Raw genomic sequence first — 57356 nt, forward strand, 5'->3', positions numbered from 1 at the left:
CCGGGCGGTTGATGCTGGCGAACTGGCCGCCGGAGGGGGCCTCGAAGGTCCAGACCTTGGGCGGGACATAAGGGGGCTTGCTCATGGGAATCTCCTGGAGGGCGCGATGTGGCCGGGTAAGGACGTGGACAGCCTTTCTATGCCATGGGTTCGCCGTGCAGGGCAAATGCAATGCGTGCCCGCAGCGGATGCATGGCGCCTTGCAGGCGCACCGCTGTCGTTACAGGGGCCGCGCCGAGGCCGGGGTCGGCGCGGTTGGCGCTTCTGGCTTTTTCGCCGGTTTCAGCCGCGACACACCGAAAAGCACCAGGACCAACCCGGCTACCTGGTACACGCTGATCGCCTCGCTGAGGATCAGCCATGAGGCCAGCATCGTCAGCACCGGCCCCAGGTTACCCACCGCCGCCGTGTGCGTGGGCCCGAGGCGCTGGATCGCCAGCGCCACCCAGTAGATCGGCAGCACCGTGGAGAACAGCGCCATCAATGCCGCGTTGAGCCACACCGTGCCGGGCAACTGCAGCAGCGGCGCGACATCGGCCACCAGCAGGTAGTGGGCCAGCACCATCAGCGAGGAGGCGGTGCCGCACAATCCGGCCAGGCGCATCGAATTCATGCGCTTGAGCATCATGCCGGTGCCCGAGTAGTACAGGGCATAGGTGACCGCGCTGGCGAACACCCACAGCGAGCCGACCAATACCGCATTGCCGCCGCCCGCCGCGCCGATGTCGTGGACGAAGGCGATGCCCAGCCCCAGATAGCACAGGCCCATGGCCGCCAGGGTGCGCAGGGTCGGGCGTTCGCGCTGGACGATGGCCTGGATCACCAGCACCAGGGTCGGGTAGGTGAACAGGATCAGCCGCTCGAGCCCGGCACTGATGTATTGCAGGCCGTAGAAGTCGAACAGGCTGGCCAGGTAGTAGCCGAACAGGCCGAGCAAGGCCACGCGCAGGCCGTCGCCGGCGCTCAACGGCGCGCCGCCCTGGCCACGGCTGGCCCACACCAGCCAGGCGAACAATGGCAGCGACAGGGCCATGCGCAGCGCCAGCAGGCTGATGGCGTCCACCGGGCCTGCGGCATAGGCGAGCTTGACGAAGATGGCCTTGAAGCTGAAACCCAGGGCCGCAAGTACGGCATACAGGCTGCCGTTGGCAAGGGCGCGCTGGAGCGGGGCGGGCAGGTGGGTCATGACAGGTCCGTGATGGAAAGGAAGTGCGGTTTATTCTGCGCAGAACACAACCGCGCTAGAATCGCTTTTTCTCGAATATGGCGTTCTGATTTGGAGAAGTCTTGATGCACTTCGATCTGGCCGACCTGCGGCTGCTCGCCGGCATTGCCGCCACCGGCAGCCTGAGCAAGGCCGCGGCCACCTTCCCGGTGGCGGTATCGGCCGCCAGCACCCGCCTGCGCCTGTTCGAGGCGCGCAGCGGGTTGACCCTGTTCCTGCGCAAGGCCGACGGCATGCAACTGACCCCGGCCGGGCGCCTGGTGCTGGAGTCGGCGCGGGGCGTGCTGGGCGAGGCGCAGAAACTGCAGGACACGCTGCGCGAACTTGCCGGCCAGCGGCGCATCACCCTGCACCTGGCGGCGTCCACCGTGACCAACAGCACTCTGCTGCCGGCCGTGCTCGGGCCGTTCCTGGCCGACTACCCGGAGGTCGACCTGCAACTGGTCGAGCACAAGAGCATCGATGTGCTGCGGGTGGTGCTGGCCGGGGAGTGCGAGATCGGCGTGTACGACGGCAACCTGGTCAACGAGGGCGTGGTATCGCTGCCGTTTCGCACCGAGCGCCTGGTGCTGCTGGTGCCGCTCGATCACCCGTTGGCCGGACGCGGCCAGTTGCGCCTGGCGGACGCGCTGGGCTTTCCCTTCGTCTGCCTGCCCGCCGAGCGTGCCATGCAGCGCTTCGTCGAGGAGCTGGCGATGAACCTGGCCATGCCGTTGAAAGTGCGGGTGCGCGCGCCCAGCTTCGAAGCGATCGCCCAACTGGTGGCCCAGCACGCGGGCATCGCTATGTTGCCGGAGACGGCGGCCGTGCGCGCCGAACAGGAACTGGCGGTGCGCCGGGTGGCGCTGGAGGAGCGTTGGGCGACCCTGGAGTTGCGTATCTGCTTCCGCAGTTGGGAAGCGCTCAGCTCGCATGGGCGACAGTTGGTGAGCTTCCTCTCCGGGCAATGACAGGTGACTGTCGTCTGGTAGGCGAATGAATGGGTTATCCGTCCGAATGCCATCATTTGGATATCATTTATGCCTGTGCATTGGCCCTTGAACGCATACAATCACCGTTCTGAACGGTAACCCAGATACAGGCCACTTCCACCCATGGCGTTCGACGCTTCCACCATGCTGACCCTCACCATCGCCCTGGCCGCGGCCGCCGCGCTTTATCTGGCCGTGGAGTGGCGCAGCGTGCGCGAGTCCTCGCTGCTGTGCTGGAGCGCCAGCTTCGCCACCATCAGCGTCGGTTCCTCGCTCGCCTTGCTGCGTGGCAGCGGTTACCTGTTCATCGGCATCTGGTTCGCCAACGGCATGCTGGTGGCCGCCCACTGGCTGTTCCTGCTGGGGGTGTCACGCTTTACCGAAACCCGTCTGTCACGGCTCTGCTACCTGGCCCCGCTGGCCTGGCTGAGCCTGTTGCTGCTGCCGCAGTGGCCCACCTGGTCGAAGACCTTCCTGGTGGCCAACTCGTTGCTGGTCGCCGCGTTCACCCTGTACGCCAGCGCGTTGCTGCGCCCGCACGGCAAGTCGTTCAGCGTCGGCGCGGTGCAGTTGCGCTGCATCCTGCTGCTGCACGGGCTGTTCTACCTGGCCAAGACGCTGCCGGCGCTGCTGCCGGGGACGCTGATCGACCTGACGGCGTTTCGCGGGCAGATCATCCAGGTGTCGCTGGTGGAGGGGGCCATGGCGATCATGCTGATCGCCCTGTCGATGACCGGCACCGTGCGCTACCGCCGCGAGGAGCGGATCGAGCGCCTGGCTGCGCGCGACCCGCTGACCGCCCTGTACAACCGGCGGGCACTTGAAGTAAGGGCGACGACGCTGTTCACCGAGGTCTCGCCGGCGAACCCAGGAGCCTTGCTGCTGATCGACATCGATCACTTCAAGCTGGTCAACGACCTACATGGGCATGCCGCCGGCGACCGCCTGCTGGTGGCCTTGAGCGAGATGATCCGGGCCATGCTGCCGGAGCGGGCGATCGCCGCGCGGCTGGGCGGCGACGAGTTCGTCATCCTCCTGGCCGGGGCTTCGCGCGAAGCCATCCAGCGCCTGGCCGAAGCCTTGCGCCAGCAGTTCCAGGCCACCGCCGAACAGTCGTTCCGCACCCCCGAGGCGGTGACCCTGAGCATCGGCGCCAACCTGTTCGACCGCCCGCCGGCCAGTCTCGCGGCCTTGATCGAGCAAGGCGACGTGCTGCTGTACGCCTCCAAGCGCAGCGGGCGCAATAGCCTGCAACTGGTGGACGGGCTGCGCGGCTGAACTACTTGTTGTTGATGCACTGCGACTGCACCACGTAGCGTACGGTGCGCAAGGTGCCCTGGCTGTCCTCGAAGGTCATCAGCCGCGGCACCACCTCGCAGGTGCGCGGGTCGCCCGACTGGCGCACGAGGCGGGCGACGTCGAGCTTCATGCCGTAGCGGTAGTCGACGATCTCCGGCACGGGCTTTGCCCGCTTGGCCGCATAGGCCTCCACGGCCTGCTGGTGGTCCGCCAGCAGCTGTTCGCTGTCCAGCCTGGAAAAGCCGCTGGCCTGGGTCGAGAGGGAAAGCGCCAGCAGGGCGGCGGTCAGGGTCGGTCGTAGCATGGTCGTGCCTCCGAAAGGTTCGTTTCGCAGACCACGCTAGCGATGGCCGACCAACAGGGGCATGACGGCCGGGTTACAGATATGAAAGGTGGGCGCAACGCAGCTCTCCTGGCTGCGCATGACACGATTGTAATTCCCCCATCACCTTCCCGTTATCCGCCAGCGGCGAGCATCACGCTCGGCCGATGGGGCAGGGTGCGTGTGCAACTGGCCAAACCAGGGATGCCCAGCGCCGAGGCCTGACAACAAGAACAGCCGCAATCGAAGGAGCAGTGGATGAAGAGCAATCCGACACTTTCCCTGGCCGCCCTAATGGCGCTGGCAGGCTTCGGCCCGGCGGCCTGGGCCGCAGAAGAGCAGAAGGAAGGGTTCATCGAGGGCAGCCGCCTGAGCGTGCTCAACCGCAATTACTATTTCAATCGCGATCATCGCGATGGCCCGGCCCCCACTTACAACAGTGGCAAGGACAGCGGCAACGGCTACTCCGAGGCCTGGGCCCATGCCGTGATCACCCGCTTCGAGTCCGGTTTCACCCAAGGTACGCTGGGCGTCGGGGTGGACGCCTTCGCCATGCTCGGGCTCAAGCTCGACACCGGTGGCGGACGCAACGGCGGGCGCAGCTCGTTCGACCTGCTGCCGGTGGACCGCGATGGCCAGGCCCGCGACGAATACACCAAACTCGGTGGCGCGGCCAAGGTGCGCCTGTTCGATACGGTGTTGCGGGTGGGGGATGTGTTCCCAGCCAACCCAGTGGTCGCCGCCGGCGACTCGCGGCTGTTGCCGGAAAGCTTTCGCGGCGTGACCCTGGAGAACACCAGTGTGCAAGGCCTGACGCTGCAGGCCGGGCGCCTGCACGCCATGAGCCAGCCGGTGTCCAGCGACTTGCGCGACAACTTCGTGACGTTCTACGGCGGCCCGGTGGATTCGCCGTGGATCGCCTACGGCGGTGGCGACTACGCAATCAACGAAAACATCAGCGTCAGCCTTTTCGGCAGTCGCTTGAAGGATGTGTGGAACCAGTATTACGCCGGCACCAGCGTGACCTGGCCGTTGTCGGACGAGCTGGCGCTGATCGGCGGGTTCAATTTCTACAACGCCAGGGACGAAGGGCGTCAGCGCCTGGGCCAGTTCGACAACGACATCTGGAGCGCCAAGCTCGGCGTGCGCTACGGCGCCCATACCCTGGCCCTGACCTACCAGCGCAACAACGGTGACGACGACTTCGACTACCTGCGCCAGTCCGATTCGATCTTCCTCGACAACTCCATCCAGTACAGCGACTTCAACTCGCCGAAAGAGCGCTCATGGATGTTGCGCTACGACCTGAACATGGCCGCCTACGGTGTGCCCGGGCTGTCGTTCATGACCCGTTATGGCCGGGGCAGCGACGCTGACTACAGCCAAGCCAACGCCTACTACATGCGCCGCGACGGCAACGGCGATCCGCTCACCGACCAGAAGCGCTGGGAGCGCGACATCGAGGTCAAGTACGTGGTGCAGACCGGCGCGGCAAAGGACCTGGCGCTGCGCGTGCGCCAGGCCACCACCCGGGCCACGGCCTTCGAGTCGGACCTGGACGAGGTGCGGGTGATCGTCGAGTACCCGTTGTCGGTTCTCTGATCGGCACCTGTTCGACGGATGTGTTGCGGCCCCTTGAGATAGAGCGCCGCTCGCGTGGTATCATCGCCGGCAAGCCGGCTCCCACAGGGTATGCGCAATTCCTGTGGGAGCCGGCTTGCCGGCGATGAGGCCCGTACGGGAAACCTAACACCATGTTCGGAACGGCTGTTGACGGTCAGTGGCCGAATGCTTTCAGGCTGCCCTTGCGGCTCGCTTCATAGGCTTCACGCGGCATGGGTTGTGCCTGCGGGTTGCCCAGGTCTTCCATTGCCAGCCGGTGGGTTTCCGGTGCCAGGTAGGCGGCCAGTGCGCACACGCAGGTGATGAGGAACGCCAGCCCGCCGACCACCAGCGGGATATTGTCCGAGCCCGGCGGCGCGACCGCGGCGAACAACGCCGGCAGCATGGCGGTGATCATGGTGCCGAGGTTCTGCGCGATGGCCATGGCCGAGACCCGGTAGCGGGTGTGGAACAGCTCCGGATAGAAGCTCGGGAACACCGCGTTGTAGCCCTGGTAGACCATGCCCCACATGACGATCGAGGCGGCGAAGGCCAGTGGCACGTTCTGGATGCTGATCGCATACAGATAGACGAACGCCAGCAGGCCCGAGCCCAGGCAACCGGCGATCATGGTCGGGCGCCGGCCGATCCTGTCGCTGAGGTTGCCGACGAAGGGGATCACCAGCACCGCGACGATGTTGCCCACCACCGGGATCCACAGGTACACGCTCTTGTCGAAGCCGATACCGTATGCCGGCTGCACTGCGTAGGCGGCGCCGAAGATGGTGGCGACTACCGGGATCACGTTCATCAGCGCCATGAACATCACCAGCACCATGTGCTTCCAGCTGTGGCGGAAGGCCTCGCTGATCGGCGACTTGGCCACCTTGTCCTGTTGCTCTTCCTGGACGAAGGCCGGGGTCTCGTGGACTTCCTTGCGGATGATGAAGCCAGCCACCAGCACCAGCGCGCTCATCAGGAACGGAATGCGCCAGCCCCAGTCGTTGAAGGCCTCGCTGGGCATGAAGTAGGCCAGCGGCAGGAACACCGCGGCGGCCATCACCTGGCCGGCCTGCACCCCTTGCAGGGTGTAGCTGGCGTAGTAGCCACGGCGGCCGAACGGCGCGTGTTCCATGATCATCGAGCTGGCGCCGGAGATCTCGCCGGCCACGGCGAAGCCCTGGACCAGGCGCAGCAGCACCAGCAGCGCCGGGGCCAGCAGGCCGACATCGTGGTAGGTCGGCAGCAGGCCGACGGCCATGGTCGACAGGCCCATCAGGAACATGCACAGCAGCAGCACGTTCTTGCGCCCGCGGGTATCGCCCCAGTGGCCAAGCACGAAGGCGCCGACCGGGCGCGCCAGGTAACCCACGCCGTAGGTGGCCAGCGAGGCGATGATGGCCATCTTCGGGTCGGCGGACGGGAAGAAGATCTGCGGGAAGATCAGCGCCGCGGCCTGGGCGTAGATGAAGAAGTCGTAGTACTCGAGGGCAGAGCCGATCCATCCGCTGGCGGTGGCTTTCTTGGCTTGGGAGCTTGAGCGGGCCATGTTGTCTCCGTTGTTCTTGTCAGGGGCCGGATTGGTCAGCGCTTGAGGCGCGGGCAGGGGCTGTGTGGAGAAGACGAACGAGGCGGCGCGGATCGCAGGGCGAGCAAGGTGTGCATAGTTCGGTACCCGTTTTCTTGAACTTATTATGTGGTGACGTTGGGTAGTGCAGCGCAGGTTCCGCCGAACGACCGGCGTGGCGGCGAGAAGGGGCCGGCGGGCCTGCGACTGGTGTTCATGGTTGTTCACGGGGGTGGGTGAAGCAATTCGCTGGAACGGGTTTTGTTCGGTAATCGAACAAAAACTAACTGTTCCGTACAAAGTTCGTTGCCGGGGCGACTTTACCTGCGAATAATCGATCGTGCCAGGCCTCACTCAATAACAAGGAACACCCGCCATGCACCGTTCGATCGCCACCGTTTCCTTGAGCGGCACCCTGCCGGAAAAGCTCGAAGCCATCGCCGCCGCCGGTTTCGACGGCGTCGAGATCTTCGAGAACGACCTGCTGTACTACGCCGGCAGCCCCCGCGAAGTGCGCCAGTTGTGCGCCGACCTGGGGTTGGCCATCACCCTGTTCCAGCCGTTCCGCGATTTCGAGGGCTGCCGCCGCGACCGCCTGCACAAGAATCTCGACCGCGCCGAGCGCAAGTTCGACCTGATGCAGGAACTGGGCACCGACCTGGTGCTGGTGTGCAGCAATGTCCAGCCCGACGCCCTGGGCGACGAACAACTGCTGGTGGACGACCTGCGCCTGCTCGCCGAGCATGCCGGCGCGCGGGGCCTGCGCATCGGCTACGAGGCCCTGGCCTGGGGCCGCCACATCAATACCTGGCAACAGGTGTGGAACCTGGTGCGCCAGGCCGACCACCCGGCGCTGGGGGTGATCCTCGACAGCTTCCATACGCTGTCGCTCAAGGGCGACCCCAGCGGCATCCGCGATATCCCCGGCGAGAAGATCTTCTTCGTGCAGATGGCCGACGCGCCGATCCTGGCCATGGACGTGCTGGAATGGAGCCGGCACTTCCGCTGCTTCCCCGGGCAGGGGGAAATGGACCTGGCGGGCTTCCTCGCGCCGATCCTGGCCAGCGGCTATCGCGGCCCGCTGTCGCTGGAGGTCTTCAATGACGGTTTCCGCGCAGCGCCACCCCGGCAGAACGCCGCCGATGGCCTGCGCTCGCTGCTGTACCTGGAGGAAAAGACCCGCCGTCAGCTCGAGCGCGAGGCGCGGGCGGTCGAGCCGGGCGTGCTGTTCGCGCCGCCGGCCGCCAGCCGCTACGACGGCGTGGAGTTTCTCGAGTTCGCCGTCGACGAGGCGGTCGGCGCACGCCTGGGCGCATGGCTCAAGCGCCTGGGCTTCGCCGAGGCCGGCGCGCACCGCAGCAAGGCCGTGCGTCTGCTGCGCCAGGGCGATATCAACATCGTCCTCAATGGCGAACCTTATTCGTTCGCCCACAACTTCTTCGAAGCCCATGGCCCGTCGTTGTGCGCCACGGCGTTGCGGGTCAACGCCGGCCAGGACGCGCTGCAGCGCGCCATGGCCTACCGTGGCCAGCCGTTCCGTGGCCTGGTCGGTCCCAACGAGCGCGAGATCCCGGCGGTGCGCGCACCGGACGGCAGCCTGTTGTACCTGGTGCAGCCCGACGGCAACGGCCAGACCCTCTACGACACCGATTTCCGCCTGGACCCGACAGCCCGCGCGAGTGGTGGCCTCAAGCGTATCGACCACATGGCCCTGGCGTTGCCGGCCGAGGCCCTGGACAGTTGGGTGCTGTTCTACAAGAGCCTGTTCGACTTCACCGCCGACGACGAGGTGGTGTTGCCCGACCCCTATGGCCTGGTCAAGAGCCGTGCCCTGCGCAGCCATTGCGGCACCCTGCGGCTGCCACTGAACATCTCGGAGAACCGCAACACCGCCATCGCCCACGCCCTGGACAGCTATCGCGGCTCCGGCGTGCATCACGTCGCCTTCGACTGCGACGACATCTTCTGCGAGGTGGCCCGGGCCAAGGAGGCCGGCGTGCCGTTGCTGGAGATCCCGCTGAACTACTACGACGACCTGGCGGCGCGCTTCGACTTCGACGACGAGTTCCTCAGCGAGCTGGCGTACTACAACGTGCTGTACGACCGCGATGCCCAGGGCGGCGAGCTGTTCCACGTGTACACCGAGCCGTTCGAAGGGCGCTTCTTCTTCGAAATCCTGCAGCGCAAGGGCGGCTATGCCGGCTATGGCGCGGCCAACGTGGCGGTGCGCCTGGCAGCGATGGCCAAGGCACGCAGCGGGGCAGGGCGCAAGGTGGTGTTGTGAGCCAGGCCCTTGGCCGGCGACGGGGCGCCTAGGCCAAACCTGACCAGCCGACCAACACCGCGCTTCCCAGCATCGCCCAGCTCACGGATAATCGCCCGGATTACTACAACGAGCCTGTGAGTCGGTATGAGTGATTCGGTCGTCAAGCCTGAAGTCGAAGGCCTGCGCAAGACGCGCAAGAACAATCCGGAAAAGACCCGCGAGAACATTCTCCAGGCCGCCATCACCGAGTTCGTCCAGCAGGGCCTGGCGGGTGCCCGGGTCGATGCCATCGCCGAGCGCACCGCCACCTCCAAGCGCATGATCTACTACTACTTCGGCAGCAAGGAGCAGTTGTACGTCGAGTGCCTGGTCAAGCTCTACGGCGACATCCGCAAGACCGAGCACAGCCTGGACCTCGACTCGCTGGCGCCCGAGCAGGCGATCCAGCGCCTGGTGGAGTTCACCTTCGACCATCACGCCAACAACGTCGATTTCGTGCGTATCGTCTGCACCGAGAACATCCACTACGGCGAGTACGTCAAGCAGTCGCCGGTGATCCGCGAGATGAGCAGCATGGTGCTCGACGCACTGGGCAAGATCCTCGCCCGTGGCGTTGCCCAGGGCGTGTTCCGCCCCGGCATCGAAGTGATCGACCTGCATATGCTGATGAGCTCGTTCTGCTTCTACCGGGTGTCCAACCGCCATACCTTTGGCGACATCTTCCAGATCGACCTGTCCGACGAGCAGATCAAGCAACGCCACAAGCAGGTGATCTGCGAGGCGGTGATGCGTTACATCAAGGCTTGAACGCAAGCGCGGGGCATGCCCCGCGATGAGCTGGCTGGCGACTAGAAACTGGCAAAGTGCGCCTGCATTCGCGTGGCATCCGCCGGGCGTCCACTGAACAGCTCGAACGCCTTGACCGCCTGGAACACCGCCATGGTGCCGCCATCGAGGGTGCGGCAGCCCAGGGCCCGGGCCTGGCGCAACAATTCGGTCTCCAGCGGGAAATAGATGATCTCCGCCACCCATAGCCGGGCGTGCAGCAACGCCGGCGGCAAGGGGGTGCCCGGCAGCTTGGCCATGCCCACCGGCGTGGTGTTGACCAGGCCATCGGCGCCGGCCAGGGTCTCGCCTAGATCGCTGCCGAGCATGGCGCGGCCATTGCCGAAGCGCTGCGTGAGATTGTCCACCAGCGCCTGGGCACGGGCCGGGTCCACCTCGAACACGTGCAGTTGCTCGACGCCTTCGGCCAATAGTGCGTGAGCCACCGCTGCACCCGCGCCACCTGCGCCCAGCTGCACCACCCGGCGTCTGGCCGCGCCGGGCAGGCCCCGGCGCAAGCCTTCGGCGAAGCCCAGGCAGTCGGTGTTGTGGCCGACCCGCTTGCCATCGCGTAGCACCACGGTATTAACCGCGCCGATGCCGCGGGCCTCGTCCGACAGTTCGTCGAGCAACGGCAGGATCGCCTGCTTGAACGGGTACGTGATGTTGAGCCCGCTGAAACCGGTGCGCTGGGCCGCGTCGAGCAACGCGGGCAGGGCGCTGTCGTCCAGGCCCAGCTGGTCGGCGTCGATCAGCCGGTACAGGTAGCGCAGCGCCTGGGCGTCGCCCTCGTGTTCGTGCAGCGCCGGCGTGCGCGAAGCCTGGATGCCGCGACCGATGAGGCCGGCAAGGATACCTTGGGCGCTCATGCCGCGTGCTCGCGCAGCTGTTCGCTGAAATAGCCCAGGGCCATGCGGTAGCCCTGGCTGCCAAGGCCGCAGATCACCCCCACGGCGATGCTGGAGACGAACGACAGGTGGCGGAACGGCTCGCGCTTATGCACGTTGGACAGATGCACCTCGATCACCGGCAGCTCGCAGGCCACCAGGGCATCGCGGATGGCCACCGAGGTGTGGGTCCAGGCGGCGGGGTTGATCACGATGCCGTGGCTGCGGCCACGGGCGGCGTGAATCCAGTCGAGCAGCTCGCCTTCGTGGTTGGTCTGGCGGAATTCCAGCTCCAGGCCCAGCTCGCGGGCGCTGCTGGCGCACAGACTGGCCAGGTCGGCGAGGGTTTCATGGCCGTACTGGGCGGGTTCGCGAGTGCCCAGCAGGTTGAGGTTGGGGCCGTTGAGCACGAGGATTCGGGGTGTCATGGCGGGTTTCGCTTTGTTGTTTTTGAATAGCTCGATATTTGTACTATCTGGTTAGTTTGGTCAAATGCTGGAGGGTTGAAAACGGGCGATTATCGGACCGTCGATGTTGGTTATTTTGCGCATTTTTGCAGTGCCTATGAGACCGAGCGCCGCGTGGGCGGCGCTCGATCTCAAATGCACTGCAGCTCTCTCGTCGATCCCGACAAAGGCAATAAAAAACCCAGCAATCATGCCCGAGCAAAACACTCGGCTAAGCTTGTCCCCCAGGCGCACGGAATGACCAATACGGGAGAGCACATGAACATCCAAAAAACGCCCAGATGGGCATTGGCGGCCCTCACCCTGGCCCTGGGGCTGCATGCCCAGGCCGCCGACAGCAAGCGCGTCGATGTGCTGCTGGTGGGCGGCGGCATCATGAGTTCCACCCTGGCGGTGTGGCTCAACGAGCTGGAGCCGGGCTGGTCGATGCAGATGGTCGAGCGCCTGGACAAGGTGGCCGAGGAAAGCTCCAACGGCTGGAACAACGCCGGTACCGGCCACTCGGCGCTGGCCGAGCTCAACTACACGCCGGAGAAGGACGGCAAGATCGACATCAGCAAGGCGGTGGAGATCAACGAGTCGTTCCAGATCACCCGTCAGTTCCTCGCCTGGCAGGTCAAGCAGGGCGTGCTGAAGAACCCGCGTTCGTTCATCAACACCACCCCGCACATGAGTTTCGTCTGGGGCGACGACAATATCCGCTTCCTCAAGAAGCGCTACGAGGCGTTGCAGGCCAGCCCGCTGTTCAAGCCGATGCAGTATTCCGAGGACCACGCGCAGATCGCCAAGTGGGTGCCGCTGATGATGCAAGGGCGCGACCCCAACCAGAAGCTCGCCGTCACCTGGACGCCGATCGGCACCGATGTCAATTTCGGCGAGATCACCCGCCAGTATGTGGGCTACCTGCAGACTCGGCCGAACTTCGACCTCAAACTGTCCAGCGAGGTGCAGGACATCACCCGCAACGACGACGGCAGCTGGCACGTCGAGTACAAGAACCTCAAGGATGGCGGCACCGCGACCACCGACGCCAAGTTCCTGTTCATCGGCGCCGGCGGCGCCGCGCTGCACCTGCTGCAGAAGTCGGGCATCGACGAGGCCAAGGACTACGCCGGCTTCCCGGTGGGTGGCTCGTTCCTGGTCACCGACAACCCGGCCATCGCCCAGCGCCACATGGCCAAGGCCTACGGCATCGCCGCCACCGGCGCGCCGCCCATGTCGGTGCCGCACCTGGACACCCGGGTGCTCGACGGCAAGCGCATGATCCTGTTCGGGCCGTTCGCCACCTTCTCCACCAAATTCCTCAAGGAAGGTTCGCTGCTCGACCTGTTCGCCAGCATGTCGCTGCACAACACCTGGCCGATGGTGCGGGTCGGGGTGCGCGAGTTCGACCTGGTGCAATACCTGATCGGCCAGTTGATGCAGTCCGACGACGACCGCTTCGCCGCCTTGCAGACCTACTTCCCCGAGGCGAAGAAGGAAGACTGGCGCCTGTGGCAGGCCGGGCAACGGGTGCAGATCATCAAGAAGGACGACAATCTGGGCGGGGTGCTGAAGCTGGGCACCGAGGTGGTCACCGCCAAGGACGGCAGCATCGCCGGGTTGCTCGGCGCCTCGCCGGGCGCCTCGACCGCGCCGCCGATCATGCTCGATCTGCTGAACAAGGTGTTCAAGGACAAGGTGGCCACGCCTGAGTGGCAGGCGAAGATCAAGCAGATCATCCCGTCCTACGGCATCCGCCTGAACGAGCACCCGGACAAGGTTCAGGAGGAGTGGGCCTATACCAGCGAGCTGCTGCAACTGGCACCGCCCAGCGAGGTTGGCGCGCCCTGAAACAATGCCCGCTGGCAAAGGGGCCTAGGTAGGTAACGCAAGACAGCGTTACACCTCGGCCCGAAGGGTGGATCTACCAGGCCAGCGGTCGGTCGAAGCCTTTCCAGCATAGCCAGCGCCGCACCTCGCCATGCGCTCCCGTACCGATCTGCCACTGTGGGCGGCCCTGGTCCAGGGCGATCTGCGAAATGAACCCGGCGTGGCTGGCTACCACCAGGGTGCGGCCGTCGGCGCTGATGTCCATGGCGCTGATGGTCGAGCCGAGGTAGTGCTGCCACCGCTCGCTGCCGTCCTCGGCGAAGGCGCGCAGGTAGCCATGGGCGTCGCCGACGATGTACTCGCCGTCACGCGCCACTCCGGCGTAGATCCTTGCACCGTCCTGCAGCACCGGCGTGCGCGGGTCCTCGCTGTAGAAACCGGTATCCAGCCCAGGCAGGTCGGCCACCCGCACGCCGACGGTGCCGCCCTGGTAGAAGTGGCAGGCATTAAGGATCAGCTGGTCGCCGCGGCGGTTGAACATCGCGAAGTGCGGGTACTCACTGGCCGGGCCAACCTCTGCGACGGGCCTGAACTGCTCGTCGAGCACCAAGTGTCGGCCACATTGCTCACCCAGGGCGACCAGCCGGCCGTCCGGTGACAGCGCAGCGTGTGCCATGGTCAGGCCCAGGGCGATGTCGTCCGGGTCGGTGCCTTGGCGCAGCTCGTCGAGAATATCGTCCGCGCGGGGCAGCAGGCGTGTGGCGCCGGCGGCGGCGAGGACGAAGATGCCGTCGCTGCTGACCAGCAGGACCCGCTGGCCATCGGGGAAGGGCAGCAGCGCGGTGGGGGACGGCGGCAGGTCGAAGGGGTCGAACGGGTAGCCTGCCGGCAACCCTTCCAGACCATGGGGCCAGGTCAGTCGGGCCACCTGCGGGCCACCCCAGCCATCGGTCACGCGCACGCCCTCGGCGTTGGCCAGGGCGTAATAGCGCCGCTGTGGGCAGCGGCCAAAGTGTTCGACACCGATCACCGGGGTGACGCCCTGACCATCGAGGCGCAGCACCTGGCCGCGCTCGAACGGCATGCCGATGCGTACCAGCAAACTGCCGTCGTCGAGCAGCAGCAGGTTGCCGATGCCCTGGGCCTGCTCGTCGAGCAATGGCAGCAGCGGCAGGTGCGCCGGGGGCCAGGCCTCGCGGAACAGCTGGCGTTGCTGTTCGTCGATGCCCGGGCGGTTGATGGCCAGCAGTGCTGCCTGCCAGGCGTCGAGCAAGTGCTCGGTGGCCGGTGCCTGTGGTTCTTCCAGATTGTCCCAGCCTTGCGCGCGGCCCTGCGCGACATAGCGGTTGATGGCCTCGGCATAGGCGATGACCGCCTCGCGCCACTGCTGCTGGGGGTGCTGCTTGTCCATGGGCGGATCGAACTCCTTGTTCCGCAGGGTGGGTGATGTGCGACAAAAGGGTGCACGCAAGCGCGCATGGTACTCCGTCCGCACCCGCGGTTGTGAGGCCCGGCCTTGATGCGTACCATGCCGGACATCCTTTCAATAAAAAACGTGCGTCACCGGCCTGGAACCTGGGCGGGCGATGCGCGTCCTGTTGCCTTGTCCGCGGAGAAGAACGTCTTCACATGAATGGTCCCGTCCCCACCTCAATGCCTCCCACCGCCGGCAACGGCAGTTGGCTGAGCGTCATCGCCCTGGCGCTGGCGGCGTTCATCTTCAATACCACCGAGTTCGTCCCGGTGGCGCTGCTCAGCGACATCGGCCACAGCTTCGAGATGACCACCGCGCAGGTCGGCCTGATGTTGACCATCTACGCCTGGGTGGTGGCGCTGGCCTCGCTGCCGATGATGCTGGTGACCCGCAACATCGAGCGCCGTCGCCTGCTGCTGTTGGTGTTCCTGGTGTTCATCGTCAGCCATCTGGCGTCGTGGCTGTCGCAGAGCTTCGCCATGCTGCTGGTCAGCCGCATCGGCATCGCCCTGGCCCATGCCGTGTTCTGGGCCATCACCGCGTCGCTGGCGGTGCGCGTGGCGCCGCCTGGCCAGCAGGCCAAGGCGCTGGGGCTGCTGGCCACCGGCACCACCCTGGCGATGGTCATGGGCATCCCGCTGGGGCGCGTGGTGGGTGAGGCGCTGGGCTGGCGCATCACCTTCCTGTGTATCGCCGGGGTGGCGCTGGCGACCATGCTCTGCCTGATGAAGTCGCTGCCGCTGCTGCCGAGCCAGAACTCCGGTTCGCTGCGCAGCCTGCCGGTGCTGTTCAAGCGTCCGGCGCTGGTGATCACCTACATGCTGGTGACCCTGGTGATCACCGCGCAGTTCACCGCCTACAGCTACATCGAACCCTTCGCCCTGCACGTGGCGCGGATCAGTGGCGAACACACCACGTTGCTGCTGTTGCTGTACGGCGGTGCCGGGGTGTTCGGCTCGGTGCTGTTCAGCCGCTACAGCGAGCGCTTCCCCCATGGCTTCCTGGTGGGCGCCATCGGCGCGCTTGCCGCGTGCCTGCTGTTGCTGTTGCCGCTGTCGGGCAATTTCCAGGTGTTCGCCGCCCTGAGCATGGTCTGGGGCGTGGCGATCCTGAGCTTCAGCCTGGCCTTGCAGTCCAAGACCCTCAAGCTCGCCTCGGATGCCACCGACGTGGCCATGGCGCTGTTCTCTGGCATCTACAACATCGGTATCGGCGGCGGTGCGTTGCTGGGCAGCATTGTCAGCAGCCAGGTGGGCGTGGCGCATATCGGCCTGGTGGGGGGCGGCGTGGCGGTTGTCGGCCTGGTGCTTGCGCTGGCCAGTACCCAGCGCTTTCGCGAAGCCCTGACACGTGTCCCGGGTCAGGCGTGAGCTTGTCTAGCGCGGCGCTGTCACATTACCTGCCCCGGGTAACGCCGGGGCACTGACCCGCATCAACGCTCCCTCGATCATGCGCCCCTGTAATAGGGGCGCTTGTGTATCGGCAAGGCTGCCTCTAATATCCAAGCGTTTTCTTGTGTAATTGCCTGGCGTCCCGCCCAGGCCATCAATACGGACGTTGATATGGATTTGCACACCTCCCTGTGGCTGTTCCAGGCCATCCAGGCCGTGGGCCTGGCGTTGTGGCTGAGCATCGCGGTATTGAACAACCTGCAGGCTTTCGCCAGCTCCGTCGGCGCCATTGGCGCCACCTTGGCCATGGCGCCACTGCGCCAGCCGCCGGCCATCGAATTCCCCTTGCTGCGCAGGGCCTGTCATTCGGCGGCGCTGGCCCGCGCCGCGCTGCTGGTGATCCTGCTGCTGCAGATCGTCGCCAGCTTGGCGGCCTGGGTCGGCACCTATGGGCTGATCGTCGTGCAGGACCCGCTCATGGCACGGACCTGGTTGAACCTGGCGCTTGGCGCCTTCCTCGCCTTCACCTTTGCCATGCTGCTTGGGGGCCTGTGGTTCGGCTACTGGATCCGCCAGGAGGGCCTGCAGCTCACCCACCTGGTGCTGGTGCTGTGGGCGACCCTGGCGTTCTTCCTGTTCAACCTGGATTGGGCCTGAGGCGAGGACGCGCGATGAATAGCAAGACGATAGTTGGCAGTGCGCTGGTGCTGGCCCTGGTCACCGCCGGTGGCCTGGCCTGGCGCCACGCCGGGCAGGCCCAGGCCACGGCAGCCGCGCCGCGGCATCTGGTCAAGGTAGCCCTGGCCACGGTACAGAAAGCACCGCAGAAACGCGCCTTCGCCGGCGTCGGCGAGCTGGAGGCGGTGCATCAGGTGCTGGTGTCGGCCGAGATCGGCGGGCGGGTCACGGCGATCAACTTCAGCTCCGGCCAGCAGGTGCGCAAGGGCGATGTGCTGGTCACCCTCAACGATGCCCCGGAACAGGCCGAGCGCCTGCGTCTGAAGGCCCAGCTGGACAATGCGCGGACCAACCACCGGCGGGTCAAGGACCTGCTGCGCGAGAACGCCGCCACCCAGGAACAGCTGGACAACGCCCTGGCGGCCCGCGACATGGCCCAGGGCGAACTGGCCCGCACCGAAGCGGTGATCGCCCAGAAGGCGGTGCGGGCGCCGTTCGACGGGCGCCTGGGTATCCGCCGGGTGAACCAGGGCCAGTACCTCAATGTCGGCGACCCGGTGGTCAGCCTGATCGACACCCGCAGCCTGTACGTCAACTTCTCCCTTGAGGAACAGCTCAGCGCCCAGCTGCGCACCGGCCAGGCGGTCGAGGTGCGGTTGGATGCCTTCCCCGATACGGCCTTCACCGCGCATATCACTGCCATCGACCCCTTGATCGGCCGTTCGCGCACGGTGCAGGTGCAGGCCACCCTGGCCAAGCCCGATGCGCGCCTGTCGGCCGGCATGTACGCCAGCGTACAGGTAGCCAGCCCCGATGACGGCCAGGTGCTGACCGTGCCGGAAACCGCCGTGGCCTACACCGCCTACGGCGATACGGTGTTCGTCGCCCGCCACGATGCCGCCGTCGATGCCCTGGTGGTGCAGCGCGTGGCGGTGCGTACCGGTGAACGCCAGGCCGGTCGGGTAGTGATCGAGCAGGGCCTGCGCGAGGACGACCAGGTAGTGGTGTCCGGGCAGTTGCGCCTGAGCGACGGCGCCGCCGTGCAAGCCACCGAAGACACCCTGCAGGCCCCGGCCAGCGGCGCCTGACCCCAGCGAGAAAACGCCATGACATTCACCGACCTGTTCGTGCGCCGGCCTGTGCTGGCGCTGGTGGTCAGCACCTTGATCCTGCTGCTGGGGCTGTTGTCGCTGCTGCAGTTGCCGATCCGCCAGTACCCCTTGCTGGAAAGCTCGACCATCACCGTGACCACCGAATACCCCGGCGCTCCCGCCGAGCTGATGCAGGGCTTCGTCACCCAGCCGATCGCCCAGGCGGTGTCGTCGGTGGAGGGCATCGACTACCTGTCGTCCTCGTCGGTGCAGGGCCGTAGCCTGGTGACCGTGCGCATGGAACTGAACCGCGACTCGACCCAGGCCCTCACCGAGGTGATGGCCAAGGTCAACCAGGTGCGCTTCCGCCTGCCGGAGCGGGCCTACGATCCGGTTATCGAGCGCTCGGCGGGCGAGTCCACGGCAGTCGCCTACATCGGCTTCGCCAGCGCGAGCCTGCCGATCCCGGCCATGACCGATTACCTCACCCGGGTGGTCGAGCCGTTGCTCAGCACCATCGAGGGCGTGGCCAAGGTCCAGGTGTTCGGCGGCCAGACCCTGTCCATGCGCCTGTGGATCGACCCGGCGCGCCTGGCCGCCCGGGGCCTGACCGCGGCCGATGTGGCCGAGGCGGTGCGCCGTAACAACTACCAGGCGGCGCCGGGCAAGGTGAAGGGCCAGTACGTGATCGCCAACATCCGCGTCGACACCGACCTGACCTCGGTCGGCGATTTCCGCGAGCTGGTGATCCGCAACGACGGCAACGGCCTGGTGCGCATCCGCGACATCGGTACTGTCGAGCTGGGCGCGGCCTCGGCTGAGACCAGCGCCAGCATGGACGGCGTGCCGGCGGTACACCTGGGGCTGTTCGCCACGCCGGGTGGCAACCCGTTGGTGATCGTCGACGGCATCCGCCAGTTGCTACCGCAGATTCGCCAGACCCTGCCGCCGGACGTCAAGGCGGAGCTGGCCTTCGAGACAGCGCGCTTCATCCAGGCCTCCATCGACGAGGTCACCAAGACCTTGCTCGAGGCCCTGGCAATCGTCGTGGTGGTGATCTACCTGTGCCTGGGCTCGTTGCGCACGGTGCTGATCCCGGTGGTGACCATTCCGCTGTCGATGCTCGGCGCCGCGGCGCTGATGCTGGCGTTCGGCTTCAGCGTCAACCTGCTCACTTTGCTGGCCATGGTGCTGGCGGTGGGGTTGGTGGTGGACGACGCCATCGTCGTGGTGGAGAACGTCCACCGCCATATCGAGGAGGGGCGCACGCCGGTGGCGGCGGCGTTGATCGGCGCCCGCGAGGTGGCCGGGCCGGTGATCGCCATGACCATCACCCTGGCGGCGGTGTACGCGCCGATCGGCATGATGGGCGGTTTGACCGGCGCGCTGTTCCGCGAGTTCGCCCTGACCCTGGCCGGAGCGGTGGTAGTTTCCGGCGTGGTGGCCCTGACCCTGTCGCCGGTGATGAGCTCGTTCCTTCTCGACGCCCGCCAGTCCGAGGGGCGCATGGCCCATGCGGCCAACCGTTTCTTCGACTGGCTGGCCGAACGCTACGCCCATGTGCTGGGCTTCTCGTTGAAACACCGCTGGATCAGCGTCGGTTTCGCCTTGCTGGTGCTGGTCAGCCTGCCGCTACTGTACGCCTTGCCGCAGCGCGAGCTGGCGCCGACCGAGGATCAGGCCGGGCTGCTCACTGCGATCAAGGCGCCACAGCACGCCAACCTGGCCTATGTGGAACGCTTCGCCGACAAGCTCGACGCGGTCTACCGGACCCTGCCGGAAACCGTCAGCACCTGGATCATCAACGGTAGCGACGGCATCGCCTCGGGTATCGGCGGCATCAACCTGCAACCGTGGGGCGAGCGCGAACGCAATGCCTCGCAGATCCAGCTCGACCTGCAGGCGGCGGTGAACGATGTCGAGGGCACCAGCATCTTCGCCTTCCAGCTGCCGGCGCTGCCGGGCTCCACCGGCGGCCTGCCGGTGCAGATGGTGTTGCGCAGCTCGCAGGACTACCGGGTGCTGTTCGACACGATGGAGCAGGTCAAGGCCAAGGCGCGGCAGAGCGGTCTGTTCGCCGTGGTCGACAGCGACCTGGACTACAACAACCCGGTGGTGCAGGTGCGCGTCGACCGGGCCAAGGCCAACAGCATGGGTATCCGCATGCAGGACATCGGCGAGTCGCTGGCGGTGCTGGTGGGCGAGAACTACCTCAACCGTTTCGGCCTGGATGGCCGCTCCTACGATGTGATCGCGCAGAGCCCGCGTGACCAGCGCCTGACCCCGCAGGCCCTGACCCGACAGTACGTGCGCAGCGAGGAGGGCAGGCTGGTGCCGCTGTCCACGGTGGTGCAGGTCAGCGAGCAGGTCGAGCCCAACCGCCTGACCCAGTTCAACCAGCAGAACGCCGCGACCTTCCAGGGTATTCCGGCGGCTGGCGTCACCTTGGGCGACACCGTGGCCTTCCTCGAGCAGGTCGCCGCCGAATTGCCAGCGGGCTTCAGCATCGACTGGCAGTCCGACGCGCGCCAGTACCAGCAGGAAGGCAATGCCCTGATGCTGGCCTTCCTCGCCGCTGTGGTGGTGATCTACCTGGTGCTGGCGGCGCAGTACGAGAGCCTGGTCGATCCGCTGATCATCCTGATCACCGTGCCGCTGTCGATCAGTGGCGCGCTGCTGCCGCTGGCGCTGGGGGTGGCCACGGTGAACATCTACACGCAGATCGGCCTGGTGACGCTGATCGGCCTGATCAGCAAGCACGGCATCCTCATGGTCGAGTTCGCCAATACCTTGCAGGCCGAGCAGCACCTGGACCGGCGCACGGCCATCGGCAAGGCGGCGCAGATCCGCCTGCGGCCGATCCTGATGACCACGGCGGCCATGGTGGTGGGCCTGATCCCACTGCTGTTCGCCTCCGGCGCCGGCGCCGCCAGCCGCTTCGGGCTCGGCGTGGTGATCGTCACCGGGATGCTGGTCGGCACCTTGTTCACCCTGTTCGTGCTGCCGACCATCTACAGCCTGATGGCCCGTGACCATGCCAGCACGGCGCGTTCGGCGCGGGCCCGCTCGTTGGCCGAAACCCTGGAGAGCCAGCCATGAAGCCGGTATTTGTCGTATCCCTGATGGCCCTGGCCTTGACTGCATGCAGCGTCGGCCCCGACTACCGCAAGCCCGAGGCACCTGCCAGTGGCCTGCACAGTCCGCAGCGCGCCGCCTTCGCCGCCCGTGGCGAGATGCCGGAGCAGTGGTGGCGGTTCTTCGACGATCCGCAACTGGTGCGCCTGGTCGACCAGGCCCTGGCCAACAACCACGATATCCGCCAGGCCCATGCCAACCTGCTGGCGGCGCGGGCGTTGTTCGACGACCGCAGCCTCGACCGCTACCCCTGGGTCACCGCCCGCGCCGGCTACAACCAGAGCCTGGAGCAGCAGCAACCGGCCGATGGCAGCGACCCGCGACGCATGCGCACCGAGCAGTACCGCGCCGGATTCGACGTGCAGTGGGAGATCGACCTGTTCGGCCGCCTGCAGCGCCTGACCGATGCCGCCGAGGCGCGTGCCGACGCGGCGGCGGCGGACCTGCGCCAGGTGCGCTTGAGCATCGCCGCCGAAGTGGCGCGCAACTACTACCTCAAGCTCGGCCTCAAGCGCAGCCTCGTCGTGGCCGAGGACCAGGTCGAGGCCTGGCGCGAGACCCTGCAACTGACCAGCGCCCAGGTGCGTGCCGGCAGTGGCCAGTACGAGGATCAGCAGAACGCCCATGCCAACCTGCTGCTCAGCGAGGCGGCGGTGCCGCCGCTGCAGGCGGCCATCGAGCAGGCCAGCTATCGCCTCGATGTGTTGACCGGGCAGGTGCCGGGCAGCCTGGAGCAGGGCGCCGCGCCGTTCCTGCCGCCGTTGGCGCGCCAGTTGCCGCTGGGCGACGTCGACGCGCTGATTGGCCAGCGACCTGATGTGGTCAGTGCCGAGCGGGAGCTGGCGGCCAGCACCGAGGATGTCGGCGCGGCCACCGCCGAGCTGTACCCGCGCCTGGACCTGGGCGGCTTCATTGGTTTCTTCGCCTTGCGCAGCGGTGACCTGGGCAGCGCGGCCCGCGCTTATGAGCTGGCGCCGATGGTCACCTGGCCGGCCCTGCGCCTGGGCAATGCCCGCGCCCGCCTGCGGGTGCGCGAGGCGCTGGCCGAGGGCAGCCAGGCGCGCTACCAGCAGGCGGTGCTGCTGGCCCGCGAGGAAGTGGAGAACGCCGTCACGCAACTGGTGCGCAACCAGGCGCGGCTGCAAAGCCTGGTGGCCTCCGCCGGGCATGGCAGCGAGGCCATCGACATCGCCAACAAGCGCTATCGGCGCGGGGCCGGCACCTACCTGGCGGTGCTCGAGAACCAGCGCGCGCTGTTCTCGATCAAGCGCGAGGTGGCGGAGGCGGAGACGGCCTCGTACCTGGATGCGATTGCGCTGTACAAGGCCTTGGGCTGGGGGAGTGAATCCCAGTAGCAGCAGACGATATCCTGTCGTGCAAACAAGCCTGGCAAACGTAGGAGCGGATTCATCCGCGATGCGCCGCGCGGGCGGCGCTCGATCTTGAGCGCGCCGCAATGCTATCGTCGAGCGCCCCTAATTTTCCCGGCGCTCTTTTCGTTTTCATGGAAGCCGCCCTGCGCCCGGCGCGTTCGGCCCTCATCATTCAAGGAGACAGGCAATGACTTCCGTTTTCGACCGCGACGATATCCAGTTCCAGGTAGTGGTCAACCACGAAGAGCAGTATTCCATCTGGCCCGACTACAAGGCGATCCCCAATGGCTGGCGTGCGGTGGGCAAGAGCGGCCTGAAGAAGGACTGCCTGGCCTACATCGACGAAGTGTGGACCGACATGCGCCCTCTGAGCCTGCGCGAAAAAATGGCCGAAGCCGCGGCGCAGTAAGGCGGTGTCGACCCTGAACCTGCTGTGCCTGCCGTATTCCGGCGCCAGCGCGATGGTCTACAGCCGCTGGCGGCGCAAGCTGCCGGCTTGGCTGCAGGTGCGCCCGGTGGAGCTGCCCGGGCGCGGCGCGCGCATGGCTGACCCGCTGCACACCGACTTGCGGGCTCTGGCCCGGCAGTTGGCCCATGAGCAGCGTGCCGTCACCCAAGCACCTTACGCCGTGCTCGGCCACAGCCTGGGGGCGCTGGTCGCCTTCGAGCTGGCCCATGAACTGCGCGCGCTGGGTTGCCCGCCGCCTGTGGCCTTGTTCGCCTGCGGGACGGCGGCGCCGACCCGCCGCGAGGATTACGTCGGGGGCAAGTGGACCGAGCCCCGTGGCGATGCCGAGCTGATCGCGGAACTGCGCAAGCTGGGTGGCACCTCCGAAGAAGTGCTGGCCAACGAAGAGCTTATGAGCCTGACCTTGCCAATCGTGCAGGCGGACTTCCTGCTCTGCGGGCGGTATGCGTATGAGCAGCGTCAGCCGTTGCAATGTCCGCTGCATGTGCTGGGCGGTGACGATGACCGAGCCAGTGATGAACAATTACAGGCCTGGGGACGTGAGACGGTTGGGGGGTATTCGCTGACGAAGTTTCCCGGTGGGCATTTCTTTATTCATGAGCATGAAGAGCGCGTGCTTGATGCACTCTGCCGGACGTTGGAGCCGTTGAGGCTTTGTGCTTGATCGATGGAGTTGGCGCTTCCTGTAATAGCTGATTCTTGATCTCGGCTCTTGCTCTTGCTCTAGCTCTTGCTCTTGCTTCTAAGTGCGCAATAGTTCAGGCGACACAAATTGCGACTTCAGGAGGCCGAACGCAGGTCTTGCGGAGGGAGGTGACGGGCATGGATGCCCGTCAAGCGCTGCGCCCCAGGATGGGGCGTTCAGCGCGGTCCTCCCGGGAGCAAGGCCGGAGTGAGGGGACCCCGGAGCGAAGCGTAGGGGCCGGATGAATGGAGCGAGCGGTTTTTGCCTTCTTTTGCCCGCGTGCAAAAGAAGGTCGCCGTAAAGGCGAAAAGGTGACTAAATGTCGACATCGCCAACGAATGTGCTTACAAAAACCCAAACAATCCCCAGGGTCCAGGGTCCAGGGTCCAGGGTCCAGGGTCCAGGGTCCAGGGTCCAGGGCCTAAAACCAAAATCCTACCCCAAAGCCCTCTCCACAGCCCCCACCACCAAACTCTCCATCAACCCAACCCCCTCAACCTCACCGAGCCCCTTCCCCCGCAACATCCCAGGCAACTGGTTCAACAGCGTAGCCAGTACATGCCCGGTAGCCGCCAGGGCCTGCGCGCCCAACCGCGCCTGCGGCGCAATCAACCGCAAAAGCCCGGTTTCGTAGCTTTCCCGCAAGCCCGCAAGGCGCGCCTGCTGCTCCCCGGTAAGGCAGCAAAAGTCCCGCTCGGCCAGGCGAAACTGCAACGGCCGTTCCCCATGCAACTGCCAATGCGCGGCAATCAGGCAGGCCAGCACCGGCCTGCCCTGGGCCCGCGCTCGACGGCCCAGGTCCAGAGTGGCCTGCAATTCCTCGTACAGCTCCTCGATCAGGTCGTACAACAGATCCTGCTTGCTCGGGAAATGGTGATACAGCGAGCCCGCGGTCAAGCCCACGTGCGCCGCCAGCTCGCGCATGCTGACCTGGCCGAAGCCTTTCTCGGCGAACAGGGCCATGGCCCGGTCACGCCGCTCCTCGAAGTTGACGCAGCGCAGCGCCGCATTGACCGGGGGCATCGCACGGCTCCGTCAGTAGGTGAAGAAGCCGCGGCCGCTCTTACGCCCCAGGTAGCCGGCGGCAACCATCTCCTTGAGCAGCGGCGCGGGGCGGTACTTGCTGTCGTTGAAGCCCTCGAGGAAGGCTTCCATGATCGCCAGCAAGGTGTCCAGACCCACCAGGTCGGCCAGTGCCAGCGGGCCGATCGGCTGGTTGCAGCCCAGGCGCATGCCGGTGTCGATGTCTTCGGCGCTGGCCAGGCCTTCCTGGAACACCAAGATCGCCTCGTTGATCATCGGCACCAGGATCCGGTTGACCACGAAGCCTGGGCGGTTGCCGGCGGTGATCGGAGTCTTGCCGAGCTTTTCGGTGACCAGCAGCGCCTGGGCGTAGGTCGCATCGCTGGTCTGCAGGCCGCGGATGATCTCGACCAGCGCCATCATCGGCACCGGGTTGAAAAAATGCACGCCGATGAAGCGCTGCGGCTGCTCGATGCTGGCCGCCAGCTGGGTCACCGATAGCGACGAGGTGTTGGTGGCGATCAGGCACTCGGCGCCGACGTTGGCCGCCACCTGCTGCAGGATGCGCTGCTTGAGGGCGAGGTTCTCGGTGGCCGCTTCGATCACCAACTGCGCATTGGCCAGCTGGGCGTAGTCGGTGCTGGTGCGGATGCGCGCCTTGGCCGCGCTGGCCTTGTCGGCATCGATGGTGCCCTTGCCGACCTGGCGCTCGAGGTTCTTGCCCAGGGTCGCCAAGCCACGCTCCAGCGCGGCGTCGGAAACGTCCACCAGCAGGACCTGGTAACCGGCCAGCGCGCACACCTGGGCGATGCCGTTGCCCATGGTGCCGGCGCCGATCACGGCGATGTGTTCGATGTTCATGCTGCTGACTCCTTTCAAACGCGTTCGAAGACGATGGCGATGCCTTGGCCGCCGCCGATGCACATGGTGGCCAGGGCGTAGCGACCCTGCACGCGGTGCAGTTCATGGATGGCCTTGGTGGCGATGATCGCGCCGGTGGCGCCGACCGGGTGGCCGAGGGAAATGCCCGAGCCGTTGGGGTTGACCTTCTCCGGGTCGAAGCCCAGGGCGCGGGCCACGGCGCAGGCCTGGGAGGCGAAGGCTTCGTTGGACTCGATCACGTCCAGGTCGCTGACCTTCAGGCCGGCTTTCTCCAGCACCTTCTGCGTCGCCGGGATCGGGCCCAGGCCCATCAGCGCCGGGTCCACGCCGGCATGGGCGTAGGCGACGATGCGCGCCAGCGGCTTGAGGCCCTGGCGGCGCACGGCGTCACCGGTTGCCAGGACCAGGCTGGCGGCGCCGTCGTTGATGCTGCTGGCGTTGCCGGCGGTGACCGTGCCGTCCTTCTTGAACACCGGCTTCATGCCGGCCAGTTGTTCGGCGCTGGCATCGGTGCGCACGTTCTCGTCCACGGCGAACTGCACGCTGCCTTTGCGGGTCTTGATCTCGATCGGCACGATCTGGCCGTCGAAGCGGCCTTCGGCGATGGCGCGGGCGGCGCGATGCTGGCTGGTCAAGGCGACCTCATCCTGCATCTCGCGGCTGATGCCGTGGGCCGCCGCGACGTTCTCGGCGGTGATGCCCATGTGGAAGTGCTCGAACGGGTCCTGGAGGATGCCGACCATGTAGTCGATGCCCTGCAGGTCGCCCATGCGTGCGCCCCAGCGCGCCTGCGGCAGCAGGTAGGGACCGCGGCTCATGGCTTCGGCGCCGGCGGCCAGGGCGATATCGCTGTCACCGAGCAGCAGGCCCTGGGCTGCCGAGACGATGGCCTGCAGGCCCGAGCCGCACAGGCGGTTGACGCTGAAGGCCGGGGTTTCCTTGGGGATACCGGCGTTCATCGCCGCGACCCGGCCCAGGTAGGCATCGCGCGGTTCAGTGGGGATCACGTTGCCCATCACCACATGGCCGATCTGCTCGGCGGCCACGCCCGAGCGCTCGATGGCGGCGCGGGTGACCTGGGTGGCGAGGTCGGCCAGCGGCAGGTCCTTGAGCGAACCGCCGAAGCTGCCGATGGCCGAACGTACCGCACTGACGACGAAGATTTCTGTGCTGCTCATGGGGGGCTCCGTTTGCGAAGGCGTGGCGGGGCGCGGGAGGCTCTGCGAGAATGGCGCCCACACCCAGCGGGGTGGATCGAGTCTAGGCAAAGGCCTGCGGGCGGCCTATGCCGGATCTGTTCAGACAACCTGGCATTTTTTGCCACTCAGCATAGACAGCGGACTTCTGCCATGCGCGATAGCGATACGGTCGCGGTGTACTTCCTCAATGCCATGGTCCACGCCTTGCGCGACCGGCCCCAGGCGCGCGACGCCCATTTGCGGGCGGTGGGCATCGACCCGCAGGTACTGGCCCAGCCGTTGGCACGGGTGCCGGCCAAGGCCTTCGCCCAGCTGTGGCTGGCGCTGATCGACGAGCTGCACGACGAGTTCTTCCAGCTCGACAGCCACGGCATGCCCCTGGGCAGTTTTGCCCTGATCTGCCGCGGGTTGATCCAGGAGCCGACCCTGGGCAAGGCGCTGCGCCAGTGCGTAGGCAGTTTTGCCCTGTTCCTGCGCGATTTGAACGGCAATGTCACGGTGCGTGGCGCGCGCACCGTGATCAGCGTGCAGTCGACCATCGCCGATCCGCTGACCCGGGTCTACGCCGAGGAAACCTACCTGGTGCTGGTGATCGGCCTGCTGTGCTGGCTGGCTGGCCGGCGCATCGCCATCGATCGCACCGAGCTGGCCCTGGCGCGCCCGGCGCAGGAGGATGACGCGCTGCTCTGGGGGCCGGACCTGCGCCTGGGCAGCGGGCGCACCGAAGTAGAGTTCGACAGCGCCTGGCTGCGTCTGCCGGTGGTGCAGGACCTGGCGGCGCTGAAGGGCTTCCTGCGCAGCGCGCCGCAGGGGTTGGTGATTCGCTTTCGCAACCAGAATGGCCGGGTGGCGGAGGTTTATCGGCATTTGCGCGCCCTGCATTACGGGCAGTGGCCCACGCTCGACGCCATGGCCGCACGGCACAAGCTCAGCGCCAGCAGCTTTCGTCGCCAGCTGGAGCGTGAAGGGCGCTCCTATCAGCAGATCAAGGACGAGGTGCGCCGGGCAATGGCCTTCGAGTTGCTGCGCGAAGGCCACCTGAGCATCGCCGAGATCGCCGAGCACACCGGTTTCCAGGAGCCCAGCGCGTTTCACCGAGCGTTCAAGAAATGGACCGGGCAGAGCCCGGGCAGCTACCGGGCCAAGCGCACTGCATCGGTTTGATGGGTGGTCAGTGCCGCAAGGGCTCGGGCTTGAACAACGGTTTCTTCATCACCGCTTTGATCCACACCACCGCGATCAGTGAAACCACCGCCAGCACCAGCCCCGCGGTGCCGTAGATCTTCAGGCTCATCTCGGGGCTGGGCGATGCGTTCCAGATCGCATACAGCATGCCGCCGATGCCGAACAGCTGCGGCAACGGATAGAACGGTGTGCGAAATGGCCGCGCCAGGTGCGGATAGCGCCGGCGCAGGGCGATCACGTCCAGATGCACGATGATGTAAGCCAGCAGCCAGGCCAGCGCCGCGGCCAGCAGCAACAGGTTGATCGCCGCCGCGTCCTGGCCCATCAGCAGGATCGGCAACCCGGTGATCGCCGCCACGAACAGCACGGCGACCCACGGTGTGCGGGCGCGCGGGCTGAGCTGCTTGAACTGGGGGAACGCCTGGTCATTGCAGGCCATGCCATAGAGCATGCGCGGGATGGCCGCCAGCGAGGTGTTGAGGGTGCTGCAGGTGGCGGTGACCGCGGCGATCACCAGGAACACTTCGCCGGTCTTGCCGAACACCGTGGTGGCGAACAGGTAATGGGGCAGGGCATCGCTGCCCAGCGCCTCGCGCGGTACCAGGAACAGCGCGCCGAGGCCGTACAGGCCGATGGTGGCGAAGATCACGGTGAGGCCGATAATCATCGAGCGTGGGATATTGCGCTCGGGCTTGCGGGTTTCTTCCACCAGCGAGCAGACGAACTCGGCGCCGACGAAGCCCCACACGGCCATGGCGGTCAGGGCGAGCACCCCGGCGCCCATGGGGTTCCAGTCACCCTGCAGCAGGGTGGTGGTGACACCCTCGGCATGCCCTTCGCTGATCGCGGCAACGCCGAGGATCAGCAGCACGATGACCATGACCACGGCCATGGCGCTCTGCAGCTTGGCAAAGATGTCGATGCCCATGAGGTTGAGGGCGGTGAACACCGCGAGCACGCCGAAGGCCACCGAATACTGCGGGAACACCCCGGGGTAGACCTTGCCGACGATCAGGTCGAGCAGCAGCAACTCCGCCGACAGCGCGAACATGGCTATCACCACGTAGCCGGAGAAGGTCGCGAGGATTGCCGGAAAGTGCCCCAGCGCCACCTCGGTGTAGCTCGACAGACTGCCGGCGCGGGGCACCAGCAGGGCCAATTCGGAGAAAGAGAACGCATAGCTCAGGGCCAGCAGGTAGGCCAGCCCCAAGGGCACGATGAAGCCCAGGCCGGCGGCGCCGACCCCCTGCAGCATCATCACCATCACCCCTTGCGATACCACCAGGCCGACGGCCACCGCCAGCAGCGACCCCAGCCCCAGGACCCGGCGAAAGCCGGCTTGATCGTGCTGCACGCTGGCAGGCACGGACGCACTTGCACTCATGACAGTTCCCCGCTCTTTGTTGTTGTAGTTGCGTTAGTGGGGTGTTTTGCAAATACGACCAACTAAATCGCGAGCGATAACGCTGCATGAGCGCAAAAAGCGCCGCGAGTTATGGTCGTTATTTGTGAAACACCACACTCGATACTGGGACAGGGTGCGCAGCGGGGAAATTAGTAAATATGTGGTTGGTGCAGAGGAAAAAGCTGGGTTGAGCGGGGCGGCAGAGCAGCCCATCCGGCACGGTTCGTCGCCGTGCCGAGCAGCCTTGCACAAGGGCAAGTGACGGGAAGCATCGACGAGTTTCAGGGCAGGCGCTGTCGCCAGACCCTGCGCAAGCGTCGCCCACCCAGTACAACGCCACTCAGGGCAATCACCAGGCCGCCAGCACTTAGGCCGATGATCAGCCCTTCGCGTAGCAGCGGTCGCGCCAGCAGCGGTTGCCAATCCCAACTGTGCAACAGGTTGAACAACCAGCGCCCGGCACGTTGCGCCCGGTCGTGGCTGGCCACCAGCGTGCCGCTGGCAGGGTCCAGGTAGGCCCAGGTGCCCGCCGCGTCGGCAAAGCGCAGGCGCAGCACGGGCAGTGGGCGCGCTTGGGAACCGTACATGCTCTGTGGCTCGCGGGCGAAGTAGTGGAAGTCGTAGGCGCTCTGCCAGTCATCTTCCACCGTCACCCCGGGAGCCATCGCTTGCGCGGCCGCCAGCAGCCTTTCCCGGCTGAAGGTACGCGCCGGCGGGGCGTGTGCTTCAAGGATGCGGCTGTCGCCGTCGGCGCTGCGGGCCACGGCATAGGTGACGCCGGCCAGGCGTTGCCACTGCAGCTCCACTGCATCGAACCTTGTTTCGTCGTGCAAGCGGGCCAGGGCCGTGGCAATCGGCAGTTGCAGGTCGGCGGCGCGCAGCGGGGTTTGTTGCAAGGCGATCTGCGAGCGACTGTCGGTAACGCCCCAGGGGCGCATCGACATCAACCCGCTGAACACCCACAGCACCAGCACCGTGCCGAACAGCAACCCGCCGATGTGGTGCCAGCGCAGCCAGCCGCCGGGGTAGGGGCTGCACGATCCGCTGCGATAGCGCTTGCGCAAGCGCAGGCGCAGGATGCCTACCGCAATGCCCATGAGCGCCATCAGCGTGCCGAGCAGTGACAGGCCGATCACCAGGGTGCGCCAGCCATTGTCGAATCCCAGGCCGCCGCGCAACGGATAGAGCCAGTGCAGCCAGGCGCCGATCCAATTCCAGGCACGCTCGCGGGCGCTCGCATCGCGTACCACCTCGCCGGTGCGTCCGGACAGGTACAGCCAGGTGCCGGCCGCATCGTCCACCTGCACCCGGTGCAAGGGGCGATCGCTGTCCAGGGCCCTAGAGTGGGTCCACATGTCCTCGTCCAGAGTACCCTGGTAAGCCAATGGCGCTTGCCCCGCAAACTGCCGGGCGTTGGCCAGGGCCCAGGTGGCGTCGGCATGGGCCAGGGGCTTGCCGCTGGCGGCATCGAGGGTGACGCGGCGACCGTCCGCCAGCTCCAGCAAATAGTACGGTTGCCCGCCCAGGCTGGTCAGGCGCAGCGCCTTCAACGGCTGCTCAGCCCATTGCGCCGGCAACTCGGCGCAGCATCCCGCCGGCAAGGCCGGCAGGTGGGCCAGGCGCTCGGCCGTGGTCAGCTTGGGGTAGCCGACATACAGCATGACCACCCCGGAGACGAACCACAGCGCCATGAACAGGCAGGCGACGATGCCCAGCCAGCGATGCCACAGGTACAGCTGGCGTTTCAGGCCCATCAGTAGCGCCACTGCACAGCGACTTCCAGGCTGCGCGGCTCACCCAGGTAGTACTGGGTGTTGGTTTGGTGGATGAAGCGGGCGTAGACCTCGTCGGTGAGGTTGCGCAGGCGGGCGCTGAGTTGCACGTGCTGGTCCAGGTCGTGGGTCATCGACAGCCCGTAGACGGTGTACGACGGCACCCACTGGGTGTTGGCGGTGTTGGCGTAGACCGCCGAGACGTAGCGGGCGTCGGCGCCAACCTGCCAGCCCGGCGCCAGGTCGTAGGTCAGCCAGAGGTTGGCCACCCGGTCCGGGATGTTCACCGGGGTCTTGCCCTTGCGCGAGTACACCTTACCGCCGATGGTCTCGTTGAATTCGTCGTACTCGGCGTCGACCCAGCTGAAGTTGCCCGCCGCCAGCAGTTTGGGCGTGACCTTGAACGACGCCGCCAGCTCGATGCCGGTGGAGGTCTGCTGGCCGGCCTGCTCGGTGGTGTTGGGCACGGTCGAGGAGGGCACCGAGATGTTCTTGCGCACGATGCGGTAGGCCGCCGCGGTGGCCGAGCCACGCCCGTCGAGGAAGTCGAACTTGCTGCCCACTTCCACCTGCCTGCCGGTGCTCAGGTCGAAGTCGCCGACCTGGCCGATCGACGCGCCGGTGAGCGAGCCCCCTGGCGGTTCGGCCGAGGTGCTGTACTGGGTGTACAGGCTGATATTTGAGGTCAGGTCGTAGACCAACCCCAGGCGCCCGGTGAAGGCATCCCAGCGCCGATTCAGCTTGGCCCGGGTCACGTGGTCGACCACGTCGAAGTCGATATGGTCGTAGCGCAGCGCGGTGACCAGCGACAGCTGGTCTGTCAGGTGGGTACGGTTTTCGACGAAGCCCGCAGTGGTGTCGGTGGTGGTGCTGCGCCCCTTGGCGCGTGGCGCGTCCATGCCAGGAATGTCGAGGAAGTGGCCGGGCTGGAAACCGTTGGGATCGATGCTGTCGAACGCGCCCTTGGACAACGGGTAGGCGGTCTGCTGGTTGCGGTTGTAGTCCATGCCGAACGCCCAGTCGCTGGCCAGGCCGAACAGCTGGCCCTGGTGGGTCAGCTCGACGCGGTTGCCGTTGACCTCCTGGTCGTGGCGCTGGCGGTAGCCGCCGGCGCGGGCGATGGCGGTGTTGCCGGGGTTGTAGCGGTACACCTCGAGGTTGCGGTAATCGCGCTGGCCGTTGTAGTGGTAGAAGGTGTTGCGCAACTGGTTGCTGTCGTCGATGCGGTACTCGGTGATCGAGCGCAGCCAGCGGGTGCGCTGCTCGTAGCGGCCGTCCTCGACGTTGTAGTTATTGAAGCGATTGTGCTTGTCGATGTGCAGGGTGCCGGCCGCCGGCTGCAGCACCGGCGCACCCCAATACGGACTGTCTTCCTTTTCTTCCAGGTACTCGATGGCCAGGGTGTGCGACAGCTGGTCGTTGATGTCGCTGAGCAGCGAGAAGGCCAGGTTGCCGGCCCCGTTCTCCTGGCGGTCGATGTAGCCATTGGTGCTGGTGCGGCTGTAGTCGAGCCGCGCGTAGTGGCGCGGCCCGTCGCCGCTGTTGAGCGCCTGGTTGAAGCCGACCGAGGTTTCCATCGTGTCGTAGCGCCCATAGCTGATGCGGCCCTCGAAGGTGTCCTCGTCGCGGTTGGCCAGTTTGGTGATCATGTTCAGGCTGCCGCCGACGGCGCCGCTGCCGTTGAGGAACGACGACGGCCCGCCGAGCAGTTCGACACGGTCGTAGATCCATGCCCCGACCGGGCGCCCGGCGGCGCCGTACTGCAGGTTGATGCCGTTGAACAGCTGGCTGACCTGGGCGCCGTTGAAGCCGCGATACGTCACGTAGCCGCCCCAGCCGGGCGGTGCCGAGGCATTGACCCCGGGTAGCGCGTTGGCGGCGTCCTGGAAGTTGCGCGCGCCGATGCGCTGCATGGTCTTGCGGTCGGCAACGCTGACCGAGGCGGGGTTTTCGCGGGCGCTGAGGTTCAGGCGTGAGCCGCTTTCGATGGGCCGGTCGAGGTCAAGGCGGGTCGCTTCCTCGGGTTGGTCGGCGGTGGCCGTGACATTGCTGGCGGGCAGGGTGAGGGTGTCGTCCTGCGCCCAGGCGCAGGTTGCGCTGCCAACGAGCAGCGCCAAAGTGGTCATACGGAACATGCAAGGCTTCCTGGCTGAAATCGGTGAGCGCACGCCCGCTGCCGATCAGGCAGTACGTGGGCGTGGCGATGTCAGAACGCGAGAAGCGAAGCGGGGGAGGCGCGGGGATTGACCAGTGGCCAGCGCTGCTTGGGCAGGCGCGGCGCGGGTTGTCTGGGTAAGGGTTTGCTCGACTCCCCGGCGAGCAGGGCCAGCAAGCCGAAGAACACCGCCAGCAGGGTGGCGCTGAACAGGCTGGCGATCACGCAGTCGCCGCCAGCGGGCAGCACCGGGTCGGTGATGTCCTGCTCGCCCTTGAACACGCCGCTGCTGTCGGCTGCGCACCAGGCGGCGTCATCGAGGCCGGCCAGGCGCAGCCCGGCCATCTGCCCATGGCCCATGGCGCACAGCAACGAGCCGAACAGGATGCTGAAATACAGCACCCAGGCGACTTGCGATCGTGTGTGGCGGGCCAGCTTCATCGGCAAAGCTCGAAGGGAATGGGAATAGGTTCGGCGTGCGGATTCTACAACTTTTGACACATCTGCCTAGAGTGATCGGCCGATAAAAAACACGCGAAACGATTCACCGGCCTTTGCTTGACGCACCTTGCCCCAAGGTGTTCAGATGCCGACCGATTTCAGGTGTCCCATGCCGCCGCGCATGGGGTGAAACGGGAAACCGGTACGCGCTTCGCGCCAGTCCGGTGCTGCCCCCGCAACGGTATGCAAGTGATGCCTTCGACAGACCACTGTGGCCCGCGCGTCATGGGAAGGTGAAGACATCTTGTCTTGCGAGCCCGGAGACCGGCCTGGAATGTAGTAGGCAAACTCCTGCGGTGGGCGGGCATGGGCCGGTATTGGCGTGTGCGCGATCCGTGCTCCTGCGTGCTTCTGCGAAAGTCACTTTCGAGAAGAGCATGATTGCTGTGATTCACTCCCGACGTCGTTTCCCCAAGGCCCGGACCTTGTTCCTGGGCTGCCTGGCGAGCCCCCTGGCACTGGCCGCAAACACCCCCCTGATCCTCGACCAGCAGATCGTCGCCGCGCCGTCGGTGGAGTCGACCACGGTCGCCGCCATGGCCCAGTACGGCAGCAAGGTCGAGATCGTCAGCCGCGAGCAGATCGAGCGCGCCGGCCCCGGCGCCGACATCACCCGGGTGATGCAGATGTTCATCCCCGGCTTCTACGTCGCGCCGAAGAACGGCCCGTTCGACTACGGCACCTATTCGCTGCTCGGCGGGCGCAACGACGACACCCTGATCCTGCTCGACGGTGTACGCCTGAACAACCGCCTATACGGCGGCCTGTACCTGGACACCTTGCCGGCCAACGCGGTGGAGCGCATCGAGGTGCTCAAGGGCGGCCAGAGCCTGTTGTTCGGCACCCAGGCCGTGGCGGGGGTGATCAACATCGTCACACGCAGCCCGCAACGCCGCCAGACTTCGGGTGGGGTCAACCTGGGCCTGGACAGCTTCGCCGGCAACAGCAAGGACGCCCGCGTCGAGCGGGTCTTCAGCAACGGCTTCGGCGACCTGGGCCTGCTGGCCTATGTCAGCCACAACGTCTCCGACGGCTACCAGCCGTTTCGCAACCGCGACTACAGCGGCAACGTCAGCGACAAGAAGCGCGGCTACGAGGTGACCACCTTCGGTGGCAAGGCGATCCAGGCCTTCGGCGACGATGCGCGGCTGGAGCTGTTCTACCAGTACACCGACGCCAACCTCGATTTCGCCCGACCGGTGAACAATTACAAGACCACCAACGACCGCGTGCAGCAGATCGCCACGGCTACCTTCGAACAGCGCATCAGCGAGCGCCTGAGCTACTTCGTCAAGGGCCACGTCAACGACTGGGACACCCGCTACACGCGCATCAACAACCGCGCCGACGGCTCCCGCGACGTGGTCAACCACAACGACTACTGGGGCTTCACCGATTGGGGCGTGCAGGCCGAGGGCAAGGCCGAACTCGACGGCGGCCACGTGCTGGTGTTCGGTTCCGACAACCAGTGGTTCAAGGGCCAGGACGACGTGCTGGTGATCGACGACAACAAGGCCCAGGCCAATGCGTTGTATGCCCAACTGCGTCCCAGGATCGAGGCCTTGCCCAACTGGCACCCTAGCCTCGGCCTGCGCCACGAGGCCATGAGCGGCGGCGACAGCGCCACCGTCGGCATGCTCACCTCGCTGTACGACCTGAACGACAACTGGCAACTGCGCGGCCAGTATGGCAGCGCCTACAAACTGCCCAATGCCGAGCAGTTGTTCGTCAACGAGCCTGGCGACGAGATCGGCAACCGCGACCTCAAGCCCGAGAAGAGCCGCAATGCCGAGCTTGGCCTGGACTACCACGGCCTGCTGCTGGAGCGTGAGTTCAGCGCCAGCGTCAGCGTGTTCCGCCGCAAGATCACCGACTTGATCACCCTGGACGGCAGCCAGTGGGTCAACGGCCAGGGGCAGGTACAGATGCGTGGCTTCGAGGCCGATGCGCGTATCCAGCTTGACGATCAATGGAGCCTGCAGGCCGACATGACCCGCAACCTCACCGAGTCGCGCACCGGGGCAACGATCAACGACGTGCCGAGTTTCTTCGCCCGTTCGCGGCTCGGTTACGAATCGGCGGACCGCATGTGGGGGGCCGGGGGCGCCATTCGCTATATCCGCGACGTGGTCAGCTCCAAAGGTGTCGACTACGGCCATTACTCGGTGGTCGACGCCGATGCCTACCGCTACCTGGACGGCGCCCGCCAGCACCGGCTGAGCCTGCTGGTGGAGAACCTGTTCGACCGCGACTATGTCACCAGTCGGGCGAGCAATGTCGACAACCTCGGGCGGCCGTTCACCAGCGAACTGCGCTACACCTACAGCTTCTGAGGGGCGTGAGCATGGACTACCAGCGCGTGTTGTTCGTCGGCCCCGGCCTGGGTGGCGGCTCGGCGGCGGAAGCTTTCGGCGCCGAGATTCGTGACCTGCGTGGCCGCGAGGCGGGCCGGGATATCGTCGACACCCTGGAGGGTTTCGACGGGCTCTGGGCGGTGATCCGCGAGGCCCTCGACCAGGGCGTGGAACGCCTGCTGGTGGTGGACCTGGAACCCACCTCGGACAGCGCCTACCTTGACTGGCTGCGCGATGAGCTGGGGCGCTTGGCGCAAGGTCGGGCCGGCGTCTGGGTCACGGCCCAGGCCATGGGGCGGCGCGGCCTGGATGCGCGGGTGGCCTGTGCCAGCATCGGCGAGCCTACCCGCCATCTGGCGTGCGACCAGGTCAACGCGGTGGCCAGCGACCCGGACTGGTCGCGGGTGCCCGAGCATGCCCGCCAGGTGTTCCTCTGCACCGGCCCTCGCTGTGTGCGGCGCGGCGCCTTGCCGCTGTGGAAACGCCTGCGCCGGCGGTTGCTGGAGCGTGACCTGATCGAGACCCCCGGCGGCGTGCTGCTGACCCGCACCGGTTGCCAGTTTCCCTGCAATCTGGGGCCAGTGTTGACGGTGTACCCGGACGGCTACTGGTATCGGGTCCGTGATGATCGGGAGGTGGAGGAATTGGTGGAAACGCATCTAGAGGGCGGAAGGATCGCCGAAGGACTGTTGATCAAGGGAGGGACGTGCGATGCGTAAAGCCTGGCTGCTGTCGCTGGCCTTGTGCTGTGGCGCACCGGCCCTGGCCGACAGCTATCGCAACTGTGGGCAGGACTGGCAACGGCCCGCTGCGGCACCTGCGCGTATCGTCGCCCTCAACCAGCACGCGGCCGACCTGCTGCTCGCCCTCGGCGTGGGGCCGTCGATGGTCGGGGTGGCCTACCTGGACGACAACGGCGCCGCCTACAAGCAGGGCCGCTACCAGGGTGTGCCGGTGATCGCCCGGGAGTATCCGGCCAGCGAAGTGTTGTACGCGCAAAGGCCGGACCTGGTGGTCGGCGGATTCGCCACGGCCTTTGGCGATGGGATCACCTCGCGCAGCAGATTGGCCGGCAACGGGATTGCCACCTACCTGCTCGAGTCGGCCTGTAACGGCCACTCGCTGGACTACTACGGCCATGTCCGGCGTGACCTGACTGTGCTTGGCGAGCTGCTGGGCAGACAGGTGAGGGCGCAGGCATTGATCGGGGCGATGGAAACCGACCTGGCGCAGGCCAGGGCGATCGCGCCCAGCGGCAAGCCGCTGTCGGTGTTCTACCTCGACAGCGAGGTGCGGGGGCTGGACAGCGAGGGCGGACGTGGGTTCGTCACGCCGTTGCTGGCCGCCGCCGGGGCGCGCAATGTGCTTGCCGGGATCGACCAGTACCGCGTGACGATCAACCGCGAGGCATTGCTGAGCAGCGACCCCGACGTGATCCTGCTGGCCGACGCCCTGTGGTCGCCGGCCAGCCGCAAGCGTCAGCTGCTGACCCGCGACCCGGTGCTCTCGAGCCTGCGGGCGGTGCGCGAGAATCGCATGATCGATATCCCGTTCACCCAGCTGATGCCCACGCCGGCCAGCGGGCGGGTGGCCCTGGAACTGGCGCAGCGGCTCAGGGGGATGGCTGTTCCATAGCCGGCCTACTCGCCGATGACCAACTGACGCGCCAACTGGTTATGACGCTCCAGCACCCGCGGCAGGTCGACGGTGGTGATGCGCCCGTCCTGAACCACCACACGCCCGTTGATCACACTGGTGTCGACGTGGGTCGGGGTGCAGAACACCAGCGCCGCCAGTGGGTCGTGCAGGGCGCCGGCATAGGCCACATGGCCGAGGTCGAAGGCGACGAAGTCGGCGACCATGCCCGGTGCCAGGGCACCGATATCGTCACGGTTGAGCACCTTGGCACCACCCAGGGTGGCGATTTCCAGTGCTTCGCGGGCGGTCATCGCATCCGGGCCGAAGCCGACCCGTTGCAGCAGCAAGGCCTGGCGTACCTCGCCGATCATGCTGGCGCCGTCGTTGGATGCCGAACCATCGACCCCCAGCCCCACCGGCACGCCGTGGTCGCGCATCTTGCGGATCGGCGCGATGCCTGAGGCCAGGCGCATGTTCGAGCACGGGCAGTGGGCGACCCCGGTGCCGGTGCGGGCGAACAGCTCGATGCCGTGCTGGTCGAGCTGCACGCAGTGGGCATGCCACACATCGTGGCCGACCCAGCCCAGGTCCTCGGCGTATTCGGCCGGGGTCATGCCGAACTTCTCGCGGCTGTAGGCGATGTCGTTGACGTTCTCGGCCAGGTGGGTGTGCAGCGACACGCCGTACTCGCGGGCCAGGACCGCCGCTTCGCGCATCAGGTCGCGGCTGACCGAGAACGGCGAGCAGGGCGCCACCACCACGCGCCGCATCGAGCCATGGCTGGCGTCGTGGTAGTCCTCGATCAGGCGCTGGGATTCCTTGAGGATGTCGCTTTCCTTTTCCACCACCGAGTCCGGCGGCAGGCCGCCCTGGCTGCGGCCGACGCTCATGCTGCCGCGGGCGGCGTGGAAGCGCATACCGATTTCCTCGGCGGCGTGGATGCTGTCGTCGAGCTTGCAGCCGTTGGGGTAGATGTACAGGTGGTCGCTGGAGGTGGTGCAGCCCGAGAGGATCAGCTCGGCCATGGCCGTCTGGGTCGAGACCGCGATCATCTCCGGGGTCAGCCGCGCCCAGATCGGATAGAGGTTGGTCAGCCAGTTGAACAGCTCGCCGTCCTGGGCCGCCGGCACCACGCGGGTAAGGCTCTGGTACATGTGGTGGTGGGTGTTGACCAGGCCGGGGATGACCACCTTGCCGGTCATGTCGAGGATCACGTCGGCGTTTTGCGGCAGCGTTTCGCTGGGGCCGACCTGGCGGATCACGTTGTCTTCGATGTACAGGCCGCCGCGTTTGATTTCACGGCGTTCGCCGTCCATGGTCACCAGCAGTTCGGCGTTCTTGACCAGTAGGGTCTTGGGCATGTGTGTCCCCTCCCGTTTGGGATGTGTTTTCTGATTGTAGAGAGGCGCCTGGTGCATGGGCCGGGCGCACCAGGGCCGTCAGGCGCCGCGGCGTGGCCGGGCGTCGATGACAGGGGCGAACGGTTCACCGCGCACATGCGCAGGCTGCGCCATGGCGGGCGCATCGGGCAGGTGGGCAGACGGTGACAGAGCGAATGCGGCAAGCGGCATTCGGGAAGGATGCCCGGTGAAGGCGGGCGGCAGTGGATGTCGCATGGCTTGAGCCTGTCGCAATACGCAACGGCGATGACCGTTGTCGTAGGCGCGAGGCAGTGTAAACAGAATTTGCTTGTTTTGTATACGATGGATTGTTTCGACATACCGCGGCCTGCAATCGCTTCGAAAAAGTGCATGCAGTCTTATATGGCGTCGTGCCACTATCGGGCTGTCTCGCTGCCAGCGGATATCTCGGGCCGGCACGTTCGCTTGGGCTGATTACACTGTGGAAATCGCCACACGGGGAGTACCTGGGATGGGCTGCGTGTTGATAGGGCAGACTGGACGGGCGTCCGCTCGAGGTAGACGGCCATGAACAACCGTGGCCGGAGCATTTCCCTGCAGTGGCTGGTGGCATTGGCGATCATGCTGGGCATGCTGGCGCTGGGCGCGGCCCTGGCCTGGCAAGGCTACCTGGGCGTGCGCCAGGCCCTGGTGGCCGCCGCCGGCGATGCCGCCCAGCAGGTCGGCCGGACCATCGACGAGCGCGCCCGGCGCCTGGTCGACCCGGTGCAGAGCAGCATTCGCCTGCTGGCCTATAGCCCGGCGTCAAGCACGTTGGCCGAGCGTCTCGAGCAACTGCCGCAACTGGTCGAGAGCCTGCGCGCCAACCGCATGCTCAGCGCCGCCTACGTCGGTTACCCCAATGGTGAATTCCTGCTGGTGCGCCGCTTGCGCGACCCGCAACTGTTGCAGCGCTTCGCGGCACCGGCGGACACGGCGTTCCTGGTGCAGACCGTCACCCTGGGTGCCGATGGCGCGATGCAGGGCGAGTGGCGCTTCTATGACCCGGCACTGACCTTGTTGCAGCGCCAGGGCAAGCCCGACTACCAATACGATCCACGCCAACGCCCCTGGTTCATCGAAGCCAGCGCGCAGCCCGAGACCGTACTCACTCGCCCCTACGTGTTCTTCACCACCCGCGAGATCGGCCTGACCATGGCCCAGCGCAGCGCCGAGGGTACGGCGGTGATCGGCATGGATGTCTCGGTCAACGATCTGGCCAGCGAGAGCCGCGACCTGCGCATCACCGCCGGCACCGAGATCGCCGTGGTCGACGACCAGGGCAATGTGGTGGCCTATCCGGACCTGCAACGGGTGGTCGTGCGCGAGGGCGACACCGTGCGTCTGTCGCGCATTGGCGAGCTGGGTATCGCCAGCCTTGCGCATATCTACGCCGACATGCCCCAGGGCGCGAGCCCGCAGCCATATCAGGTGCAGGGGCAGACCTGGTATGGCATGCGCGTGCCGCTGACCTCCATGGCCGGGCAGGACCTACAGGTGCTGATCGCCGTGCCGGCCCACGAACTGCTGGCCGGCGCGCGCAAGGTGCTGTTCGAGCAGCTGCTCTGGGCCGTAGCCGTGGCAGCCGTGTTGTTGTTGCTTGGTGGGCTGCTGGGCCGACGCATTGGCCTTCCGTTGCGCCGGCTGACCGAGCAGGTGCAGGGCCTGGCCAGTTTCGATTTCAGCCGTGAGGTGGGCGTTGTCTCGCGGGTCTCCGAAGTGCGTGAACTGAGCCGGGTGCTGAGCCGCATGTCCGGCACCATCCGCAACTTCCAGGCGATCACCCTCACGCTTAGCCGCGAGACCCAACTCGAAGGCATGCTCGACGGCGTGCTCAATCACCTGGTGGCGGCAGCGGGGGTCAGCGCCGGTGCGGTGTATCTGTACGACGACAACACTCGGTTGCGCCTGGCCGCCGCCAGTCGCGGCCATGACTACCCCAAGGAACTGGAGGTGCCTGAAGGCGAGCGGCATGACCTGGCCAGCGCGGTGACCCAGGCCCTCGCATGGCAAGGGCGCAGCCTGGCGGTGGTGCTCAATGACCGCGGCCAGGCGCTGCTCGGCATCCTGGTGCTGCAACTCGCCGATGCGAACGCAGCCGTGGGCCAGCCGTTCCAACGCTTCGTCGAGGAGCTGTCCGGTGCCGCCGCCGTGGCCATCGAGACCCGCCAGTTGGTCGAGGCCCAACAGCGCCTGCTGGACGCCATGATCAAGTTGCTGGCCGACGCCATCGACGCCAAGAGCCCCTATACCGGTGGCCATTGCGAACGGGTGCCGCAGCTGGCGCAGATGCTCCTGGACCAGGCCGTGCAGGCTGACAGCGGCCCCTATGCCGACTTCAGCATGAGCGAGGCCGAGCGCTACGAATTCCGCGTGGCCGCCTGGCTGCACGACTGCGGCAAGATCACCAGCCCCGAATACGTGGTGGACAAGGCGACCAAGCTCGAGACCCTGTACAACCGCATCCACGAGGTGCGCATGCGCTTCGAGGTGCTCTGGCGCGATGCCGAGGTCGCCTACTGGCAAGGCGTGGCCAACGGCGATGATGAGCCGGCGCTGCGGCGCACGCTGGAGGTATGCCGGGCAACCTTGCAGGAGGAGTTCGCCTTCGTCGCCAACGCCAACATCGGTGGCGAGTTCATGCAGGAGGCCGATATCGAGCGCCTGCGCACTATCGGCCAGCGCCGCTGGCGGCGGCACTTCGACAACCGCCTGGGCATCTCCCGCGACGAGGCGGCCCGGTTCACCGACACCTCGGCGGCAACCTTGCCAGTGGACGAGCCCCTGCTTGCCGACCGTGATGAACACCGGGTGCCCTGGGGCGATCGTAAGCCGCCGGTGGCCAAGGACGACCCGCGCAACCACTGGGGTTTCGACATGCGCCTGCCGGCCCATGCCAGCAACCACGGCGAGCTGTATAACCTGTCGATCCGTCGCGGCACGCTCAACGACGAAGAGCGCTTCAAGATCAACGAGCACATCGTGCAGACCATCATCATGCTCAGCGCTCTGCCGTTCCCGCGCCAGCTTAGGCGCGTGCCGTCTATCGCCGGCAACCACCACGAGAAGATGGACGGCAGCGGTTACCCGCGCAGGCTCGGCCAGGAGGCGCTGAGCATCCCCGAGCGGGTGATGGCGATCGCCGACATCTTCGAGGCGCTGACCGCGGCGGACCGGCCCTACAAGGCGCCGAAGACCTTGTCCGAGTCGGTGAAGATCCTGGTGTTCATGGCGCGGGACAAGCATGTCGACGGGCAGTTGCTGCGCTTGTTCCTGAGTAGCGGGGTGTACCGGCAATATGCCGAGCGCTTCCTGCGCCCCGAGCAGATCGACGAACTGGATGTGGCGTACTGGTTGGAGCAGTTGCAAAGTTTCACGTCAGAGCAATCCACCTACACTTCTTGAGACCTGTTCGGCGGGATCTCTGGAGGCAACCGATGGAAGCATTCTGGCAAGCCTTTTTGGCGGCGTTGCAGACCGAATTCGCCGATGTCGCCGACGAGCGCGAGGTCTCGCGGATCCTCATCCGCCTGCTGATGGCGGCTTTGCTGGGGGCGGTGCTGGGCTTCGAGCGCGAGAGCAAGGGCAAGTCGGCTGGGGTGCGCACGCACATGCTGGTGTCCATGGGTGCGGCCTTGTTCGTCCTGGCACCGAGCATGGCCGGGGCGGACGAGCAAGCGTTGAGCCGGGTGATCCAGGGCATCGTCGCCGGTATCGGCTTTCTCGGCGCGGGCACGATTCTCAAGGGCAATGGCCGCGACACCAGTCACGTCAAGGGCCTGACCACCGCCGCCGGGCTGTGGATGACCGCCGCCATCGGCACGGCTGCAGGGATGGGGCGCGAGGCCACGGCACTGATCAGCACGGTGCTGGCGCTACTGGTGCTGGCAAGCATGCCGTTGCTGGTGGACAAGGTCGAAGGCGAGCATGAGGACAAGCGCAAGGAGGAGGAGGGCGGGAAGCACTGAGGGGAGCCGAAGCTCCCCTCATAAGCGTTGTTGCCTGCTCTTTTCTTATTATTGGAGACTGGCCTGTTGTTGTTTTTGTCGGCTGTCGTCTCTGCACTGCGGGGCCCCCAACCGGGGCCAAGAGCAAACGTATTTTTTTGAGCGCTGACCTGCGTTCATCCAACGTGATCCAACCTTGACTGCCGCTACCTCGGAGGTAGTTTTATTGTTCTTGCCAGGTTGCGGGGCCGGAACCCCTGGAATGCACGTCGACTCCAAAAAAATCTGCTTGCTACGCCTCTGCCGTGTTGTTCTTGTTATGTCAGAGCCGTTTACTGTTGTTTTTATTGGGTATCGCGTTTTTTGTTCTTGTTATGCCTAAAGATATAGCAGGTGGCGTGCCAACTTTTACAAATCCTTTAAAATCAATAGCTTGGTGATTTTGCAGGGTAGATTGGCACGTGAAAATTTGTCGAATTGTTTCCCTGTTACCCGATTTTCTTCTGCACAGCGTGTAGGCGGTAACACTCCACCCACACCTGTGTGACAAGCGTGTAACTCAGCGAACGCCGCGGGCCTTCGCCACCCGCGAACCGGTGGCGCGCCCGAGCACTTCGCTGATACGCAGGCCCGCGGCGATCAGCCGGTCCAGGTCAATGCCGGTTTCGATGCCCAGCCCTTGCAGCAGGTACACCACATCCTCGCTGGCGACGTTACCGGTGGCGCCCTTGGCGTAGGGGCAGCCGCCCAGGCCGGCCACCGAGCTGTCGAACACGCTGATGCCCTCGAGCAGGCTGGCATAGACGTTGGCCAGCGCCTGGCCATAGGTGTCGTGGAAGTGCCCCGCCAACTGCGCGCGGGGCACCTGGGCCGAGACCACCTCGAACAGGCGACGGGTGTCACCGGCGGTGCCGGTGCCGATGGTGTCGCCCAGCGACACTTCATAGCAGCCCATGTCATGCAGGGCCTTGGCCACCGGTGCCACCTGCTCGGCGCTGATGCGTCCCTCGTAGGGGCAGCCGAGCACGCAGGAGACATAGCCGCGCACCCGCACACCCTGGCTGCGGGCGGCCTCCATGATCGGCTCGAAACGCTTGAGGCTGTCACTGATCGAGCAATTGATGTTGCGCTGGGAGAACGCCTCGGACGCCGCCGCGAACACCGCCACTTCCTTCACCCCGGCGGCCAGGGCATCCTCGAAACCGCGCAGGTTGGGTGCCAGCGCCGCATAGATAACCCCCTCGCGCTGACGGATACCGGCGAACACTTCGCCGGAGCCGGCCATCTGCGGGACCCATTTTGGCGAGACGAAGCTGCCCACTTCTATATAGGCGACCCCGGCGTCGGTGAGGTCGTCCACCAGGCGCACCTTGTCGGCGACGCTGATGGGCTGGGCTTCGTTCTGCAGGCCGTCGCGCGGGCCGACTTCGACCAGGCGGACATTCTTGGGCAATGACATGGCGGGTTTCCTGTGGCGGATCAACGGTGGGTGTGCGGCGGGTTCAGGGTGGCGGCCAGGGCCTGCTCGCAACGCTCCTGGGCGGTGTCCAGCTCCAGATGCATCTGCTGGATGTCGAGCATTTGCTGTTCGAGCTGGGCGCGGCGTTCGGCGATCTTCGCCAGCATGCTGGTGAGCTGTTTCTGGTTGCCGCCGGAGGGGTCGTAGAGTTCGATCAGTTCACGGCATTCGGCCAGCGAGAAACCGATGCGCTTGCCGCGCAGGATCAGTTTGAGCGTGACCTTGTCGCGGGCCGAGTAGATGCGTTCCAGGCCGCGTCGTTCAGGGCTGAGCAGACCCTGCTCCTCATAGAAGCGGATGGCGCGGGTGGTGATGTCCAGTTCGCGGGACAGGTCGGAGATGCTGTAGGTCTGGCTGCTCATGCTGGCGCTCGGGGGAGGGAATGCGAGTAACCTAATGCCAGGTTGACGTATACGTCAAGCAAGGGCTGTGCTTGCAGCCCCGCTCAGGCATTCACGGACTTGCGATATGCCTTGGGCGTCTGCCCGTCGAGCCGTTTGAAGAACCGCGCAAAGTAGGTCGGGTCGCTGAACCCCAGGCTGTCGGACAACTGGCCGATGCTCATGCGCGTGTAGGCAAGATTGCGCCGTGCTTCGAGCAGCAGGCGCTGGTGGATCACCTGCAACGCCGATTGCCCGGCCAGCGCCCGGCACAGCTGGTTCAACAGCAGGCTGGTGATGCCCAGGCGCGCGGCGAAATCGTCCACGGCAAGGTGCTCGCGGTAATGCGCCTCGACCAGGCGCAGGTAACGACCGAGCAACTGCTGGTCCCGTTCGTCCTGGCTGCGCGCTGGCAAGGCGGCTTGCTGGCGGTTGATCCACACCATCAGCGCGGTGACCAGTGCCTGCAGCATGGGGCCGCGGGCCGGAGCGCTGCCCTGGTACTCCTGCTGCAGCGTGTCGATCAGGCCGTGCAGGCGCACGCGGTCCTTGCCCAGCGGGTAGCATCGCGCCGCCGCCAGCACGCTCAGGGGGGCGCCGAGGCGCTTTTCCAGATCGACCACCAAGGCCGTGCCGAACGTCAGCACATGCCCCTGGATATCGGCACTGAAGCGAAAGCCATGGACAGTCAGCGGCGGCACCACCTGGATCGCCGCCTCGCGAATCACCCGGCGTTCGCCCTCGATCTCCACCTGCGCCTCGCCGCGCTGCACATAGAGCAGCTGGAACAGTTCGGCATGCCGGTGCGGTTTGATCTCCCAGTGGTGCAGACGGCTGCGCGCCGGGATCGACTCGCAGTGCAGCAGGTCGGTATCCGGCCAGGCACGGTGCTCGCCATACAGCTGGAACAACGGGATGCCGGGAAGGGGGCTGTGCATGGGGTTAGGGTCTGTCCGTTAATCGAACGAATTTCAAGAAAGTGCAGTTTTCAAAACGGATTTCGCACGTTCTGCGCATTTTTCAGCAGTAAAAATACAGGTGCAAACCCTAACAGCAGATGCGCGGCCATTGCCAGTACAAAGCCGGCATCGTCATCGCGAGACAACAACAATGAAGACTCAGGTTGCAATCATCGGCGCCGGCCCGTCCGGCCTGCTGCTCGGCCAACTGCTGCACAACGCCGGCATCGATACGCTGATCGTCGAGCGCCAGACCCCGGACTATGTGCTGGGGCGCATCCGTGCCGGCGTGCTCGAACAGGGCACGGTCGAATTGCTGCGCGAAGCCGGCGTGGCCCAGCGCATGGATCGCGAAGGGTTGGTCCATGAAGGGGTCGAGTTGCTGGTCGGAGGTCATCGCCAGCGTCTTGACCTCAAGGCACTGACCGGTGGCAAGACGGTGATGGTCTACGGCCAGACCGAGGTCACCCGCGACCTGATGCAGGCTCGCGAGCAGAGTGGGGCGCCGATCATCTATGCGGCGAACAATGTCCAGCCCCATGACATCGAGGGGCCGCGGCCCTACCTGACGTTCGACAAGGACGGTCGCCAGCACCGGGTGGAGTGCGATTACATCGCCGGCTGCGATGGCTTCCATGGCGTGGCCAGGCAGAGCATCCCGGCCAGCGTGCTGAAGGTGTACGAGCGGGTCTATCCGTTCGGCTGGCTGGGACTGCTGGCCGATACCCCGCCGGTCAATCATGAGCTGATCTACGCCCATCACCAACGCGGTTTCGTGCTGTGCAGCCAGCGCTCGCAGACGCGCAGCCGCTACTACCTGCAGGTGCCGCTGCAAGAGCGGGTCGAGGACTGGTCCGACGAGCGCTTCTGGACCGAGCTCAAGGCGCGCCTGCCAGAGGCGGTGGCCGAGCAACTGGTGACCGGGCCTGCGCTGGAGAAAAGCATCGCGCCGCTGCGCAGCCTGGTGGTCGAGCCGATGCAGCATGGCCGCCTGTTCCTGGTCGGCGACGCCGCGCACATCGTGCCGCCCACCGGCGCCAAGGGCCTGAACCTGGCAGCCTCGGACGTCAACTACCTGTACCGGATCCTGGTCAAGGTCTACCGCGAGGGGCGCACCGACCTGCTGGCGCAGTATTCACCCATGGCGTTGCGGCGGGTGTGGAAGGGCGAGCGCTTCAGTTGGTTCATGACTCAGCTGCTGCATGACTTCGGCGAGCACCAGGATGATTGGGACCGCAAGATGCAGGCGGCCGATCGCGAGTACTACCTGGGGTCAGCGGCGGGGCTGGCGAATATCGCCGAGAACTATGTGGGGCTGCCGTTCGAGGCTGTGGAATAACCGGCAGGCCTACGTCATGATCTAAACCCCGGCTAGCCAGCTCCCACAGGGATGACGCTTGTCTTGAGACCGGTGCGATCGGTGTGGGAGCCGGCTTGCCGGCGATGCGGCGCGTCAGCGGCGCCTGGAGTTTTCCAGCAAGGCGACCATCTCGCGATAACCGCGTTGGCGAGCATGCTCCAGCGCGGTCACGCCGTCCTTGTCGGCAATTAGTGGGTCCGCCCCGGCCGCCAGCAACTGGCGCACGATTTCCACATGCCGCGGGCCGCCATCGCCGAGGATCACCGCCTCGAGCAGCGCGGTCCAGTGCAGGCGGTTGAGGTGGTCCACATCGATACCGGCCGCGATCAGCAACTGCACGGTGCTCACATGCCCGCGTTCGGCGGCCGGGATCAGCGCGGTACCACCGTAGCGGTTGGTGCTCTTCAGGTCGGCGCCATGGGCCAGGGTCAGGCGCAGGATGTCGTCCAGCCCCCGTGCGCCCGCGTACAGGTAGGGGCTGTCGTTGATGTTGTCCTTGGCGTTGACGTCGGCGCCGGCTTCGATCAGCGCCTTGGCGGCCTCCACTTCGTTGGCGTGGGTGGCCACCAGCAACGCGGTCTGGCCCTGGTCGTTGCGGGTATCGGCCTGCGCGCCCCGGTCGAGCAGTTGGCGCACGGCAGGGGCATCGCCGCGGCGGGCGGCATCGAGCAACGCAGTGTTCATGGCGGAGGTCTCGGCATGGCTGGCAAGGCTGGTGAACAGGGTCAGCAGCAAGGTGGTGAACGGCAGGCGCATGGTGGTCGGCTCCTGATAGGACGAGGGTCCATGCTAGGGGGCCTGTGTTTGTAGCAGAAGTGAATAATCTGGATGGATCCCAGTGTATTTGCGCATGTTGCCGGGTATCGGTACCCGTGATAGAAGTCAGGCTTGTCATTCAGAAGTCGAATATCAAGATGTCTGCCAGCGTGAAACCAAATAGGGCCCTGTTCGACCTCGACCTGCTGCGCGCCATCGTCGTGGTGGCTGACTGCGGCAGTTTCACCACCGCCGCAGCGCGCCTGCATTCCACGCAGTCGACCATCAGCCAGAAGGTTCGTCGCCTCGAGGACATGGTTGGCCACCGCCTGCTGGTGCGCGGCAACCGCGATGTGCTGCCCACCGATGCCGGGCAGACCCTGCTCGGTTATGCCCGGCACATGCTGGCCCTCAACGACCAGATGCTCGAGGCGTTGGCCGGGGCCATGGTCGGGGTGACCGTGCGCCTGGGCGTGCCGGAGGATTTCGTCGGCGGGCGCACCACCAATGCGCTGTCCGCGTTCAGCCGGCAGCACCCCCAGGTCAAGCTGGAAGTCACCAGCGGGCTATGCCGCGATCTCAGCCAGGCCTATGACAACGGCGAACTCGACCTGGTGCTGCTCAAGCAGCGGCGCAACAGCCGCGAGGGCGTGGCGTGTTGGCCGGAGCGCCTGCAGTGGATCGACAGCACGCGCATGCCGTCCTTCGACCTCGACCCGATTCCGTTGGTGACCTTTCCGCCACGCGGGCTGTACCGCGATGACATGATCAGCGCGATCGAAGGCATGGGCCGGCGCTGGCGCATCAGCTTCACCAGCTCGAGCCTCAGCGGTATCCAGGCGGCGGTGGCCGACGGTATGGGCATCAGCCTGCTGCCGCCGCGGGCGGCGCTGCTCGAGCACCGGGTGCTGGGCATCGAGCAGGGGCTGCCGGAGGTGGACAGCTACGAGATCGTCATCGTGCATCGGCCTACGGCTGATGTAATGGTCAAGGCACTGGCCGAGGTCTTGACGGAGTTGCTGGCGGTGCAGGCGATCTGACCCGCCGGAAACTCACTCCTTGCAGCAATGCGGCTTGTCACTGGCACTTTCATAGCGATCATGATGCCGCACCCAGTCCATCGTCCCGTCCTCGTTGCGCCCCAAGGGCGCGAGGTCGAGGAAGTTGTACGCGTTGACCAGGATGTCCAGCCCCCGGGCATAGGTGGAGTAGGTGTGGTACAGGCTGCCGTCGCTATCGCGGTAGAACGCGCTGAGCCCGGGCAGCTCCGTTTCGTCGCCGGTGTAGGGTTCGTAGTTGTACTGGGCGCTGCCATCGGTGGCGACAGTGACGCCGAAATCCTGGTTGAAGCGGCTGCCGTGCGAGGAGAACCATGGGAAGTGCCAGCCCATGCGCCGGCGGAACGCCTGGAACTCGGCAAAGGGCGCCCGCGAAACCGCCACCAGGGAAACGTCGTGGTGGGCCAGGTGCAGGTTGGCACCGTCGAAATGGTCGGCCAGGAACGAGCAGCCCGGGCAGCCTTCGTTCCAGCCCTCGGCGAACATGAAGTGATAGACCAGCAACTGACTGCGCCCGGCGAACAGCTCGCCCAGGCTTAGATCGCCGTCCGGGCCCTGGAAACGGTAGTCCTGCTCCACCGCTACCCAGGGCAGGGCGCGGCGGGCGGCGGCAAGCTCATCGCGTTGATGGGTGAAGGCCTTCTCGTGCAGCCAGAGCTGGTGCCGGGCGGCGAGCCACTGGCTGCGGGTTGCCACGGCGTGTTTGGGAGTGGGATGGCTCATGGGCGTGACTCCACGCTTGGGGGGTTCACCTGTTAGTCGCATGCACGTGAGGCAATTCGACAATTTTTCTCCGCTGTCGACGAATGGCCGCCCCGAAGTCTGCCATTCCCTCCCTTGCTTTTGACCCGCCCTTCATCCGCCCTTGATCCGCCCTTGATCCGCTTTTGATCTTGCTTCTAAGCGCGCGATAGTTCAGGCGCCACAAATTGCGACTTCAGGAGGCCGAGCGCAGGGCTTGCGCAGGGAGGTGACGGGCATGGATGCCCGTCAAGCGCCGATCAGGCCATGGATGGCCCGTCGGCGCGTCCTCCCGGAGCGAGCCCGGAGCGAGGGAACCCCGTAGCGAAGCGCAGGGGCCGTATGAACGGAGCCGAACGGTTTTGCCTACTTTTCCCAAGAGAAAAGTAGGTCGCCGTAAAGGCGAAATGGTGACTAAATGTCGACATCTTCTACGAATGAGCCTACAAAAACAATCGCCTCCGAACCCGAACCCGAACCCGAACCCGAACCCGAACCCAAACCCAAACCAAAGAAAAAAAGAACCGCAGCGCCAGGGGAGAACCAACGCCACGGTCCAAGGGGAAACCCCGTCACTGCTGGGTAACAGTCGCCATATTGGCATTCCCAAACTGCGTAATGGTGGCCGTCTGACTAGCCCCACTCTGGTCGACAAACGCCTGGTTGCCATTACCCCCCTGGGTCACATAGGCGAGGTTGACCCCATCGGTCTGCTTGATGGTCGCCTCGTTGCCACTGCCATACAGCTGATAGGTGTAGCTCTGGTTGCCACTGCCCGACTGCTCGAGGGTGATGCTGCCGCCATTGCCCGCAGCCAGCCCCTCGGCATAGTTGGCGGTGCCACGTTGGTCGGCGATGAGCAGGTTGTCGCTGCCGTTCTGCTCGAAGTACAGCTCGTTGTTGCTGTCGGCCTGGCGGGTCTCCATCTGGTTGCGGTTGCCATCCTGATTCAGCCGGGCGATCTGGCTGTTGCCTTCCTGGGTGAGGTTGACCCCGTTGCCATTGCCCGCCTGGTTGATCTGCGCCTGCTGACCGACACCGAACTGCCCGCCGGACTTATCGCCCTTCCAGTTGCTGGCCATGATCTTGTTGGCGTTGCCCACCGTGCTGATGGTCAGGCTGTGGTTGTCACCGGTCTGGTAGGTGAAGTGCAGGTTGTTGTTGCCCACCTGGGAAATACTGGTCACCGCCTGGTTGGTTTCGAACTGGTCCGACCAGCTGGCGTTGCCACGGCCGGTCTGGCTGAGGCCCGCGCTGTTGGCCTGGCCGAAACTCTGGTCGATGTAGCCTTCGTTGCTCTGGCCGTTCTGGTAGACACTGGCCTGGCTCGCGGCCTGGTTGTCCTGCCACACCTCCACCGAGTTGCCGGTGCCGTACTGGTTGATGCCGATGGTGCCGCCCAGGCCGTCGCGCTGGTCGCCGTAGGCCCAGTTCTGCCGGCCTTCCTGGTAGATGGCGATATCGCCGTCCTGGTGGGTCATGTGTTCGGCGGCCGCCTGGTTGTCGCTGCCACCCTGCATGATCACGCTCTTGTTGTTGCTGCCGCCGAACAGCTGCTCCACCGTGGCGTCGTTGCCATGGCCGGACTGCAAGGTGGTGGCCTGGCTGCCGTACTGGGTGTCCTGCCAGATGACCGAACGGTTGCCGCTGCCTTGCTGGACCTGTAGGGCTTCGTTGTTCTCGCCCACCGACTGGCTGGCGAAGGCGTCGTTGAGGCTGCCGCCGGACTGCTGGGTGATCTGGCTGCCGTTCTCGTACAGCTGCTCGGCGTAGCCGGCGTTGAACGAGCCGGTGGCGCTCTGCTGGATATGGCTGGTGCTGCTGTCCTGCAGCGCCATGTGGTTGTGGTCGTGGCCAGCCTGGTTCTGCGTGGCCGAGGCGAACGACGCCTGAGTCTGCTTGACCTCGGCGATGTTCTGGTTGCCCTGTTGGGACTGGGTCGAAGTGCTGTCGTCGGCCATGGCCTGGCCGGCAAGGGCCAGGACGATGGCAGCGCTCAGGGGGGCGAGCTTGTGCATGGTGTTGCCTCCAGATCTGTCGATGAGTGCCTAGCGGTACTGGGTGATGTGGACCTGCTGGCCGTTGCCGGCCTGGGTCACGGCGCTGTTGAGCCCCGTGCCGCGCTGGTCGATGGTGGCGCTGTTGTGGTTGCCGATCTGCTCGATGGCAGCGCTGTTGCCGCTGCCGCTCTGGCGGATCGTCGCGTCGTTGCCCTGGCCCTGCTGGCTGATAACGGCCGTCAGGTCGCTACCTTCCTGCAGGATGTAAGCCTCCTGCGCGCCCCCGGCCTGGACGATCCGGCCCAGCAGGGCCTGGCCGTTCTGGTCGAGGGCGGCACGGTTGCCGCTGCCCAGTTGCTCGATCACTGCGACCTGGCCGGCGCCGCTTGGCAGCAGGCGCAGCACCAGTGGCTCGCCCAGGTCGCTGCCGGCGGCAAGGTCGGCGTTGTCCATCAGGTCGTCGGCCCAGGCCTGGCCCCCGAGGGCCAGGCACAGCAGCAGTGGAAACAGGGCGTTCATGGCATCCTCCCGGCGCTACTGCACGACCACGTTGGTGGTGCGAGTGGTGCCCTGGCTGCTGGTCACGGTCGCGGTTGGCGCGGCGGTCGGGATCAGCGTGGTGCTGTTGCTCACCGTCAGGCGCCAGCGGCCGGTGACCGGCACGGTGGTGGTGCCCAGGGTCTGCACGCCGCTGGTGGTGGTCACCCGCACCGTGATGGTGTTGCCGGTGGTCACCGAGGACGTGCCGCTGATGTCCCAGTTGAAGCGGTTGTTGGAGCGCGCCGTGACCGTCGCCGCGGTGACTGCGAAGGTCTCCTGGGCCGGTCGTGGCGATACCTGCACCGTGACCGTGCCGGGCGTCGAGGTGGCACCGATCGCGTCACGGGCGACGTAGGTGAAGCTGGTGGTGAACGCCGCGCTGACCGTGGCCGGTGGCGTGTAGGTGATCACGTTGCCGTCGGTGCTCACCGTGCCGCGCCCGGCCGGGGTCGGCTGGGTGACGCTGGCGATGGTCAGTGGCAGGTTGCCTTCCGGGTCGGTGTCGTTGGCCAGGGCGTTGATGGTCAGTGGCACGCCGAGGGTGGCGGCGCTATCGGCCACTGCGGTTGGTGGACGGTTCGGCGCGACGTTGACAGTCACGGTGGTGACCGGCGATTTCAGGCCCTTGGCGTCTTGCGCGCGGTAGCTGAAGGTCGCCACCAGCGGCGAGGTGGCCCCGGCCGGCGGGGTGTAGGTCACTGCCGTGGTGCCGTTCAGCACCACGCCGCCCAGGCCGGTGCCCGGTTGGGTGAGGTCGGCGATGCTCAGCGGCACGTTGCCGTCCGGGTCGCTGTCGTTGGCCAGCAGGTTGAGGGTGATCGGTATGCCGACACTGGTGCTGGCGCTGTCGGCCTGGGCCACGGGGGCTTGGTTCTCGGCCTGCACCGGGGCGTTGCCGACCACCACCACCGGTTCCACGTCGAAACCACCATGCGCCGACTTGACCGTGATGCTGGCCGGCGGCTGGGCCAGGTCGTTGACCGTGAGGCTTTGCTGGACGCCGGACTTGGACATCCGCCCGAAGCCCTGGACCAGCAAGTCCGGCACCACGACTTCGTCGCTGGAGCGGGCTTCGATCAGCAAGCGCTTGGCGCTCCAGTCATAGCGAGCCGTGCCGACCTTGACCACATCGCTGAGTTTGCTCGACAGCGCGGTCGGGCGGGTGGTGCCGGTCGGGCTGCTGGCGGTGACCACCACTACCGACGGTGGCACCGCCTGGCTCAGTTGCTGGTTGAAAAACAACCCGTTGTTGTCGGCGAGCATGCTGAACTGGCAGGGCGAAGGCGGCGAGCCGACCAGCGCCAGGCCGTTGCGCAGGCACAGGCTGGCGCTGTTCGGCGCCTTGGCGAAGACTTCGACGCGGGTGCCGGCGGCGTTGCGCTGGTAGGTGGCGCGTTCCAGCGTCACCGGGGTTTGCTGGCGTTGGTCGAGGACTTTGCCGGAGACGGTGAAAACGTTGGTCTGGATGGTGCCCGCCGGGCCCTGGATGCGCACGAAGTTGGTGTTGTTCGGGCTGCCGGTGACCGCCTCGGTGATGTTCGGGTCGCCGACGAAGGTCTCGGTGGCGCCGGTGTCCGGGTTGACCTCGGTGTATGGGCCGCCGACACCGCGCAGGAACGGGCCGAGGTTGCCGTTCAGCGCGCCGCTGAAGTTGCCGGGGGCACCGATGCCGATGTCGCGGGTGATGTTGATCGCTCGCCGGCCCGCCGTGGTCACGTTGACCGTCTCGACGCCATAGGGGTGGGTGATGGTGTAGGTGCCGGTGCGCGGCACGGAGGCGCGGATACGGATGCGGGCGAAGCTCTGCTGATCGCCTTCGACAGGATTTTCAGCGGCGAAGGCTGCCTCGAGGCCTGCCACGTAGACTTCCAGCTCGTAGCCGCTGTTGCCCACCTGGGGGATCTCGGTCTCGGCCAGGAACCAGAACATCTCCGGTGGCCAGTTGTCCGGGAACACCAGCGGCAGGGCATCGTCATAGACCCCGGGTTCGGGCAGCAGGGTACACATGTAGGCCGGGGCACCGGGCCCACCGGGCGCGCGGGTGCTGGTGGCACGCGACTGGCACAGCTCCAGGGCGAGGTTGTTGGCGTCCTTGTACCACATGGGGTAGCCCCCGGTGGCGAAGGTGTAGGGGCCGGGGTCGACCTCCGACAGTGCGGCCCAGGCCGCGCTGCTGAGGGTGAGGGTGAAACCGGCGGCGCAGAGCGCGCGACGCGACCAAGTATTCATGCTGCCTCCTTGAAGGCGTGTCCTGTTCATGGCACCAGCACCACGTCTTCGCTGTCGCTGCCGCCATGGGCGCTGGTGACCTGCACCTTCGCTGGCGGGATCGGCGAGAGCCCGGTGGTCAGGGTCTTGACCGCGCCGTTGCCGCTCAGGCCGCCGATCAATGCACCGTTGCCGGTGCGGGCGGTGAGGGCCGGCGGGCTGGTCTCGTCGCTGCTGCTGGCCACCAGGGTCAGCTGGCCACTGCCCAGGCTGTATTCGGCGCGGCTGATGGTCACCAGGTCGGTCAGCGGCATCGGCGCGCTGGTCGGGGTGCTGGTGGCGATGGCCAAGCTGTTGTCAGCGGTCACCTGCAAGGTCAGCGGCAGGGTCGGGTTGAGCGGCGACTGGGCGTACCAGGCACCGGTGCCGTTGGCCTCGCCGAGGGGCAGGGTGGGGGTCTGGCTGGTCAGGGTGACCGTGGCGGGCGCCGGCGGGGCCATGACGAACACGTCCTGCTGGGCGCGCAGGTCGCCATTTTCGGTATGCCGCGAATAGGTGCTGCGCAGCGGGATCAGCGGTGTCGGTCGGTTGACCGTGGACAGCTTGCCGGAGATGGCGAAGACCTCGGTGCGCAGGTCGATGCCGTTGGGGCCCTCGATGCGCACGAAGTTGGTGTTGAACGGGCTGCCGGTGACCGGCTCTTCCAGGTTCGGATCGCCGATGTAGCGCTCGCTGGCGCCTGTGCCTGGGTTGGTCTCTGTATACGGGCCGTTGACGCTGCGCAGGAACGGCCCGACGTCGCCCTTGAGCGCGCCGCTGTAGTCGCCTGGCGTGCCGATGCCGATGTCACGGGTCATGTTGATCGCCCGGCGCCCAGCCGCCGGGACATCGAACACTTCGACACCATAGGGGTGGGTGACCACGTAAGTGCCGGCCACCGGCACATCGACGCGAATACGTACCCGGGCGAAGCTGACCTGGTCGCCATCCACCGGTTCCTCGGCGCTGAACGCGGCTTCGATGGCCGAACCGTAGCTCAGGTCGATACCGCGGGCGGCATCGACGATGGCGGCATCGGCGGTGAACCAGAAGGCCTCGTCGGGGAAGTTGCTGGGGAACACGATGGGCTGGGTATCGTCGAACACCCCGGGCGTGGGCAGCAGCGTACACATGTACGAAGGCGCACCGGGGGCACCGGCGACCCGTGAACTCACCGCCTTGGACAGGCACAGGTCGAGCACCCGGCCGTGGCTGTCCTGGTACCAGGCGGCGAATTTGCCGGTGGGTAGCGTGTAGGGACCGGGGTCGACCGCATACAGCGCAGCCTGGGCCGGGAGCTGGAGCAGGCCGGCGAAGATCGCCACGGCCAGCGGGTGGGGTGTCGGTCGGTGCATGAGTTTCTTCCTCCTGCAAACGGGCCCATGGGTTGGGGCGTCTGGAGAGGGATCGGCAACTGTTGTGCCAGGTTTTGCAGAGAGGCACCCAGGGCCTTTGCGACGAGGGTTTCAGCGTCCCGGCAACGGTTTGTCGAGGTAGCCATGGTGGGCGGGTGGCCCCAGCATTGGGGAATGGGGTGAGGCTCGGTGTCTGCCGAAGCTGATGACTGACAGCCAATTCTGAAGCACACTGCCGAAAAATCCGATGCCCGTTGCCCCGCCTGAGCGGGGCACACCAGGAGCACGCAATGGCGCGACAACTTCCAACAACAACCGCCAACGACCCCTTGCAGCAATCCCGCCTAGTCCGCCTCAAGCTTGCCAGCGAAGGCGAACTGCCCTGCGGCATGCTGCGCGACGAGATCGACGCCTCCTGGCGGCGCAGCCTTGGCCATGGCCTGGACTGCCTGCAGGGCGAGCAGGTCGGCCTGGGTATTCGCCACGGCCTGGACCTGAACACGTTGCTGGAACACAACCGCCTGCTGATCGACGCGGCCACCCCCGAGCTTGACTACCTGATCAAGCGCCAGGGAAAGAACGGTATCGTCATCCTCGGTGACGCCCAGGCCAACGTGCTGACGATCGACGGCCAGAAACACGTGCTCGAGCGCGAGGGCCTGCGCGACCTGCACCCTGGCAGTTGCTGGAGCGAGGCCCTGCGCGGCACCAATGCCATCGGCACGGCGGTGGTCGAGGGCCAGCCGACCCTGATCAACTGCGGCGAGCACTACCTGGACCGGCTCAGCCCGTTCTCCTGCACCTCGGTGCCGCTGCGTGATCCGCGTGGCGAAGTGATCGGCGTGCTCGACGTGACCCGTGAAGGGGTCATGGCCCAGCCCCAGGACAGCCTGTCCACGTTGCTGCTCGCCGCCGGCAATATCGAAGGCAGGTTGTTCGGGCTCTACCATCCCGAGCATTTGGTGCTGGCCTTCCACAGCCGCCCGCAATACTTGGCCAGCGCCTGGCAGGGCCTGTTGGCGCTGAGCCTGGAGGGCGAGGTGCTGGCAGCCAACGACAATGCCTGCCAGCTGTTGCAGATGCCACGCCAGGCGCTACTCGGGCGGCGCAGCAGCGACCTGTTGGGCGAGCGCTCGCCGGCGTTCATCGCGCGCCTGTGGCAGGGCGGTGTCAGCAGCGTGCAGACGGCGGCGGGCGAATTCTTTTTCCGGGCGCTGCAACTGCCACGACATGCGCGCATCAGCGGCCCGTCGCCGATCGCCAAGCCAGCAGCGCCGAAGGCCCAGGCACTGGAAGCGCTGGCCGGTGGCGATGCGCGCCTGGCGCGTGCCTTGCGCATGGCCCGCCAGGGTTTGGCGAACGGGTTGCCGGTGCTGCTGCTGGGCGAAACCGGCACCGGCAAGGAGGTGGTTGCCCGTGCCCTGCACCAGGCCGGTCCGCG

The 57356-nt window shown here is 66.1% G+C and carries 47 protein-coding genes and 1 riboswitch (2 of these 48 running past the window's edge); of the genes, 22 read left to right on the forward strand and 25 right to left on the reverse strand.

The window, feature by feature from the left end; translation table 11 throughout:
* Positions 1-85, reverse strand: partial view of a glutathione-dependent disulfide-bond oxidoreductase gene (gene yghU, locus KSS90_RS11100; protein ID WP_217869409.1) — the beginning only. Its footprint begins 755 nt before the window's first position; 85 of the gene's 840 nt are visible here — the first part of the coding sequence; the start codon lies at positions 83-85; its stop codon lies beyond the left edge, outside the window.
* A gap of 135 nt (positions 86-220) precedes the next feature.
* A complete protein-coding gene (locus KSS90_RS11105; RefSeq protein WP_217869410.1) occupies positions 221-1186 on the reverse strand; it encodes a DMT family transporter in 966 nt (321 codons plus the stop codon).
* Positions 1187-1290: 104 nt separating this feature from the next.
* Between KSS90_RS11105 and KSS90_RS11110 the strand changes: the two genes are divergently transcribed.
* A complete protein-coding gene (locus tag KSS90_RS11110) occupies positions 1291-2175 on the forward strand; it encodes a LysR substrate-binding domain-containing protein (RefSeq protein WP_217869411.1) in 885 nt (294 codons plus the stop codon).
* A 144-nt stretch (positions 2176-2319) separates the two neighbouring features.
* Positions 2320-3474 carry a GGDEF domain-containing protein gene (locus KSS90_RS11115; protein ID WP_217869412.1) on the forward strand — a complete coding sequence of 385 codons (1155 nt, stop codon included), beginning with the start codon at positions 2320-2322 and terminating at the stop codon, positions 3472-3474.
* 1 nt (position 3475) lies between these two features.
* On the opposite strand, the gene KSS90_RS11120 is transcribed toward KSS90_RS11115, so the two are convergent.
* Positions 3476-3799, reverse strand: a complete 324-nt coding sequence (locus KSS90_RS11120) for a DUF2790 domain-containing protein (protein WP_217869413.1) — start codon at positions 3797-3799, stop codon at positions 3476-3478.
* Between the two features lie 276 nt (positions 3800-4075).
* Here KSS90_RS11120 and KSS90_RS11125 point away from each other — a divergent pair, with 276 nt between their 5' ends.
* Entirely contained in the window at positions 4076-5419 is a 1344-nt protein-coding gene (locus tag KSS90_RS11125) for an OprD family porin (RefSeq protein ID WP_217869414.1), read from the forward strand.
* 175 nt (positions 5420-5594) lie between these two features.
* Here the strand turns inward: KSS90_RS11125 and KSS90_RS11130 are convergent, their stop codons facing one another.
* Positions 5595-6968, reverse strand: a complete 1374-nt coding sequence (locus KSS90_RS11130) for an MFS transporter (protein WP_217869415.1) — start codon at positions 6966-6968, stop codon at positions 5595-5597.
* A gap of 394 nt (positions 6969-7362) precedes the next feature.
* Here KSS90_RS11130 and quiC point away from each other — a divergent pair, with 394 nt between their 5' ends.
* Together quiC and KSS90_RS11140 are read left to right on the forward strand one after the other, a co-directional pair.
* Complete coding sequence (quiC, locus tag KSS90_RS11135) at positions 7363-9270, forward strand: 3-dehydroshikimate dehydratase QuiC (RefSeq protein WP_217869416.1); 1908 nt, start codon at positions 7363-7365, stop codon at positions 9268-9270.
* A 126-nt stretch (positions 9271-9396) separates the two neighbouring features.
* The gene (locus tag KSS90_RS11140) at positions 9397-10059 is read left to right on the forward strand and encodes a TetR/AcrR family transcriptional regulator (protein ID WP_038705885.1); all 663 of its coding nucleotides are present in this window, start codon (positions 9397-9399) and stop codon (positions 10057-10059) included.
* A gap of 41 nt (positions 10060-10100) precedes the next feature.
* On the opposite strand, the gene KSS90_RS11145 is transcribed toward KSS90_RS11140, so the two are convergent.
* The 3 genes from KSS90_RS11145 to KSS90_RS11155 are packed head-to-tail and all read right to left on the reverse strand — an operon-like array spanning position 10101 to position 11689.
* On the reverse strand, positions 10101-10946 hold the full coding sequence (locus tag KSS90_RS11145; protein WP_217869417.1) for a shikimate dehydrogenase: 846 nt from the start codon (positions 10944-10946) through the stop codon (positions 10101-10103).
* A complete protein-coding gene (gene aroQ, locus KSS90_RS11150; protein ID WP_217869418.1) occupies positions 10943-11392 on the reverse strand; it encodes a type II 3-dehydroquinate dehydratase in 450 nt (149 codons plus the stop codon). Before aroQ ends, KSS90_RS11145 begins: the two co-directional genes overlap by 4 nt.
* Positions 11393-11452: 60 nt before the next feature.
* Positions 11453-11689: a hypothetical protein gene (locus KSS90_RS11155; protein ID WP_217869419.1), complete on the reverse strand. Its 237-nt coding sequence runs from the start codon at positions 11687-11689 to the stop codon at positions 11453-11455.
* Here KSS90_RS11155 and mqo point away from each other — a divergent pair, their 5' ends adjacent.
* Positions 11690-13264 (forward strand): malate dehydrogenase (quinone), encoded by a 1575-nt coding sequence (mqo, locus tag KSS90_RS11160; protein WP_217869420.1) that lies wholly within the window; start codon positions 11690-11692, stop codon positions 13262-13264.
* Positions 13265-13337: 73 nt separating this feature from the next.
* On the opposite strand, the gene KSS90_RS11165 is transcribed toward mqo, so the two are convergent.
* The gene (locus KSS90_RS11165; protein ID WP_217869421.1) at positions 13338-14654 is read right to left on the reverse strand and encodes a hypothetical protein; all 1317 of its coding nucleotides are present in this window, start codon (positions 14652-14654) and stop codon (positions 13338-13340) included.
* A 218-nt stretch (positions 14655-14872) separates the two neighbouring features.
* Between KSS90_RS11165 and KSS90_RS11170 the strand changes: the two genes are divergently transcribed.
* From KSS90_RS11170 to KSS90_RS11200, 7 genes are all read left to right on the forward strand, one after another.
* Positions 14873-16087 (forward strand): sugar transporter, encoded by a 1215-nt coding sequence (locus tag KSS90_RS11170; RefSeq protein WP_217869422.1) that lies wholly within the window; start codon positions 14873-14875, stop codon positions 16085-16087.
* A 192-nt stretch (positions 16088-16279) separates the two neighbouring features.
* Positions 16280-16765, forward strand: a complete 486-nt coding sequence (locus KSS90_RS11175; RefSeq protein WP_217869423.1) for a DUF2165 family protein — start codon at positions 16280-16282, stop codon at positions 16763-16765.
* Positions 16766-16779: 14 nt separating this feature from the next.
* Positions 16780-17874 carry an efflux RND transporter periplasmic adaptor subunit gene (locus KSS90_RS11180; RefSeq protein ID WP_217869424.1) on the forward strand — a complete coding sequence of 365 codons (1095 nt, stop codon included), beginning with the start codon at positions 16780-16782 and terminating at the stop codon, positions 17872-17874.
* A gap of 18 nt (positions 17875-17892) precedes the next feature.
* Positions 17893-20976, forward strand: coding sequence for a MexW/MexI family multidrug efflux RND transporter permease subunit (locus KSS90_RS11185; RefSeq protein ID WP_217869425.1), 3084 nt, complete (start codon positions 17893-17895; stop codon positions 20974-20976).
* On the forward strand, positions 20973-22367 hold the full coding sequence (locus tag KSS90_RS11190) for an efflux transporter outer membrane subunit (RefSeq protein WP_217869426.1): 1395 nt from the start codon (positions 20973-20975) through the stop codon (positions 22365-22367). Before KSS90_RS11185 ends, KSS90_RS11190 begins: the two co-directional genes overlap by 4 nt.
* A 205-nt stretch (positions 22368-22572) precedes the next feature.
* The gene (locus KSS90_RS11195) at positions 22573-22794 is read left to right on the forward strand and encodes an MbtH family protein (RefSeq protein ID WP_217869427.1); all 222 of its coding nucleotides are present in this window, start codon (positions 22573-22575) and stop codon (positions 22792-22794) included.
* Positions 22795-22798: 4 nt separating this feature from the next.
* Entirely contained in the window at positions 22799-23518 is a 720-nt protein-coding gene (locus tag KSS90_RS11200; protein ID WP_217869428.1) for a thioesterase II family protein, read from the forward strand.
* Between the two features lie 456 nt (positions 23519-23974).
* Here KSS90_RS11200 and KSS90_RS11205 read toward each other — a convergent pair whose 3' ends face one another.
* The 3 genes from KSS90_RS11205 to KSS90_RS11215 are packed head-to-tail and all read right to left on the reverse strand — an operon-like array spanning position 23975 to position 26622.
* The gene (locus tag KSS90_RS11205; RefSeq protein WP_217869429.1) at positions 23975-24562 is read right to left on the reverse strand and encodes a TetR/AcrR family transcriptional regulator; all 588 of its coding nucleotides are present in this window, start codon (positions 24560-24562) and stop codon (positions 23975-23977) included.
* A gap of 12 nt (positions 24563-24574) precedes the next feature.
* Positions 24575-25423, reverse strand: a complete 849-nt coding sequence (locus tag KSS90_RS11210; RefSeq protein WP_217869430.1) for a 3-hydroxybutyryl-CoA dehydrogenase — start codon at positions 25421-25423, stop codon at positions 24575-24577.
* Between the two features lie 14 nt (positions 25424-25437).
* Positions 25438-26622: an acetyl-CoA C-acyltransferase family protein gene (locus tag KSS90_RS11215; protein ID WP_217869431.1), complete on the reverse strand. Its 1185-nt coding sequence runs from the start codon at positions 26620-26622 to the stop codon at positions 25438-25440.
* Between the two features lie 171 nt (positions 26623-26793).
* Here KSS90_RS11215 and KSS90_RS11220 point away from each other — a divergent pair, with 171 nt between their 5' ends.
* Entirely contained in the window at positions 26794-27807 is a 1014-nt protein-coding gene (locus KSS90_RS11220) for an AraC family transcriptional regulator (protein ID WP_217869432.1), read from the forward strand.
* Between the two features lie 7 nt (positions 27808-27814).
* Here the strand turns inward: KSS90_RS11220 and KSS90_RS11225 are convergent, their stop codons facing one another.
* From KSS90_RS11225 to KSS90_RS11240, 4 genes are all read right to left on the reverse strand, one after another.
* The gene (locus KSS90_RS11225; RefSeq protein WP_217869433.1) at positions 27815-29212 is read right to left on the reverse strand and encodes an APC family permease; all 1398 of its coding nucleotides are present in this window, start codon (positions 29210-29212) and stop codon (positions 27815-27817) included.
* Between the two features lie 302 nt (positions 29213-29514).
* A complete protein-coding gene (locus tag KSS90_RS11230) occupies positions 29515-30981 on the reverse strand; it encodes a PepSY domain-containing protein (RefSeq protein WP_225933179.1) in 1467 nt (488 codons plus the stop codon).
* Between the two features lie 5 nt (positions 30982-30986).
* Entirely contained in the window at positions 30987-33140 is a 2154-nt protein-coding gene (locus tag KSS90_RS11235; RefSeq protein ID WP_217869435.1) for a TonB-dependent receptor, read from the reverse strand.
* Positions 33141-33211: 71 nt separating this feature from the next.
* Positions 33212-33601 carry a DUF2946 family protein gene (locus KSS90_RS11240; RefSeq protein ID WP_217869436.1) on the reverse strand — a complete coding sequence of 130 codons (390 nt, stop codon included), beginning with the start codon at positions 33599-33601 and terminating at the stop codon, positions 33212-33214.
* 143 nt (positions 33602-33744) lie between these two features.
* Positions 33745-33948: riboswitch (cobalamin riboswitch) on the forward strand.
* A 90-nt stretch (positions 33949-34038) separates the two neighbouring features.
* Here KSS90_RS11240 and KSS90_RS11245 point away from each other — a divergent pair.
* From KSS90_RS11245 to KSS90_RS11255, 3 genes are read left to right on the forward strand one after another with little or no spacing between them, the layout of a single operon-like run.
* Positions 34039-35994 carry a TonB-dependent receptor plug domain-containing protein gene (locus tag KSS90_RS11245; RefSeq protein ID WP_217869437.1) on the forward strand — a complete coding sequence of 652 codons (1956 nt, stop codon included), beginning with the start codon at positions 34039-34041 and terminating at the stop codon, positions 35992-35994.
* Positions 35995-36005: 11 nt separating this feature from the next.
* Positions 36006-36734, forward strand: a complete 729-nt coding sequence (locus tag KSS90_RS11250) for a (2Fe-2S) ferredoxin domain-containing protein (RefSeq protein WP_225933151.1) — start codon at positions 36006-36008, stop codon at positions 36732-36734.
* A complete protein-coding gene (locus KSS90_RS11255; RefSeq protein ID WP_217869439.1) occupies positions 36727-37650 on the forward strand; it encodes an ABC transporter substrate-binding protein in 924 nt (307 codons plus the stop codon). The genes KSS90_RS11250 and KSS90_RS11255 overlap by 8 nt, the downstream gene beginning before the upstream one ends.
* 5 nt (positions 37651-37655) lie before the next feature.
* On the opposite strand, the gene KSS90_RS11260 is transcribed toward KSS90_RS11255, so the two are convergent.
* On the reverse strand, positions 37656-39014 hold the full coding sequence (locus KSS90_RS11260) for an 8-oxoguanine deaminase (protein WP_217869440.1): 1359 nt from the start codon (positions 39012-39014) through the stop codon (positions 37656-37658).
* Positions 39015-39581: 567 nt separating this feature from the next.
* Here KSS90_RS11260 and KSS90_RS11265 point away from each other — a divergent pair.
* Together KSS90_RS11265 and KSS90_RS11270 are read left to right on the forward strand one after the other, a co-directional pair.
* Positions 39582-42458 (forward strand): HD domain-containing phosphohydrolase, encoded by a 2877-nt coding sequence (locus KSS90_RS11265; RefSeq protein ID WP_217869441.1) that lies wholly within the window; start codon positions 39582-39584, stop codon positions 42456-42458.
* A gap of 32 nt (positions 42459-42490) precedes the next feature.
* Positions 42491-43021, forward strand: coding sequence for an MgtC/SapB family protein (locus KSS90_RS11270; protein ID WP_217869442.1), 531 nt, complete (start codon positions 42491-42493; stop codon positions 43019-43021).
* Between the two features lie 538 nt (positions 43022-43559).
* Here the strand turns inward: KSS90_RS11270 and KSS90_RS11275 are convergent.
* From KSS90_RS11275 to KSS90_RS11285, 3 genes are all read right to left on the reverse strand, one after another.
* On the reverse strand, positions 43560-44459 hold the full coding sequence (locus KSS90_RS11275; protein WP_217869443.1) for a hydroxymethylglutaryl-CoA lyase: 900 nt from the start codon (positions 44457-44459) through the stop codon (positions 43560-43562).
* Positions 44460-44479: 20 nt separating this feature from the next.
* A complete protein-coding gene (locus KSS90_RS11280; RefSeq protein ID WP_023631568.1) occupies positions 44480-44881 on the reverse strand; it encodes a MerR family transcriptional regulator in 402 nt (133 codons plus the stop codon).
* 83 nt (positions 44882-44964) lie between these two features.
* Positions 44965-45837: a helix-turn-helix domain-containing protein gene (locus KSS90_RS11285; protein ID WP_217869444.1), complete on the reverse strand. Its 873-nt coding sequence runs from the start codon at positions 45835-45837 to the stop codon at positions 44965-44967.
* A gap of 172 nt (positions 45838-46009) precedes the next feature.
* On the opposite strand from KSS90_RS11285, the gene pobA reads away from it, so the two are divergent.
* Positions 46010-47197, forward strand: coding sequence for a 4-hydroxybenzoate 3-monooxygenase (gene pobA, locus KSS90_RS11290; RefSeq protein ID WP_217869445.1), 1188 nt, complete (start codon positions 46010-46012; stop codon positions 47195-47197).
* Positions 47198-47311: 114 nt separating this feature from the next.
* Here pobA and KSS90_RS11295 read toward each other — a convergent pair whose 3' ends face one another.
* The gene (locus tag KSS90_RS11295) at positions 47312-47974 is read right to left on the reverse strand and encodes an ankyrin repeat domain-containing protein (protein ID WP_217869446.1); all 663 of its coding nucleotides are present in this window, start codon (positions 47972-47974) and stop codon (positions 47312-47314) included.
* 158 nt (positions 47975-48132) lie between these two features.
* Between KSS90_RS11295 and KSS90_RS11300 the strand changes: the two genes are divergently transcribed.
* Entirely contained in the window at positions 48133-49014 is an 882-nt protein-coding gene (locus tag KSS90_RS11300; protein WP_110701423.1) for a LysR substrate-binding domain-containing protein, read from the forward strand.
* Positions 49015-49026: 12 nt separating this feature from the next.
* Here the strand turns inward: KSS90_RS11300 and KSS90_RS11305 are convergent, their stop codons facing one another.
* From KSS90_RS11305 to KSS90_RS11325, 5 genes are all read right to left on the reverse strand, one after another.
* Positions 49027-49755: a DUF899 domain-containing protein gene (locus tag KSS90_RS11305; protein ID WP_217869447.1), complete on the reverse strand. Its 729-nt coding sequence runs from the start codon at positions 49753-49755 to the stop codon at positions 49027-49029.
* Positions 49756-50345: 590 nt separating this feature from the next.
* Positions 50346-51791, reverse strand: coding sequence for a curlin (locus KSS90_RS11310; RefSeq protein ID WP_217869448.1), 1446 nt, complete (start codon positions 51789-51791; stop codon positions 50346-50348).
* A gap of 30 nt (positions 51792-51821) precedes the next feature.
* Positions 51822-52292 (reverse strand): curlin, encoded by a 471-nt coding sequence (locus tag KSS90_RS11315; RefSeq protein WP_217869449.1) that lies wholly within the window; start codon positions 52290-52292, stop codon positions 51822-51824.
* A 15-nt stretch (positions 52293-52307) separates the two neighbouring features.
* Positions 52308-54542: an Ig-like domain-containing protein gene (locus KSS90_RS11320; protein WP_217869450.1), complete on the reverse strand. Its 2235-nt coding sequence runs from the start codon at positions 54540-54542 to the stop codon at positions 52308-52310.
* A gap of 26 nt (positions 54543-54568) precedes the next feature.
* Positions 54569-55915: a hypothetical protein gene (locus KSS90_RS11325; RefSeq protein ID WP_217869451.1), complete on the reverse strand. Its 1347-nt coding sequence runs from the start codon at positions 55913-55915 to the stop codon at positions 54569-54571.
* Between the two features lie 290 nt (positions 55916-56205).
* Between KSS90_RS11325 and KSS90_RS11330 the strand changes: the two genes are divergently transcribed.
* Positions 56206-57356, forward strand: the 5' portion of a protein-coding gene (locus KSS90_RS11330; RefSeq protein WP_217869452.1) for a sigma-54-dependent Fis family transcriptional regulator. The gene runs 760 nt beyond the window's last position; only the first 1151 of its 1911 coding nucleotides appear in the window; its start codon is at positions 56206-56208; the stop codon falls past the right edge of the window.

It is taken from the genome of Pseudomonas maumuensis (assembly GCF_019139675.1).
In the GTDB taxonomy this organism is placed as follows: Bacteria; Pseudomonadota; Gammaproteobacteria; order Pseudomonadales; family Pseudomonadaceae; genus Aquipseudomonas; species Aquipseudomonas maumuensis.

Bases quoted from the DNA above. Each gene is read 5' to 3' on its own strand.
- KSS90_RS11255 (WP_217869439.1), top strand. From the start codon at position 36,727: ATGCGTAAAGCCTGGCTGCTGTCGCTGGCCTTGTGCTGTGGCGCACCG.
- KSS90_RS11175 (WP_217869423.1), top strand. From the start codon at position 16,280: ATGGATTTGCACACCTCCCTGTGGCTGTTCCAGGCCATCCAGGCCGTG.
- KSS90_RS11195 (WP_217869427.1), top strand. From the start codon at position 22,573: ATGACTTCCGTTTTCGACCGCGACGATATCCAGTTCCAGGTAGTGGTC.
- quiC (WP_217869416.1), top strand. From the start codon at position 7,363: ATGCACCGTTCGATCGCCACCGTTTCCTTGAGCGGCACCCTGCCGGAA.
- KSS90_RS11145 (WP_217869417.1), bottom strand. From the start codon at position 10,946: ATGAGCGCCCAAGGTATCCTTGCCGGCCTCATCGGTCGCGGCATCCAG.
- KSS90_RS11110 (WP_217869411.1), top strand. From the start codon at position 1,291: ATGCACTTCGATCTGGCCGACCTGCGGCTGCTCGCCGGCATTGCCGCC.
- KSS90_RS11325 (WP_217869451.1), bottom strand. From the start codon at position 55,915: ATGCACCGACCGACACCCCACCCGCTGGCCGTGGCGATCTTCGCCGGC.
- KSS90_RS11210 (WP_217869430.1), bottom strand. From the start codon at position 25,423: ATGAACATCGAACACATCGCCGTGATCGGCGCCGGCACCATGGGCAAC.
- KSS90_RS11225 (WP_217869433.1), bottom strand. From the start codon at position 29,212: ATGAGTGCAAGTGCGTCCGTGCCTGCCAGCGTGCAGCACGATCAAGCC.
- KSS90_RS11250 (WP_225933151.1), top strand. From the start codon at position 36,006: ATGGACTACCAGCGCGTGTTGTTCGTCGGCCCCGGCCTGGGTGGCGGC.
- KSS90_RS11190 (WP_217869426.1), top strand. From the start codon at position 20,973: ATGAAGCCGGTATTTGTCGTATCCCTGATGGCCCTGGCCTTGACTGCA.
- pobA (WP_217869445.1), top strand. From the start codon at position 46,010: ATGAAGACTCAGGTTGCAATCATCGGCGCCGGCCCGTCCGGCCTGCTG.
- KSS90_RS11275 (WP_217869443.1), bottom strand. From the start codon at position 44,459: ATGTCATTGCCCAAGAATGTCCGCCTGGTCGAAGTCGGCCCGCGCGAC.
- KSS90_RS11115 (WP_217869412.1), top strand. From the start codon at position 2,320: ATGGCGTTCGACGCTTCCACCATGCTGACCCTCACCATCGCCCTGGCC.
- KSS90_RS11130 (WP_217869415.1), bottom strand. From the start codon at position 6,968: ATGGCCCGCTCAAGCTCCCAAGCCAAGAAAGCCACCGCCAGCGGATGG.
- KSS90_RS11165 (WP_217869421.1), bottom strand. From the start codon at position 14,654: ATGGACAAGCAGCACCCCCAGCAGCAGTGGCGCGAGGCGGTCATCGCC.
- KSS90_RS11270 (WP_217869442.1), top strand. From the start codon at position 42,491: ATGGAAGCATTCTGGCAAGCCTTTTTGGCGGCGTTGCAGACCGAATTC.
- KSS90_RS11205 (WP_217869429.1), bottom strand. From the start codon at position 24,562: ATGCCCCCGGTCAATGCGGCGCTGCGCTGCGTCAACTTCGAGGAGCGG.
- KSS90_RS11315 (WP_217869449.1), bottom strand. From the start codon at position 52,292: ATGAACGCCCTGTTTCCACTGCTGCTGTGCCTGGCCCTCGGGGGCCAG.
- KSS90_RS11320 (WP_217869450.1), bottom strand. From the start codon at position 54,542: ATGAATACTTGGTCGCGTCGCGCGCTCTGCGCCGCCGGTTTCACCCTC.
- KSS90_RS11245 (WP_217869437.1), top strand. From the start codon at position 34,039: ATGATTGCTGTGATTCACTCCCGACGTCGTTTCCCCAAGGCCCGGACC.
- KSS90_RS11280 (WP_023631568.1), bottom strand. From the start codon at position 44,881: ATGAGCAGCCAGACCTACAGCATCTCCGACCTGTCCCGCGAACTGGAC.
- KSS90_RS11215 (WP_217869431.1), bottom strand. From the start codon at position 26,622: ATGAGCAGCACAGAAATCTTCGTCGTCAGTGCGGTACGTTCGGCCATC.
- KSS90_RS11310 (WP_217869448.1), bottom strand. From the start codon at position 51,791: ATGCACAAGCTCGCCCCCCTGAGCGCTGCCATCGTCCTGGCCCTTGCC.
- KSS90_RS11170 (WP_217869422.1), top strand. From the start codon at position 14,873: ATGAATGGTCCCGTCCCCACCTCAATGCCTCCCACCGCCGGCAACGGC.
- KSS90_RS11305 (WP_217869447.1), bottom strand. From the start codon at position 49,755: ATGAGCCATCCCACTCCCAAACACGCCGTGGCAACCCGCAGCCAGTGG.
- mqo (WP_217869420.1), top strand. From the start codon at position 11,690: ATGAACATCCAAAAAACGCCCAGATGGGCATTGGCGGCCCTCACCCTG.
- KSS90_RS11235 (WP_217869435.1), bottom strand. From the start codon at position 33,140: ATGTTCCGTATGACCACTTTGGCGCTGCTCGTTGGCAGCGCAACCTGC.
- KSS90_RS11285 (WP_217869444.1), bottom strand. From the start codon at position 45,837: ATGCACAGCCCCCTTCCCGGCATCCCGTTGTTCCAGCTGTATGGCGAG.
- KSS90_RS11260 (WP_217869440.1), bottom strand. From the start codon at position 39,014: ATGCCCAAGACCCTACTGGTCAAGAACGCCGAACTGCTGGTGACCATG.
- KSS90_RS11120 (WP_217869413.1), bottom strand. From the start codon at position 3,799: ATGCTACGACCGACCCTGACCGCCGCCCTGCTGGCGCTTTCCCTCTCG.
- KSS90_RS11240 (WP_217869436.1), bottom strand. From the start codon at position 33,601: ATGAAGCTGGCCCGCCACACACGATCGCAAGTCGCCTGGGTGCTGTAT.
- KSS90_RS11180 (WP_217869424.1), top strand. From the start codon at position 16,780: ATGAATAGCAAGACGATAGTTGGCAGTGCGCTGGTGCTGGCCCTGGTC.
- KSS90_RS11125 (WP_217869414.1), top strand. From the start codon at position 4,076: ATGAAGAGCAATCCGACACTTTCCCTGGCCGCCCTAATGGCGCTGGCA.
- KSS90_RS11140 (WP_038705885.1), top strand. From the start codon at position 9,397: ATGAGTGATTCGGTCGTCAAGCCTGAAGTCGAAGGCCTGCGCAAGACG.
- aroQ (WP_217869418.1), bottom strand. From the start codon at position 11,392: ATGACACCCCGAATCCTCGTGCTCAACGGCCCCAACCTCAACCTGCTG.
- KSS90_RS11295 (WP_217869446.1), bottom strand. From the start codon at position 47,974: ATGCGCCTGCCGTTCACCACCTTGCTGCTGACCCTGTTCACCAGCCTT.
- KSS90_RS11265 (WP_217869441.1), top strand. From the start codon at position 39,582: ATGAACAACCGTGGCCGGAGCATTTCCCTGCAGTGGCTGGTGGCATTG.
- KSS90_RS11300 (WP_110701423.1), top strand. From the start codon at position 48,133: ATGTCTGCCAGCGTGAAACCAAATAGGGCCCTGTTCGACCTCGACCTG.
- KSS90_RS11185 (WP_217869425.1), top strand. From the start codon at position 17,893: ATGACATTCACCGACCTGTTCGTGCGCCGGCCTGTGCTGGCGCTGGTG.
- KSS90_RS11105 (WP_217869410.1), bottom strand. From the start codon at position 1,186: ATGACCCACCTGCCCGCCCCGCTCCAGCGCGCCCTTGCCAACGGCAGC.
- KSS90_RS11220 (WP_217869432.1), top strand. From the start codon at position 26,794: ATGCGCGATAGCGATACGGTCGCGGTGTACTTCCTCAATGCCATGGTC.